This is a genomic window from Pareuzebyella sediminis, assembly GCF_008367235.1.
GTDB lineage: Bacteria > Bacteroidota > Bacteroidia > Flavobacteriales > Flavobacteriaceae > Pareuzebyella > Pareuzebyella sediminis.
Map to the genome: position 1 here is coordinate 57,672 of NZ_VTZS01000001.1, position 57,369 is coordinate 115,040.

General features: G+C 41.7%; 58 protein-coding genes and 1 tRNA gene (2 of these 59 running past the window's edge). 26 read left to right on the forward strand and 33 right to left on the reverse strand.

Annotated elements, in window-relative coordinates:
* The 6 genes from F2B13_RS00245 to F2B13_RS00270 all read right to left on the reverse strand — a co-directional run.
* A protein-coding gene (locus F2B13_RS00245) for an OstA-like protein (protein WP_232623048.1) crosses the window boundary here: on the reverse strand, positions 1-204 show its 5' end (the start). 1,485 nt of this gene lie to the left of the window's left edge; 204 of the gene's 1,689 nt are visible here — the first part of the coding sequence; its start codon is at positions 202-204; its stop codon lies off the left edge, out of view.
* Between the two features lie 224 nt (positions 205-428).
* Positions 429-1,700, reverse strand: coding sequence for an adenylosuccinate synthase (locus F2B13_RS00250; protein ID WP_149276903.1), 1,272 nt, complete (start codon positions 1,698-1,700; stop codon positions 429-431).
* Positions 1,701-1,713: 13 nt separating this feature from the next.
* Complete coding sequence (locus F2B13_RS00255) at positions 1,714-2,190, reverse strand: Fur family transcriptional regulator (RefSeq protein WP_149276904.1); 477 nt, start codon at positions 2,188-2,190, stop codon at positions 1,714-1,716.
* Positions 2,191-2,284: 94 nt separating this feature from the next.
* Positions 2,285-4,489 carry a RelA/SpoT family protein gene (locus F2B13_RS00260; RefSeq protein WP_149276905.1) on the reverse strand — a complete coding sequence of 735 codons (2,205 nt, stop codon included), beginning with the start codon at positions 4,487-4,489 and terminating at the stop codon, positions 2,285-2,287.
* 143 nt (positions 4,490-4,632) lie between these two features.
* Positions 4,633-5,859 carry a M48 family metallopeptidase gene (locus tag F2B13_RS00265; RefSeq protein WP_149302593.1) on the reverse strand — a complete coding sequence of 409 codons (1,227 nt, stop codon included), beginning with the start codon at positions 5,857-5,859 and terminating at the stop codon, positions 4,633-4,635.
* Positions 5,860-5,918: 59 nt separating this feature from the next.
* A complete protein-coding gene (locus F2B13_RS00270; RefSeq protein ID WP_149302596.1) occupies positions 5,919-6,737 on the reverse strand; it encodes a TrmH family RNA methyltransferase in 819 nt (272 codons plus the stop codon).
* 61 nt (positions 6,738-6,798) lie between these two features.
* Here F2B13_RS00270 and F2B13_RS00275 point away from each other — a divergent pair, with 61 nt between their 5' ends.
* The 10 genes from F2B13_RS00275 (at position 6,799) to F2B13_RS00320 (ending at position 13,455) form a co-directional block, all read left to right on the forward strand.
* The gene (locus F2B13_RS00275; RefSeq protein WP_149302599.1) at positions 6,799-7,599 is read left to right on the forward strand and encodes a DUF6503 family protein; all 801 of its coding nucleotides are present in this window, start codon (positions 6,799-6,801) and stop codon (positions 7,597-7,599) included.
* Between the two features lie 47 nt (positions 7,600-7,646).
* Positions 7,647-7,889 (forward strand): MoaD/ThiS family protein, encoded by a 243-nt coding sequence (locus F2B13_RS00280; protein ID WP_149276909.1) that lies wholly within the window; start codon positions 7,647-7,649, stop codon positions 7,887-7,889.
* Positions 7,889-8,311: a molybdenum cofactor biosynthesis protein MoaE gene (locus F2B13_RS00285; protein ID WP_149276910.1), complete on the forward strand. Its 423-nt coding sequence runs from the start codon at positions 7,889-7,891 to the stop codon at positions 8,309-8,311. The genes F2B13_RS00280 and F2B13_RS00285 overlap by 1 nt, the downstream gene beginning before the upstream one ends.
* Before the next feature lie 97 nt (positions 8,312-8,408).
* Complete coding sequence (moaA, locus tag F2B13_RS00290) at positions 8,409-9,392, forward strand: GTP 3',8-cyclase MoaA (protein ID WP_149302602.1); 984 nt, start codon at positions 8,409-8,411, stop codon at positions 9,390-9,392.
* A 150-nt stretch (positions 9,393-9,542) separates the two neighbouring features.
* Positions 9,543-10,019, forward strand: a complete 477-nt coding sequence (gene moaC, locus F2B13_RS00295; protein ID WP_149302605.1) for a cyclic pyranopterin monophosphate synthase MoaC — start codon at positions 9,543-9,545, stop codon at positions 10,017-10,019.
* Positions 10,003-10,596 carry an NTP transferase domain-containing protein gene (locus F2B13_RS00300; RefSeq protein ID WP_149276913.1) on the forward strand — a complete coding sequence of 198 codons (594 nt, stop codon included), beginning with the start codon at positions 10,003-10,005 and terminating at the stop codon, positions 10,594-10,596. The genes moaC and F2B13_RS00300 overlap by 17 nt, the downstream gene beginning before the upstream one ends.
* Positions 10,593-11,669 carry a HesA/MoeB/ThiF family protein gene (gene moeB / locus F2B13_RS00305; protein ID WP_149302608.1) on the forward strand — a complete coding sequence of 359 codons (1,077 nt, stop codon included), beginning with the start codon at positions 10,593-10,595 and terminating at the stop codon, positions 11,667-11,669. Before F2B13_RS00300 ends, moeB begins: the two co-directional genes overlap by 4 nt.
* Positions 11,653-12,429, forward strand: coding sequence for a sulfite exporter TauE/SafE family protein (locus tag F2B13_RS00310; protein WP_149302611.1), 777 nt, complete (start codon positions 11,653-11,655; stop codon positions 12,427-12,429). The genes moeB and F2B13_RS00310 overlap by 17 nt, the downstream gene beginning before the upstream one ends.
* 80 nt (positions 12,430-12,509) lie before the next feature.
* Positions 12,510-13,142, forward strand: a complete 633-nt coding sequence (locus tag F2B13_RS00315) for a WbqC family protein (RefSeq protein ID WP_149276916.1) — start codon at positions 12,510-12,512, stop codon at positions 13,140-13,142.
* Entirely contained in the window at positions 13,135-13,455 is a 321-nt protein-coding gene (locus tag F2B13_RS00320) for a DUF6122 family protein (RefSeq protein WP_149302614.1), read from the forward strand. The genes F2B13_RS00315 and F2B13_RS00320 overlap by 8 nt, the downstream gene beginning before the upstream one ends.
* Here F2B13_RS00320 and F2B13_RS00325 read toward each other — a convergent pair.
* The 7 genes from F2B13_RS00325 to F2B13_RS00355 form a co-directional block, all read right to left on the reverse strand.
* Entirely contained in the window at positions 13,435-14,454 is a 1,020-nt protein-coding gene (locus tag F2B13_RS00325; protein ID WP_149276918.1) for an endonuclease/exonuclease/phosphatase family protein, read from the reverse strand. The genes F2B13_RS00320 and F2B13_RS00325 overlap by 21 nt on opposite strands.
* A 3-nt stretch (positions 14,455-14,457) precedes the next feature.
* Positions 14,458-15,324, reverse strand: a complete 867-nt coding sequence (locus F2B13_RS00330) for a rhomboid family intramembrane serine protease (RefSeq protein ID WP_149276919.1) — start codon at positions 15,322-15,324, stop codon at positions 14,458-14,460.
* Between the two features lies 1 nt (position 15,325).
* On the reverse strand, positions 15,326-16,060 hold the full coding sequence (locus F2B13_RS00335) for a rhomboid family intramembrane serine protease (RefSeq protein WP_149302617.1): 735 nt from the start codon (positions 16,058-16,060) through the stop codon (positions 15,326-15,328).
* Complete coding sequence (gene mutL, locus F2B13_RS00340; protein WP_149302621.1) at positions 16,061-17,911, reverse strand: DNA mismatch repair endonuclease MutL; 1,851 nt, start codon at positions 17,909-17,911, stop codon at positions 16,061-16,063.
* On the reverse strand, positions 17,911-18,204 hold the full coding sequence (locus F2B13_RS00345) for a riboflavin synthase subunit beta (protein WP_317131640.1): 294 nt from the start codon (positions 18,202-18,204) through the stop codon (positions 17,911-17,913). Before F2B13_RS00345 ends, mutL begins: the two co-directional genes overlap by 1 nt.
* A gap of 243 nt (positions 18,205-18,447) precedes the next feature.
* On the reverse strand, positions 18,448-18,933 hold the full coding sequence (gene ribH / locus F2B13_RS00350; protein ID WP_149276923.1) for a 6,7-dimethyl-8-ribityllumazine synthase: 486 nt from the start codon (positions 18,931-18,933) through the stop codon (positions 18,448-18,450).
* Between the two features lies 1 nt (position 18,934).
* On the reverse strand, positions 18,935-19,702 hold the full coding sequence (locus F2B13_RS00355) for a tetratricopeptide repeat protein (RefSeq protein WP_149276924.1): 768 nt from the start codon (positions 19,700-19,702) through the stop codon (positions 18,935-18,937).
* 115 nt (positions 19,703-19,817) lie between these two features.
* Here F2B13_RS00355 and recF point away from each other — a divergent pair, with 115 nt between their 5' ends.
* The 3 genes from recF to F2B13_RS00370 all read left to right on the forward strand — a co-directional run bounded on the left by recF (position 19,818) and on the right by F2B13_RS00370 (position 21,740).
* The gene (gene recF, locus F2B13_RS00360; RefSeq protein WP_149276925.1) at positions 19,818-20,897 is read left to right on the forward strand and encodes a DNA replication/repair protein RecF; all 1,080 of its coding nucleotides are present in this window, start codon (positions 19,818-19,820) and stop codon (positions 20,895-20,897) included.
* A gap of 76 nt (positions 20,898-20,973) precedes the next feature.
* Positions 20,974-21,399, forward strand: a complete 426-nt coding sequence (locus F2B13_RS00365) for a hypothetical protein (RefSeq protein WP_149276926.1) — start codon at positions 20,974-20,976, stop codon at positions 21,397-21,399.
* 44 nt (positions 21,400-21,443) lie between these two features.
* Positions 21,444-21,740 carry a DUF721 domain-containing protein gene (locus F2B13_RS00370; RefSeq protein ID WP_149276927.1) on the forward strand — a complete coding sequence of 99 codons (297 nt, stop codon included), beginning with the start codon at positions 21,444-21,446 and terminating at the stop codon, positions 21,738-21,740.
* A 45-nt stretch (positions 21,741-21,785) separates the two neighbouring features.
* Here the strand turns inward: F2B13_RS00370 and F2B13_RS00375 are convergent, their stop codons facing one another.
* Both F2B13_RS00375 and F2B13_RS00380 read right to left on the reverse strand, forming a co-directional pair.
* Entirely contained in the window at positions 21,786-22,205 is a 420-nt protein-coding gene (locus F2B13_RS00375) for a nucleoside-diphosphate kinase (protein ID WP_149276928.1), read from the reverse strand.
* Positions 22,206-22,254: 49 nt separating this feature from the next.
* Positions 22,255-23,304 (reverse strand): alkaline phosphatase D family protein, encoded by a 1,050-nt coding sequence (locus F2B13_RS00380; protein ID WP_149302624.1) that lies wholly within the window; start codon positions 23,302-23,304, stop codon positions 22,255-22,257.
* A gap of 76 nt (positions 23,305-23,380) precedes the next feature.
* Here F2B13_RS00380 and F2B13_RS00385 point away from each other — a divergent pair, with 76 nt between their 5' ends.
* The 3 genes from F2B13_RS00385 to F2B13_RS00395 are packed head-to-tail and all read left to right on the forward strand — an operon-like array spanning position 23,381 to position 26,153.
* Positions 23,381-24,403 (forward strand): DHH family phosphoesterase, encoded by a 1,023-nt coding sequence (locus tag F2B13_RS00385; protein WP_149276930.1) that lies wholly within the window; start codon positions 23,381-23,383, stop codon positions 24,401-24,403.
* A 40-nt stretch (positions 24,404-24,443) separates the two neighbouring features.
* Complete coding sequence (gldI, locus tag F2B13_RS00390; protein WP_149302626.1) at positions 24,444-25,016, forward strand: gliding motility-associated peptidyl-prolyl isomerase GldI; 573 nt, start codon at positions 24,444-24,446, stop codon at positions 25,014-25,016.
* Between the two features lie 15 nt (positions 25,017-25,031).
* The gene (locus tag F2B13_RS00395; protein ID WP_149276932.1) at positions 25,032-26,153 is read left to right on the forward strand and encodes a peptidylprolyl isomerase; all 1,122 of its coding nucleotides are present in this window, start codon (positions 25,032-25,034) and stop codon (positions 26,151-26,153) included.
* Between the two features lie 180 nt (positions 26,154-26,333).
* Here the strand turns inward: F2B13_RS00395 and F2B13_RS00400 are convergent, their stop codons facing one another.
* Positions 26,334-26,801: a CBS domain-containing protein gene (locus F2B13_RS00400; protein ID WP_149276933.1), complete on the reverse strand. Its 468-nt coding sequence runs from the start codon at positions 26,799-26,801 to the stop codon at positions 26,334-26,336.
* A 194-nt stretch (positions 26,802-26,995) separates the two neighbouring features.
* Here F2B13_RS00400 and F2B13_RS00405 point away from each other — a divergent pair, with 194 nt between their 5' ends.
* Positions 26,996-27,352, forward strand: coding sequence for a DUF805 domain-containing protein (locus tag F2B13_RS00405; protein ID WP_149276934.1), 357 nt, complete (start codon positions 26,996-26,998; stop codon positions 27,350-27,352).
* A gap of 50 nt (positions 27,353-27,402) precedes the next feature.
* Here the strand turns inward: F2B13_RS00405 and F2B13_RS00410 are convergent, their stop codons facing one another.
* Positions 27,403-28,863, reverse strand: coding sequence for an aminoacyl-histidine dipeptidase (locus F2B13_RS00410; RefSeq protein ID WP_149302630.1), 1,461 nt, complete (start codon positions 28,861-28,863; stop codon positions 27,403-27,405).
* A 149-nt stretch (positions 28,864-29,012) separates the two neighbouring features.
* Between F2B13_RS00410 and F2B13_RS00415 the strand changes: the two genes are divergently transcribed.
* Positions 29,013-30,101, forward strand: a complete 1,089-nt coding sequence (locus F2B13_RS00415; RefSeq protein ID WP_149276936.1) for a DUF3810 domain-containing protein — start codon at positions 29,013-29,015, stop codon at positions 30,099-30,101.
* A 2-nt stretch (positions 30,102-30,103) separates the two neighbouring features.
* Here F2B13_RS00415 and F2B13_RS00420 read toward each other — a convergent pair whose 3' ends face one another.
* The 8 genes from F2B13_RS00420 to udk all read right to left on the reverse strand — a co-directional run bounded on the left by F2B13_RS00420 (position 30,104) and on the right by udk (position 37,553).
* Positions 30,104-31,294 carry a molybdopterin molybdotransferase MoeA gene (locus tag F2B13_RS00420; RefSeq protein ID WP_149302633.1) on the reverse strand — a complete coding sequence of 397 codons (1,191 nt, stop codon included), beginning with the start codon at positions 31,292-31,294 and terminating at the stop codon, positions 30,104-30,106.
* Between the two features lie 118 nt (positions 31,295-31,412).
* Positions 31,413-33,113 (reverse strand): signal peptidase I, encoded by a 1,701-nt coding sequence (gene lepB, locus F2B13_RS00425; RefSeq protein WP_149302636.1) that lies wholly within the window; start codon positions 33,111-33,113, stop codon positions 31,413-31,415.
* Between the two features lie 66 nt (positions 33,114-33,179).
* A complete protein-coding gene (gene dapB / locus F2B13_RS00430) occupies positions 33,180-33,884 on the reverse strand; it encodes a 4-hydroxy-tetrahydrodipicolinate reductase (protein WP_149302639.1) in 705 nt (234 codons plus the stop codon).
* A 163-nt stretch (positions 33,885-34,047) separates the two neighbouring features.
* Entirely contained in the window at positions 34,048-34,686 is a 639-nt protein-coding gene (locus tag F2B13_RS00435; protein ID WP_149302642.1) for a DUF5683 domain-containing protein, read from the reverse strand.
* On the reverse strand, positions 34,679-35,581 hold the full coding sequence (locus tag F2B13_RS00440; protein ID WP_149302644.1) for a ParB/RepB/Spo0J family partition protein: 903 nt from the start codon (positions 35,579-35,581) through the stop codon (positions 34,679-34,681). The genes F2B13_RS00435 and F2B13_RS00440 overlap by 8 nt, the downstream gene beginning before the upstream one ends.
* Positions 35,581-36,354, reverse strand: a complete 774-nt coding sequence (locus F2B13_RS00445; protein WP_149276942.1) for a ParA family protein — start codon at positions 36,352-36,354, stop codon at positions 35,581-35,583. Before F2B13_RS00445 ends, F2B13_RS00440 begins: the two co-directional genes overlap by 1 nt.
* A 255-nt stretch (positions 36,355-36,609) precedes the next feature.
* Positions 36,610-36,939 carry an FtsB family cell division protein gene (locus F2B13_RS00450; protein WP_149302646.1) on the reverse strand — a complete coding sequence of 110 codons (330 nt, stop codon included), beginning with the start codon at positions 36,937-36,939 and terminating at the stop codon, positions 36,610-36,612.
* 5 nt (positions 36,940-36,944) lie between these two features.
* Positions 36,945-37,553 carry a uridine kinase gene (udk, locus tag F2B13_RS00455; protein WP_149277149.1) on the reverse strand — a complete coding sequence of 203 codons (609 nt, stop codon included), beginning with the start codon at positions 37,551-37,553 and terminating at the stop codon, positions 36,945-36,947.
* Between the two features lie 107 nt (positions 37,554-37,660).
* Between udk and F2B13_RS00460 the strand changes: the two genes are divergently transcribed.
* On the forward strand, positions 37,661-38,878 hold the full coding sequence (locus F2B13_RS00460; protein ID WP_149276944.1) for a multidrug effflux MFS transporter: 1,218 nt from the start codon (positions 37,661-37,663) through the stop codon (positions 38,876-38,878).
* Positions 38,879-38,951: 73 nt separating this feature from the next.
* On the opposite strand, the gene acs is transcribed toward F2B13_RS00460, so the two are convergent.
* The 6 genes from acs to F2B13_RS00490 all read right to left on the reverse strand — a co-directional run bounded on the left by acs (position 38,952) and on the right by F2B13_RS00490 (position 47,030).
* Positions 38,952-40,859, reverse strand: coding sequence for an acetate--CoA ligase (gene acs, locus F2B13_RS00465; RefSeq protein ID WP_149302648.1), 1,908 nt, complete (start codon positions 40,857-40,859; stop codon positions 38,952-38,954).
* A 36-nt stretch (positions 40,860-40,895) separates the two neighbouring features.
* Complete coding sequence (locus F2B13_RS00470; RefSeq protein ID WP_149276946.1) at positions 40,896-42,590, reverse strand: sodium:solute symporter family protein; 1,695 nt, start codon at positions 42,588-42,590, stop codon at positions 40,896-40,898.
* A 27-nt stretch (positions 42,591-42,617) separates the two neighbouring features.
* Positions 42,618-42,878 (reverse strand): DUF4212 domain-containing protein, encoded by a 261-nt coding sequence (locus tag F2B13_RS00475; protein WP_149302651.1) that lies wholly within the window; start codon positions 42,876-42,878, stop codon positions 42,618-42,620.
* A gap of 63 nt (positions 42,879-42,941) precedes the next feature.
* A complete protein-coding gene (locus F2B13_RS00480) occupies positions 42,942-44,021 on the reverse strand; it encodes an anhydro-N-acetylmuramic acid kinase (protein WP_149302654.1) in 1,080 nt (359 codons plus the stop codon).
* Positions 44,022-44,043: 22 nt separating this feature from the next.
* Positions 44,044-45,864, reverse strand: coding sequence for an arylsulfatase (locus tag F2B13_RS00485; protein ID WP_149302657.1), 1,821 nt, complete (start codon positions 45,862-45,864; stop codon positions 44,044-44,046).
* Positions 45,865-45,905: 41 nt separating this feature from the next.
* Complete coding sequence (locus F2B13_RS00490) at positions 45,906-47,030, reverse strand: glycoside hydrolase family 130 protein (RefSeq protein ID WP_149302660.1); 1,125 nt, start codon at positions 47,028-47,030, stop codon at positions 45,906-45,908.
* A 193-nt stretch (positions 47,031-47,223) separates the two neighbouring features.
* Between F2B13_RS00490 and F2B13_RS00495 the strand changes: the two genes are divergently transcribed.
* The 4 genes from F2B13_RS00495 (at position 47,224) to F2B13_RS00510 (ending at position 51,803) form a co-directional block, all read left to right on the forward strand.
* Positions 47,224-49,080: a DUF5060 domain-containing protein gene (locus F2B13_RS00495; protein ID WP_149302663.1), complete on the forward strand. Its 1,857-nt coding sequence runs from the start codon at positions 47,224-47,226 to the stop codon at positions 49,078-49,080.
* An 89-nt stretch (positions 49,081-49,169) separates the two neighbouring features.
* Entirely contained in the window at positions 49,170-49,931 is a 762-nt protein-coding gene (locus F2B13_RS00500) for a M15 family metallopeptidase (RefSeq protein WP_232623050.1), read from the forward strand.
* 27 nt (positions 49,932-49,958) lie between these two features.
* Positions 49,959-50,873 (forward strand): alpha/beta hydrolase, encoded by a 915-nt coding sequence (locus tag F2B13_RS00505; protein ID WP_149276952.1) that lies wholly within the window; start codon positions 49,959-49,961, stop codon positions 50,871-50,873.
* Between the two features lie 30 nt (positions 50,874-50,903).
* Entirely contained in the window at positions 50,904-51,803 is a 900-nt protein-coding gene (locus F2B13_RS00510) for an alpha/beta hydrolase (RefSeq protein ID WP_149302666.1), read from the forward strand.
* Between the two features lie 11 nt (positions 51,804-51,814).
* On the opposite strand, the gene F2B13_RS00515 is transcribed toward F2B13_RS00510, so the two are convergent.
* A complete protein-coding gene (locus F2B13_RS00515; RefSeq protein ID WP_198440053.1) occupies positions 51,815-52,783 on the reverse strand; it encodes an aldo/keto reductase in 969 nt (322 codons plus the stop codon).
* A gap of 144 nt (positions 52,784-52,927) precedes the next feature.
* Here F2B13_RS00515 and F2B13_RS00520 point away from each other — a divergent pair.
* Positions 52,928-53,001 (forward strand) — tRNA-Pro (locus F2B13_RS00520).
* Positions 53,002-53,849: 848 nt separating this feature from the next.
* Positions 53,850-55,295: a right-handed parallel beta-helix repeat-containing protein gene (locus F2B13_RS00525; RefSeq protein ID WP_149302669.1), complete on the forward strand. Its 1,446-nt coding sequence runs from the start codon at positions 53,850-53,852 to the stop codon at positions 55,293-55,295.
* Between the two features lie 9 nt (positions 55,296-55,304).
* Here the strand turns inward: F2B13_RS00525 and F2B13_RS00530 are convergent, their stop codons facing one another.
* Positions 55,305-56,165, reverse strand: a complete 861-nt coding sequence (locus F2B13_RS00530; RefSeq protein ID WP_198440054.1) for a leucine-rich repeat domain-containing protein — start codon at positions 56,163-56,165, stop codon at positions 55,305-55,307.
* 584 nt (positions 56,166-56,749) lie between these two features.
* Between F2B13_RS00530 and F2B13_RS00535 the strand changes: the two genes are divergently transcribed.
* Positions 56,750-57,369 carry the 5' portion of a helix-turn-helix and ligand-binding sensor domain-containing protein gene (locus F2B13_RS00535; protein WP_149302672.1) on the forward strand. 2,200 nt of this gene lie beyond the right edge of the window, so 620 of the gene's 2,820 nt are visible here — the first part of the coding sequence; it begins with the start codon at positions 56,750-56,752; its stop codon lies off the right edge, out of view.

The window sequence follows — 57,369 nt, forward strand, 5'->3', positions numbered from 1 at the left end:
TAAAGCCCGTAAGCGGTTTTCTTTTTGATAGTAAATGGCTACATCGCACCAAAGATCTGCGCCTTGGTGCTCAAACTGAACCTGACGGCCATCTTCACTAAAAATAGAGGCTCCTGGGAATCGACTTTCATCTTTAGTGAAATTGGCGCCGTATACAATATTGATTTGTTTGCTGGCCAAAGTATCACCGGCTTGTGCTCCCACGTTTGTCTGAGACCACCCGGACGCATTGCATATAAGCAAAGAAATAAGAAAAAAGATGCTTCTCAAGCTTCTAAATTTTGACTAAAAATAGAATATTTTGAAAGAGTCCGATAAAGATTAGCATAGATTTAGGAAGTAGCCAAACCTTTAAGAATCGATATTCCAAACTATTTTTTTCAAAATAGGGCAGGATTTCAATCATCGGCATGATATTCATTTGGGTATTACCGATGAATCGTTTGCATACGATCTGGACCTACGGACACAATTTTTATAGGAACTTCAAGTTCCTTTTCAAGAAAGTCGATATAGGCCTGGAGGGAGTCGGGAAATTCTTCGGTACTGCCCATTTGGGTGAGGTCTTCTTCCCATCCATCCATTTCGGTGTAAACGGGTGTTACGTTTTCGGCTTCGATATTATAGGGCAAATGGGTTATTTTTTCGCCTTTATAGTTGTAAGCAGTACAAATCTTAAGTTTTTCAAAGCCGCTTAGTACGTCGGCTTTCATCATCATAAGTTCGGTAACCCCGTTGATTTGTACGGCATACTTTAGAGCTACAAGGTCTAGCCAGCCACAGCGTCTGGCTCTACCAGTGGTAGCACCGAATTCGTTCCCGACTCGGCCCATGGTCTCGCCATCCTCATCGAAAAGCTCCGTTGGAAAAGGTCCGCTTCCCACCCGGGTAGCATAGGCCTTAAAAATTCCTTTTACTTCACCAATTTGGTTGGGCGCAACCCCCAATCCAGTACAGGCCCCGGCAGCCGTTGTATTACTCGAGGTAACATACGGATAGGTGCCAAAATCGATATCCAATAGAGAGCCTTGCGCACCTTCGGCGAGTATTTTTTTGCCTTTCTTCTGTGCTTGGTACAAATATTCCTCACTATCGATAAAGGTAAGTTCTTTTAACGATGCGATAGATTTAAAAAAGTCCTTTTCAAGTTCTGCCAAATCATATTGCACATCGACGTTGTAATAATCGATCATCGCCTCGTGCTTGTTCGCCAGGGAACGGTATTTCTCTTTCCAGTCATCCAGTTCCAAATCTCCTATGCGCATGCCGTTCCGACCCGTTTTATCCATATAGGTAGGGCCAATTCCTTTTAAGGTTGAACCAATTTTCGCCTTTCCCTTGGAGGCTTCGGATGCAGCATCCAATAAGCGATGTGTGGGTAAAATGAGGTGAGCCTTTCTAGAGATTAAAAGTTTCGACTTGATGTCAATATTGAATCGTTGTAGGGCTTCCAGTTCTTTCTTGAAAATTACAGGGTCGATAACTACTCCATTACCTACAATATTGATTGCGTTTTTATGAAAAATACCTGAGGGAATAGTGTGGAGCACATGTTTGATACCATCGAATTCTAACGTATGTCCGGCATTTGGTCCGCCTTGGAAACGTGCAATAATATCATAATTCTTTGTCAGTACGTCGACAATTTTTCCTTTCCCTTCGTCTCCCCACTGTAATCCTAACAATAAATCTACTGCCATTTATAAAATTTGGTTAGCTGGTTGATTTTTCTTTTTTAATATGTTTATCCTCATTTTCGTTTCGAATACCGTAAAAATATAGCGAATGCGTATTGATCTTGATGTCGAACACCTCTTCGATGGTTTTTTTTATAGACTGTATCCGAGGATCGCAAAACTCTATGACTTCGCCCGTATCGGTAAGAATTACATGGTCATGCTGGCGATCAAAGTACGATTTTTCATATTGTGCCTGATTCTTCCCGAATTGATGCTTTCGAACCAACTTACATTCCAACAAAAGCTCAATGGTATTGTAGAGGGTGGCGCGACTGACCCTATAATTTTTATTTTTCATGTTGATGTAGAGCGATTCGATATCGAAATGCTCATCACTATCATAAATTTCTTGAAGGATGGCGTAGCGTTCAGGTGTTTTACGATGTCCTTTTTCTTCTAAGAAGGACGTAAAAACATTTTTTACTATTTCTTGATTTTTATTAGATGCCATAACAAGACGACTTGCATTAAAAACCCGGGCTTTTAGGATTTTTAAAAGCGATAGGTTCAATGTGCAAATGTACGGTTATATTTTAATTTGAATTCTAAACTCGGGTTACTTTATCGATTCCGTTGATTTGCTTTAAATTATCGATCAGTTTTTTTAGAATACCATTGTTTTTCACGACGACGGTAATCTTTCCGGTAAAAGTACCTCCATCGGTGCTGAAGTTCAGATTTCGCATATTGACATGCATATCATCGGAAATTACTTCGGTAATCTCACTGACCAACCCTAGATTGTCAATTCCTGTGAGCATAATATCGGAACGGAATTCCTCTTGGGAAGAATCGATCCATTTGGCACTCATAATACGGTAGGCGTAGTGGGCCTGCAACTGAATTGCGTTCGGGCAGTTCTTTTTGTGCACCTTAATGCCATCACTGACGGTTACGAACCCAAAGACCTCGTCTCCAGGTATAGGATTGCAGCATTTTGATAAGGTATAATCCAGTTTTTCTTCGTCCTTACCAAAAACGAGCATATCATATTTCGAAGTAATCTCATCTTTGTCAATATCCTCAGGTACAGGATTGCGCCGAATCCTGTTTTTTATAAAGCTGATAAAAGCATTGTTATACGATGATGCAAAATCTTTTATCATTTGATTGTCGATGGCCCCATTGCCGACCCTATAGAACAGGTCAAGACTTGTTTTCAACTTGAAGAAAACGACCATCTTGTTAATGGAGTCTTCGTTCAAGTTAATTTTTTGGGACTTCAATTTTCTTCGAAGGATTTCTTTGCCTTCTTGGGCCAATTGTTTTTTTTCTTCGCGTAAGGATGATTTAATTTTGGATCTTGCCCTAGCCGTAGTTGCATAATCCAACCAATTTTGATTGGGTTTGGCTTGATCTGAGGTCATGATCTCTACCTGGTCACCACTGTTCAGGGTGGTGTTAAGAGGAACTAATTTACCATTAACCTTGGCCCCTCGGGTTTGCATGCCCACCTCGGTATGTATGTTAAAGGCAAAGTCAAGAGGGGTCGCTCCTTTGGGTAGCGATTTTAATTCGCCCTTTGGCGTAAATACGAATATCTCCTTAGAATATAGGTTCAGTTTAAACTCTTCGACAAAGTCCACGGCATTGGCGGTGGAATTCTCCATGGCTTCTTGCAACCTATTCAGCCAAATCTCAATACCTTGCTCTTTCTGGTTGCCATGCTTGTATTTGAAATGGGCCGCATAACCTTTTTCGGCAATTTCATGCATACGCTCACTACGGATCTGCACCTCTACCCAACGTCCTTTCGGCCCCATTACAGTAATATGTAGCGCCTCGTAGCCTGTCGATTTAGGTGAAGAGATCCAATCTCTAAGACGTATGGGGTTCGGGGTGAAGTGATCGGTCACTATCGAATAAATTTTCCAAGCCAAGAACTTTTCGTTTTGCCGATCTGATTTATAGATGATTCGAATGGCAAATTTATCGTAGATCTGGTTGAAACCTACGTTTTGAACCTTCATCTTTCTTCGGATGGAATAAATAGATTTCATCCGACCCTTGATATAGTAGTTGAGTCCCTCTTCCTTTAGCGATTTGTCTATTACGCCGCTAAAAGAATCGATATATTCCTGCTGTTCCTCTTTAGATTCCTCCATCTTTCCCTTGATGTCTTGGTAGACTTCGGGCTCGGTGTATTTCAGGCTGAGATCTTCGAGTTCGGTCTTTATGTTATATAGCCCGATCCGGTGTGCCAAGGGGGCATAGATATAAAGGGTTTCCGATGCCATTTGAACTTGCTTGTGTTCCGGCATGGCGTCCATAGTAAGCATGTTATGGTAGCGATCGGCTATTTTGATGATAATGACCCGAACATCGTCGTGAAGCGTGAGTAGCATCTTACGGAAATTCTCAGCCTGCTGGGAGGTGGTCATGTCTTTTTTAAGATGCGCTATCTTGGTGAGTCCGTCCACAATTCTGGCGATGGTCTCTCCAAACATACGTTCGATATCGTCTAACGTATATTCGGTGTCTTCGACCACGTCGTGCAAGAGTGCCGATGCTATGGATACGGCATCAAGGCCGATTTCCGAAGCTACGATTTTGGCCACGGCAATAGGATGGAATACATAGGCCTCCCCAGACTTTCTTCTTTGGTTCTTGTGACCGTCTACGGCGACTTCGAAAGCTGACCGAATCAGCTTTTTATCGTCATCCGAGAGATGCTGATAGCTAATACGCAACAATTCCTTGTATTGTTTCGCAATTTCCTTGTTTTCCTGTTCTAGGGCAACCTGTGTCATATCAATCTAAAATACCACAATCTTTAATGGTATACAACAAAAATTGTGCCTTTCAAACCAGAGTAAACGGGCAGCTAGGTACGCTCAAAATCAAAAAAAGCTTTATCCGATTTTACGCCTTACCAAATCGAATCGACGACAATTTACTTTTTAAGATTCGAAATTCGTGCATACAGAGGGGGATGCGAATAGTGTACAAAAACATAGGCAGGGTGGGGGGTGAGGTTGCTCAAACTGTTTTTTGATAACTTTTTTAATGAGGTTATTAAGGGCAGTGCTGCATACGTAGCCTTGGCATAATCATCGGCCTGATACTCAAACTTTCTGGAAAGACGGTTTAGTATCAATCCGGTAATCTCCGAAATTGGGCTGTACAAGATTCCGAATCCGATTAGGGCCGCATGAAAACTTGCTTGTGAAACGCCAATGGCATAGGACACTTCGGGATTATTTACGAATAATGAAAGGATGTAGAGTGTGAGGCCCGTAAGCAACAGTGATGCTATTAGATTGAAAACGATATGCTTCCGCTTATAATGGCCAACCTCATGGGCCAAGACAGCAACAATTTCTTCTTCCTCCAAATCATTGATCAAAGTGTCGTATAAGGTCACCCGTTTTTCACGGCCAAAACCTGAAAAGTAAGCATTTGCCTTCGTTGAGCGTTTCGACCCGTCGATAACAAATATGTTCTGGAGCTCGAAACCGACATTTTTAGCATAGGCTTCTATTTTAGATTTGAGACTCCCCTCTTCCAATGGGGTTTGCTTATTAAATAAGGGCACCACCAATCTACTGTAGAACAGATTCATGAATATGGTGAAAATAGCGACCAATCCCCAAGCATACACCCAAAAATGGGGTCCTGTTAATTGATAGAACCCCATAATGGCGGCAAGCATTCCACCTCCGATCAAGGCCATCATAAGCCATCCTTTCAGCTTATCTAGAAAAAATATTTTTTTCGTCGTTTTATTAAATCCGAATTTTTCTTCGATCACGAAGGTCGCATAGTAGGAGAAGGGCAAGGTTACCATATCGTTACCGATGAGGATGATTCCAAAAAACAACAGCGCCATTGCTATTTGATGGTCGGTAACATTCCTGACCATCTGGTCTACCCATTCGAACCCTCCAAATATTAAAAAGCATAGGGTCAGTACAAGCGAAAAAGTGGAGGTCAATAGCCCAAAACGATAATTTGTTTTTTTGTAAGCCTGTGCTTTTTTGTAATCGTTGACATCGAATACATCTTTCAATTCATCGGGTACGGGGTCATTATAGTGTTGTGCGTTCAGGTAGTCAAGCACGGTTTCAACCGTGTATTGTAATACAAGAATGAAAATTATAGCGTAGAATAAGGGCGTCATGGTAAAAGTTGCTAGGTATTGTTTTTTTCTTCTCAGGACATAACGTCTGCTCGTAGCATCTATTTGAAGTTACGCTGCCTTTTTGCCTCAAAGATAAGAATAGCGGCCGATACTGAAACATTCATTGAGTCGATTTGGCCTTGCATTGGTATCTTAATATTTTGGTCGGAATTTTGTAACCAGTCCTCCGATAGTCCGACCGATTCGGTACCTACCACTATGGCGGACCCCTTCTCAAAATTAATTTCGGTATAATTCGTCGAAGAAGATAATGCGGCGCAATAGGTCTGAATATGATGGGTCTTTAGAAAGGCTATTACTTCGGCCGTACTGCCCACCCCAATACGGTTTGTAAAGAGGCATCCCACACTAGAACGGATGATGTTCGGGTTGTACATATCTGTTCTAGGATTGGCTATGATGACGGCATCTAAATTCGCAGCATCGGCCGTACGCAATAAAGCACCGATGTTGCCGGGCTTCTCGGGCGCTTCCGCTACAAGGATCAATGGTTTTTCCGAAGGCAGATTTAATTCGTTCAAGTCATGGGTCTTGCTTTCGGCAATGGCGATCAACCCTTCGGTCGTTTTCCGATAGGCCAATTTTTTATAAACCTCATTCGATACGGCAATGATTTCAGTTCGTGATGACTTTGCTTCTATTTCTAAAAGTTGAAGTACTTTTTGTTCTGAAATGATATCGGGTTCGAATAAAACGGTTTCGATTAGATATTCGCCTTTGATGGCGAGCTGTAGTTCTCGATAACCTTCAAAAACAAAGCGACCCAATTTCCTTCGTTCCCTTGATTTTTCACTTAAAAGTTGTATTTTCTTAATCAGTGCATTTTGAACACTGCTAATTTGTTTGACTTCATGCATGGAGTAAAAGTAATCAAAATGGATATGGTTCGACCTATTACAAAAAACCTAAAACTTCTAAATGAAATATCTCATTGTTGCTCTTAGTCTTTTTTGTCTTTCGGCTTGTAAAAAAGGCACCAAACCGAAAGCAGAAACTCCTGTTCCTGCAAAAGACGAAATGGCCGGTCAACATGCCGATTACCCCGAAGCCTTGAATAAAATATTCGACGCCCATGGTGGGCTTTACAAATGGAAAAAGAAAAGAACGCTTGCCTTCGATATCGCCAAGCCCGACGGGAACGAAACCCATACAATCGATTTGCATACCAGAAAAGATAGAATTGAATTGCCCAAGGTAACCATGGGGTTTGATGGCAATGCGATTTGGTTGTACGACGTTAACGACGTTTACAGGGGTAATGCGGCGGTATACCACAATTTGATGTTCTATTTCTATGCCATGCCCTTTGTTTTTGGAGATCCCGGTATAAAATACAGCGACACCGAAGATCTAGCATACGGGCAAGTGAGCTATCCAGGTATACATATCAGTTACGATGATGGGGTCGGCGCATCCCCTAAAGATGACTATTATCTACATTACGACCCCGAAACCTATAGAATGGAATGGCTCGGATATACCTTTACCTATGGTAGTGACAAAAAATCAGATGATGTTCGATGGATACGATATAGTGATTGGATTGATAAAGAAGGCGTTCTCCTTCCAAAATCTTTAACTTGGTATAGCTATGAAGACCACACGCCAAAGGAGCCCAAAAACCCTGTTGTTTTTGAAAATATTACCCTGACAGAGACGCCTAAGCCCAACTCTTTTTATAGGCCTTCGGAAAATGCCAAAGTCGTCTTAAAACCATAATAAATCTTATTTTTTTGATTAAATTGAACTTTTAATAAACAAACAAAATGGAGGTACTTCTTTTCGGAATCGCCAAAGACATTGTAGGTAGGTCATCGTGGTATCCCAATGAAGGGGATGAAACACCGGCCACGGTATCTGAACTCAAAGAACGCTTGAAAAAGAGTTTTCCCGAATTCGGTAAATTGACATCATTAGCAGTGGCAGTAAATAGTGAATACGCCGAAGATAGTGTAAGCCTAGGCCAAAATGACGAAATAGCGATAATACCCCCAGTGAGCGGTGGATAATGGATAAAAATATAATCATAGAAATAGTTGGCGACATCGATGTCGCAAAGGTGTATTCGGAGCTGTCGCATCCACGGAGTGGTGGAATTTGTGTTTTTTTTGGAGCGGTACGCGAATTTACCCAAAGTGAAGAGGTTATCGCCCTTGAATTTGAGACCTATAAGAACATGGCCCTCAAAGAGATGGATAAAATTGCCAAAGAGGCCGTTGAAAAATGGGACTTGAACAAAGTTGTAATACGGCATGCCGTGGGTAAAAAGAAAGTCGAAGAGCCAGTAGTCGTCGTGGGTGCTTCGTCGGCCCATCGTGATGGATGTTTTGAAGCCTGTCGTTTCCTGATCGATACCCTAAAGAAGCGGGTGCCCATCTGGAAAAAAGAGATTTTCAAGAATAAAAAGGTTTGGGTTTCCGCCCATCCCTAGAAAGAAAAATGAAGTCTTGGGATTCAATGTTTGGAAAATAGTAGGGCATGGACCTTACGGTGAGTGAATCTCAAATTTTGAAAGAACTGATTTTTATATGTTGATAGATAACCATAATAGAAAAATAAATTATGTACGGCTTGCTGTAACAGACCGTTGTAACCTGCGTTGTAATTATTGCATGCCCGCTGAAGGTATTAACTTTGCAAAGAGCGATAAGCTTTTTACCATTGATGAACTATCGCGATTGAGCGAAATTCTAGTTTCTCAGGGAGTGGACAAAATTCGAATTACCGGCGGCGAACCTTTTGTTAGAAAGGATTTGATCGTGCTCTTGCGAAGACTTAGTGAGATGGAAGCCCTAAAAGATATTTCGGTAACGACGAATGCAACATTGATCGGGCCTTATATCGATGAACTTAAGGTATTGGGCATCCATAATATTAATGTAAGTATGGATGCGATTCATCGAAAGACCTTCGAGAAAATTACTCGACGCAAACACTATGACACGGTATATAATAACATGATACGGCTTATCACCGAGGGATTTAATGTGCGTATCAATTGCATTGCCTTGGAAGGCCAAAATATCGAGGATATTTTACCGATGCTAGAGCTAACAAAGCATTATGATGTATCTGTCCGTTTCCTTGAAGAAATGCCGTTCAATGGGGGTAGTAAAACGTTTGATAAGATTACATGGGATTATAAACACATTCTAGAATATATCAGGGATGCACATCCTGAATATTACAAGCTAGAGTCTCCAAAAACATCAACTTCCATAAATTATAAGATTCCGGGTTACAAGGGTACCTTTGGGGTTATCCCATCGTTCAGTAGAACATTTTGCGGTTCGTGTAACCGACTTCGAATTTCCGCAACCGGCGACGTTATTACGTGCCTCTACGCCAAAGCAAGTACGAACCTAAGGGATATTATGAGAGCAGAGAATTCAGAGGGGCGCGTCAAAGCAGAAATTCTGAAGGCGATAGGTAGTAGGGCGAAGACGGGTTTTGAGGCTCAAAAAAAGTACGAAAACGTATTTGACAATTCGATGACCTCAATTGGAGGGTAATAGTCGACTGACGATAGCCGCAAGGGCTGCGTCAACTACTACTGGTCCACAGCGGTAGTACCCTTAGGGTTGATTATGACCTTTGAACGGAAGGCTTTTTTCTTACATGGAGACGAATATTTTATAAACTGTAAACAGCTTGAACGATACATGTCGAAGAATGAACTTTCACATATAGATGCCTCAGGAAACGTCAATATGGTCGACGTTTCTGAAAAAAAAAGTACTGCGCGGGAAGCCATTGCTTCGGGCCGAGTAGAATTTCCATCCGAGGTTTTTAACACTTTGGCCGATCAGGACTTTCTAGGAAAAAAGGGAAGTATCATTCAAACTGCCATAATCGCTGGTGTACAGGCCGTAAAAAGAACATCGGAATTGATTCCTTTGTGCCATCAAATTAACCTCTCAAAGGTACATATTGAAATCGAGCCGGCTAACAATGCACTGGAAATTCTTTGTAAAGTCAAGTGTACAGAACGAACCGGGGTGGAAATGGAAGCTTTGACCGGGGTTTCGATAAGTGCCCTCACTATTTATGATATGTGCAAAGCTCTAAGCCATGATATTCTCATAACGAATATTGAATTAAAACAAAAAACAGGAGGTAAAAATGATTATAGGTCCTAAAATATATGGATTGGTCCTCGCTGGAGGACAAAGTACCAGAATGGGAAAAGATAAAGGCTTAATACCCTATCATGGCTTACCACAACGTGAGTATTTGTATCATTTATTAAGCAGGGTATGCGACAAGACCTTCTTAAGTATTCGTCCAGATCAAAAAGACGAAATAGATGATATGGAGGTAATTATCGATAAAGACGAGTACAAGGGCCCTTACAATGGCCTTTTATCGGCACATAAGGAGTTCCCTGAAGTTGCTTGGTTGGTCGTGGCCTGTGACTTGCCGTTATTGGATTTGATTTCCTTGCAAGAATTGATAGCCGCACGAGACCCGAATCTCATGGCGACTTCTTTCGCCCACAAGGAAAATCCGCTTCCTGAACCCCTTTGTGCTCTTTGGGAACCTGACGCCTTTAAGGAATCGGTTGTGTATTTGAATCAAGCAAAAGGCACCTGTCCACGTAAATTTCTTATTGAAAGTAATGTGAAATTGGTGTTTCCCCGAGATCCGAAAGTTTTATTGAACGCAAATTCCGAGGAAGAATACAAAGAGGCTATAGTAAAACTTACCCTTGAATGACAAACGAAAGGTACGATAGGCAGACGATTCTAACCGATTTTGGCCCAGATGCACAACACAAATTAAAGGAAGCCAAAGTGTTGGTGATTGGCGCGGGCGGGCTCGGTGTTCCCGTGTTGACCTATCTCAATGCGATGGGGGTAGGTACGTTGGGAATGGTCGACAACGATAGGGTAGCCCTTTCAAATTTACATAGGCAAGTACTCTATAACGAGACGGACATCGGTAAACCTAAAGTTCAATTAGCGCTAAAAAAACTAACCGCCCAAAACTCCGAGACCCAGCTTATTGCGCACGAAGATTTTCTAAATACGGCGAACGCACTACGGTTAATTGCGGAGTACGACGTAATTGTTGATGCTTCAGATAATTTTCCAACCCGTTATCTAGTCAACGATGCGTGCGTAATTCTGGAAAAACCTTTTATCTATGGAGCCCTGCATGGGTTTGAAGGGCAAGTAAGTGTCTTCAATTATCAAGAGGGACCCACTTATCGCTGTCTTTTCCCTACCATGCCCAAAGACGATGAGGTTCCGAATTGCAACGAGAACGGTGTTTTGGGAGTTATTCCCGGAATCGTCGGGAACCTTCAGGCCCTCGAGACGGTGAAGGTTATCACCGGCGTGGGCAAGCCACTTTCGGGAGAATTGCTATTATTCAATGGGTTATCGAATGTATTTCAAAAAATTCGTTTTTCCAGGAAAGCCGAAAATGTAGAGAGAACTGTACTGCAGGACAGTTATGACTTTGAGTGTGAAACCAGCATTGAAACTATTGATGCCAAAGTTTTTCAGGAATTGTTGGATACAGGGCAATCTCTAGAGCTGATCGATGTTCGAACGGAAAAGGAATTTGCTCAACATCATTTGAAATGTGCCAAAAACATCCCACTCTCGGCCCTGCAAGAGAGGCAAACCGAAATTGTTTTGGATAAACGGGTCTATTTCATCTGTCAATCAGGTATACGAAGTAAAAAGGCCATCGAGCAATTACAACAATCGTTTTCGAACACCAGTTTAATCAATGTTTCGGGTGGAATGAACGTAATGGGAAATCATGCTGTTAAGCACTGAGAATCTCCTGTTGGTCTGCTTGGGTTTCTTTATAGTGGCTGCCCTCTATTCATCGGTAGGCTTCGGTGGAGGCTCGAGCTATTTGGCCTTATTGACCTTGTTCTTGGGCGGTTTCTTTGCTATCCGATCTATCGCCCTAATTTGCAACTTGGTCGTTGTTTCAGGTAGCACCTATCTCTATTTCAAGAACGGCCATGCCAAATTAAAGGATTTTCTTCCCTTTGTACTTACCAGCATCCCCTTGGCTTTTCTTGGGGCTTCATTTCGCCTTGAAGAACATGTCTTTTTTATTTTGTTAGGTTTTTCTTTGGTCACCTCGGCTATATTTTTGGCTTGGCAAACGTTTTATCAAAAGACGGACAAAGAAAGAATTAAGACCTACCCTACCTACTTGTCGTATCTGCTGGGCGGAGCCATTGGGCTGTTGTCAGGTGTGGTCGGTATCGGCGGGGGTATTTTTTTAGCTCCTATACTCAACCATCTCAAATGGGGCAAAGCCATACAAATTGCTGCACTGGCCAGTTTTTTTATTCTCGTAAATTCTATATCGGGGTTGGCAGGACTTGTCAAAGGCAATATGCTTGAACTACCATTGAGGGAGACCTTGGCCCTGGTGGTTTCCGTGTTAATTGGGGGGCAGTTGGGCATTCGACTCAGTTTAAAACGGTTTACCCCGAAAAGAATAAAGCGGGTGACCGCCTTGCTGGTTTTTATTGTTGGAGTACGTGTTCTAATAAAATATTTGCCTGAAATGTTCTGAAAGAGAGGCCACAAGTTTTCATCCGGATTCTTCGTCTTGTACCCTTCAAATTTATATCTTGCCCTTTAATTTTTTACATCTTGAAAATTCTGTTGCACCCGACTTATTTTCCTAGTATAGCCCATTTCATAGCGATTGTTCAAAATGAAGTGTGTTGGGAAGTCGAGGATAATTACCAAAAACAAACCTATCGAAACCGTTGTTACATCTGTACAGATCAAGGCAAACATATGCTGAGCATACCCATTAAACACGTAGGCGGCCTTCAAGGGAGACAAAAATATAAAGAGGTAGTACTGGATAATTCTTATAACTGGCAGCGACAACATTGGCGTACCTTGCAAACTGCGTATAGAACCTCGCCCTTTTTCGAATTTTACGAAGATGAAATCGCCCAGCTGTATGTAAATACTTTTGAAAGCCTTATTGAATTCAATCTGCAGAGTATTCAAACGATCTGTGATTGCCTCCAAATTGAATTTCCGACTGCACAAACTACCCAATATGAAAAAACTACGGATGACTCGAAAGATGCCCGGTTTTTGGTCAAGGCGAAAAATGAGCTTGCAATAGATCAAGAGCCTTACGTTCAGGTTTTTAATGATCGCCATGGTTTTGTACGGAATACAAGTACTTTAGACCTGCTTTTTAACGAGGGGACGAATGCCTTGAATTATTTACAACAACAAAATTCCGGTTTTCTCGATGTTTAGGTTGGTGCTGCACTATGGTATTCATTTTTTGGTACCGATAGCCATTGGGTTGATTTTTTTTAAGGAAAAATGGAAGTGGGCCATATTCATTCTTCTTGCGGGTATATGTATCGACCTCGATCATTTATTTGCGGACCCTATTTTTGCCCCGAACCGCTGTAGCATTGGTTATCATCCTTTGCATACGTATTGGGCCATAGCCGTTTATATAGCGCTGTTATTTTTTCGTAAAACTAGAATTTTCGGGTTAGCCCTTGTAATTCATATCGTAGCCGATGCGGTGGACTGCTATTTATTGCTTCAATCGAAGTGAGGCCATAACTGGGAAATGGTCCGAATACTTTACGTCAAAATTTTTATGCCCGGTAATTTCAAAAGCTGTATCCGCCATAATGTAGTCGATTCGAATAGGAATATGTAGCAGATCGTAGGTTCTTCCTAGACCAGATCCTTCTTCGATAAAGGTGTCCTGTAGGTCGCCTTTTAAAAGGTGATAGATATTTGAAAACTGAGTATTGTTCATATCGACACAAGCAATAGTCTTGAACGGATTCGATGCCCTGTGGGCTTCTATAATTTTAGCCTGTCGCAACTGTTTCTCAAAACGACTGGATAATCTACGAAACGTTTTTTCTACAGGTCGGGAACGAACATAGCCCGATCCAGGAGTTATGCCCAAAGACTGCATATGCATATTGTATACACGAATCGTGTCGTTTTGGTAAACGATATCGGCATAAGACCCATTGTTTACACTATTCGGAAAGTTGATGATTTCGCTTTTGATAATCGGATATTTTGATAGAATGGCCAAATGTACTTTTCCCGTGTAGATTTTTTTAAAAAAAAGATACGGGTAATTAAACAAATCCTTTTTCATGGTATGGCCCGCTTCTTGAAAACATATGATATCGGGCTGTTCGTCATTTATTAACTTTTTGATTTTATCGGCAAGCTCTGAATTGAACCTGCCTCGAACCTGAAACCCATGCACATTATAGCTCATCACTCTAAGATCTTCTTTTTGTAGCCCACCTTTTTCGAGGTTGAATTTTACAAAGTCTCCGAACATGAGATAGCCAAAAATGAGAACACTCAGAGAATACATCATTTGATATTTTAACTGAAGCGCCCAGTAGAGGAAAAAAGCAAGGTTGCCCACGACCAGAACAGGAACGCCCAAACTCAAGATGGAAAGAAAAGATAAACTTTCAGCAGTTATATAGGGTACTACACATGCGATCAATAATAAGGCGACCAGTATAAAATTAATAAAGAAAACAATTTTATTGAAAAACGATAGGCCCTTCATGTGCTAGTCTTCCTTACCTGCCTTGAACAAAAAGTCTTTTTCGGCCTTAGAAAGACTTTCATAACCTGACTTGCTAATTTTATCTAAAATGGCATCTATTTTCTTCTGGTGGCTTTGTTTATCTCGGGTGACGGAGGTTTTTGTAGCACCATTCTGTTTGCGATAAACGGTTTTCATGGGCGCTTTTTTTTCTTTCTTTTTGAACAAATTGGCCAACCCATCCATAAATTTTGAGAAACCCTCGCCAATATCGGTTCCCTTATACAATTGCCTGGCATAAACGTACCCGAGAAGGGCACCGCCCAAATGTGCAATTCTTCCTCCGACGTTTCCGCCCAAGGGTATTTGTATCAGATCCAACAAGACCACAAAAACCCCTACTTGCCAAAGTTTAACATTGAAAAAGAATACGCGAATCTCTTGGTTGGGAATATACGTGCAAACAAATATAAGAACGGCCATCACCCCCGCCGATGCGCCGATCAGGGAAGTATTGATGCCTACAAGAGCTGGAAATATGTTATAGCTTAATAAGAATAGAAGCCCGCCCAGTATAACGCCCAAAAAATACACGTTTAAAAAACGCTTTCCGTCGAAAAGATTCAATAAAATACGACCTGCCACGTAGAGTATATACATATTCCACAGAATATGTAAAATACCACCGTGAAGAAAGGAATACGTTATTAAGGACCAAGGCTGTAAGAGAAACTCGTAAAAATCTTTCGGCAAAGCAAACCAATCCTCAAAATTAGGACCGATGAGTGCTGTAATCAATCCCATGACAATGAATACGATTACATTGACGGCAATAAGCTTTTCAGAAACACTTAGCCTTGCATATTGATATCTCAATCCTCCGTTCGCCATATTAATTCCAACGCTTATTGTTAAACTGATTTTTTTTCCAATACCACATCATTATAAAGCCTGTGATGGCTCCGCCGACATGGGCAAAATGTGCTATTCCAGTAGCCGTACCCGTAAATCCGAAGAACAAATCTCCTGCAATTAGCAGGGGAACAAAGTATTTTGCCTTAATGGGTATAGGCAGAAATATGAGCATAAGTTCCGCTTCGGAGAAAGCGAAGGCAAAGGCTACCAAAACCCCATAGATAGCACCTGAGGCTCCTACGGCCGGGGTGTTAAACGCACTTAGAAAACTATCTACATTCGACTCCCCAATGATATCGTTCCAGCTCGGGCTATACTTTCCTTGTGAAATTATTTCCATAATTTGATTTTCCGCTACACCGCCATCGATAAGGGCCTGTAGGGCATCACTGAAGAAATAGTAATTGACCAGGGTATGCAGAAGTGCAGCGCCTAAACCCGCGGAAAAATAAAAAAACAAAAATTTATTTCTTCCCCACATCCGTTCTAACGGCGTACCAAACGCCCATAGGCCATACATATTGAACAATATATGCATGAAATTACCATGCATGAACATATGGCTCACGATCTGCCACCACTCAAAATTCGGATTTTCTGGATACCAAAGTGCAAACCAGACATACATTTGGTCACCGTAAATCTGCGTAGCAATAAACACCAGCACATTGATAATAAGCAGATGTTTTACGGCATTGGTTAAATTCCCCATTTAGATAAATTTTTTATCAATATCATTTTCAGTAATCGTAATATAAATCGGTTTGTTGAACGGGCTTATCTTAGTCTCTTTACAAGCGAACAAGTCGTTAACCAACGCTAGTTGTGATTGCTTATCCAGAACTTCGCCGGTTTTGACTGAAAGTGTCTTTGCCAGTGTTTTTGACAAGATATCGGTATGCGAAAAATTTTCTTCGCCGACCTGTTGTTGATAATCCGATATAAGTTGGTCAAGAATCATACCCACTTCACTTTCGGCCACTAAAAGAGGTACTCCCGTAATCGTTATGGATTCGCCTTCGACCTTTTCAAAAATAAAACCTATGGAAACCAGAATTTTTTCGATGTCCTTTAGGGCATTGATTTCCAATTTTGAAAAAGACAAGGTCAAAGGAAATAATAATTGCTGACTAACCGCTTCTTTAATAGTGCTATATTTTAAAAATTTTTCATACAATACCCTTTGGTGGGCACGACTTTGATCGATAATGATCATGCCCGATTTGATGGTCGTAATTATATATTTTCTTCTAAGTTGAAAGGTAGTTGTAGAAGATTCGGATAGTTCGTTTTCGTCTTCGAAAATCGAGCCAGTAATGGTATCCGATTCAAAACTAATGCTATGGGCCGTAGTTTCATCTCCTAGTTTCGACTCCATACCCACATAAAGGCTTTCCCAATTTTGATCGCTCCCCTTCCTATAGGAAAAAGACTTGACTGCCTTATTTCCTGTTTCAAGGAAAGGGTTGAATCCGGCATCGACAGTAACATGGGGTTCCACCGCAGATTTATCCTTAAAACCATAAGGGGTCAGCAAATTCGGATCTTGGTCAAAATCAAGGGCCGGTGCAACATTGAATTGCCCCAAACTGTGTTTCACCGTCGAACGCAACAACGCATAAAGGGTATGTTCATCGTCGAATTTAACCTCGGTTTTTGTAGGGTGAATATTGATATCGATGGAAGCCGGGTCAACTTCAAGATATAGAAAATACCCTGGATAGGTATCGGATTTTATAAGTCCTTCAAAGGCTGCTACCACCGCATGGTGAAGGTAGGGACTTTTTATATACCTATTGTTGACAAAGAAAAATTGTTCTCCTCGACTTCTTTTTGCAAATTCAGGCTTCTTAATAAAGCCTTTTATTTTTACGATAGGTGTCTCTTCTTCGACAGGAACCAATTTTTGGTTTGTACGGCTGCCAAAAATATGGACGATACGTTTTCGGTAATTATCCGAGGGCAAGTTGAACAATTCGCTTCCATTATGATAAAAATAGAATGCTACGCTAGGGTGGGCCAATGCCACCCTATGAAACTCATCGGTAATATGACGGAGTTCAACTTGATTGGATTTTAAAAAATTTCGTCGTGCAGGAATATTAAAAAATAGATTCTTTACCGACATGGAAGTTCCCTTTGGTGTAACACAAACCTCTTGGAACGCCACCTTGCTGCCTTCTATTTTTAGGTGCGTACCCACTTCGTCCGTTTCCCTTCTGGTCTGCATTTCAACATGTGCAATGGCTGCAATGGAAGCCAAGGCCTCACCTCGAAACCCTTTGGTATGCAGATTGAAAAGGTCTTCGGCCTTCTGTATCTTTGACGTGGCATGACGTTCAAAGGACAGTCTCGCATCGGTTGTGCTCATGCCTTCGCCATTATCGACTACCTGAATAAGGGCTTTGCCCCCATCTTTTACAATCAATTTTATTTGAGATGCACCGGCATCAAGTGCATTTTCAAGGAGTTCTTTAACCACGGAGGCCGGCCTTTGGACCACTTCGCCAGCTGCGATCTGATTGGCTACATGGTCTGGTAAAAGTTTAATGATATCGGCCATTATTGTGGGAAGAATATAGTCAGGTCAAAGTCGAGGATATACAATACGATAAAAACCAAAATGGCCAAAATGATCGTCATCCGTAATTTTAGGTTTCGATCACCCTTACGACGCATATCTGACATGGCATTACCGAATTTACCCTTTAAACCTCTGGGCGTATCGACGGTGCTCCGATATTGGTCGAATTTTGACTCGATCTTAAACGGACTGCCTTTACCCTTGTCATCGAAGTAACGAGGCGAATATTCAAACTTCTTGTTACGTTTTAACCTTGTGAATTTGCTTAACATACCCATGATTTTCAAAGTTACTTAAAAACAAAAAATATGCCGTAAGGCCTATGCCAAAATTTGTTAACAAGGAATTGGTGATTAAAAAGGAAAAAGCAAGGAATAATCGAATCTCAGGCTCCTTAAAAAGAATGGTAAAAGATAGGGAGCGTATTGGTACAATTCACCTATGTACGGATTTAGTCACCTTAGGACCGGATTCAAAATTTTAAGTCGAGGGGGAGAAGGGCTTCTCTACAGAAATTAAGCATTTCCAAGATCGGCCATTTTGATAGCCGCAATAGCGGCTTCCGCACCTTTATTTCCATGTTTTCCACCGCTTCGTTCCCGAGCCTGCTGCATGGTATTATCGGTTAAAACACAGAAAATCACCGGGGTGTCAAAATGTAGGTTCAGGTCTTTAATTCCTTGGGCCGTAGCACTGCAAACGAAATCAAAGTGTTTCGTTTCACCCTGTATTACACTTCCGATGGCTATTATAGCGTCAAACTTAGCGGAAGCAATCATTTTTTTACAACCGAAAGTCAATTCAAAACTTCCCGGAACGTTCCATCTGATAATATTTTCCTTTAAGGCACCGCAGTCGATTAGGGCATCCATGGCCCCATTGAACATGCCCTCGGTAATCTCGGAGTTCCACTCAGAAACCACGATCCCAAACCGAAAGTCCTTCGCATTTGGGATCGTGGCTTTGTCATAAGCCGACAAATTCTTGTTTTCCGTGGCCATGTTAGCTTGTAGTTTTGGCCATGCCGATAAAGGCATCAATATTACGGGCTTCGTCAGAGGACCCGTAATCGTCTTTTATACGCTGAAAATATTGTAACGCTTTATCTTTTTGGTTCAACTCAAGGGCGGTTACACCAGCCTTGTATAGAAATTTAGGTGCCGTGTATTCGTTGGTGCTATGGGCGAGGGCCTTTTCGTAATAATCCAGGGCTTCCTCTGGTTGACCAAGTTGCATAAAGGCATCACCAAGTCCTCCCTTGGCAAGTGCGCCAAGAATATCATCATCGGACGCGAATTTTTCAAGGTGGGAAATCGCCTCTTGATAATTCTGCATGTTCAGATACGCCATCCCTGCGGAATAATTGGCCAGATTTGCGGCTTTAGTTCCGCTGTATTCATCGATGATATCCAAAAATCCGTACTTTCCTTCGGCCCCGTTCAATGCCAAATTGTATAAGGAGTCTTTGGCCGTGGTGCTGTTCAGCGCTTGATCAAAATATTGCTGTGGATAATACATTTCATTCGCGGCACTGGCCTCTTTGGGATTGTCAACAAATTGAACGTAGGCCAAGTATCCTAATACCGCTACTGCGACCACCCCTATAAAACCTAGGATGTAATTTTGATTCGTTGCGACCCAGGCCTCCGTTTTCGAGGCACTCTCATCCAAGGTGCTAAATACCTCGGCTGTAGCGCTTTCCTGTTCAGCAAGTTCTTGCTCCTCCGCTTTGTTCTTGGGTTTGAATCCTCGCTTCTTATATGTAGCCATTTTATTTTTTTAAAGGTCGCGCAAAAATAAAGTTTTTATCGAAAACGGGAAGGGTATTTATTCGTTATTTTTGATGTTTTGGTAATCGAGCCCCCTAAAACATCTTTACAAGTTCATGTTTCTAAAAAAATTATCCCTCATCAATTATAAAAGTTTTGACTCGCGCGAGTTCGATTTCGATGACAAAATCAATTGTATAGTAGGTCAAAATGGAATAGGGAAGACCAATGTGCTTGATGCGGTGTATCACCTTTCTTTCGGAAAGAGCTATTTCAACCCGATTTCGGTTCAGAACATCAGGCATCATCAAGATTTTTTTGTAATCGATGGGGAGTTCGTCAAAAATGGCAAAGAAGAAAGAATAGTATGTAGCTTAAAACGAGGTGCAAAAAAAATCATCAAGCGAAATGGAAAGACGTACGACCGTCTTTCCGACCATATTGGTTTGTTACCCTTGGTCATTGTGTCACCCGCCGATAGAGATCTCATTATTGAGGGGAGCGATACTAGAAGAAAGTTTATTGACGGGGTAATATCACAGTCTGACAAAGGCTATCTGCAAGACCTTATCAAGTATAACAAGATATTGGGCCAACGCAATTCATTATTGAAGTATTTCGCCCTTAATCGAACGTTTGACAAAGAAACCCTTTCGGTCTACAATGAACAATTACATCATTATGGAACGGCAATTTTTAAGAAACGGTTGGCCTTTATGGAAGCTTTTATCCCTATTTTTAAAGAACAGTATGTCACTATTTCGGGGGGTAATGAAGAGGTTACACTTTCTTATGAAAGCAAACTTTTGCACTCCGAACTTTTGCCTCTTCTTGAACAAGAAATCGAAAAAGACAGGGCTTTACAATATACCTCGGTAGGGATTCATAAAGATGATCTGGGATTTGATATTTCCGATCATCCTATAAAAAAATTCGGCAGTCAAGGTCAGCAAAAATCATTTTTGATCGCCTTAAAATTTGCGCAATTCCATTTTATCAAGGCGCAATCGAAGACGACTCCCATATTGTTATTGGATGATATTTTCGATAAACTGGATGAAAATCGTGTAGCGCACATAGTAGCTTTGGTAGATAATGAAAATTTTGGTCAGATTTTTATTAGTGATACCCATGCGGAACGCACTGAGGAGGTCGTAAAACAGATTCATCAGTCGTATAAAATGTTTAGGATGTAGATGAACTTTTTTTAGTTCGACGATTCTAAAAATTTGGAATACTATATTCTCGGTAATGAAAATTCCTTTTTGGCATATGAAGATTCTTTTTTCTATAATGGTGGTAATTTTGGTAATGGGGTGTTCCGACCCGATTTCCAAAGAAGACTTAAAAAATTTAAATGGATATTGGGAAATTACATCAGTTACATTTCCGAATGGCGAAACCAAGGAATACAAGGTCAGTACTACCGTTGATTATTTTCGGTTGGAGGGATTAAAGGGATTTAGGAAAAAGGTACAACCTAAGCTTGATGGAACTTTTAATACGTCCAACGATGCCGAGTCCTTTACGATACTAAAAAAGAACGATTATTTTGAGTTCTTTTATAAGAACGAACTTAGTGCCTGGTCAGAAATACTTTTGGATATTTCTCCGAATCGATTTTCGGTCAAAAATGAAGAAGGAATCACCTATTCATATAGTCGATTTGAGCCTTTTTCCGTCAAAAGGCCTCAATAATATTAACTTAAACGTTTAGGAACGATTATTAAAATCGAAATACCATGGCGAAAAGAAAGAATGAAAATCTCAGTATTGGTGAAGCGCTTAAAGACTTTATTAAGGAAAATCATTTGCAAAAGGGCATAGATAAAATTGAGGTGCGAACAGCATGGAAGAAACTGATGGGAAATGGAGTAGATAATTATACCACTGCTATTGATTTGCGTGGGGATACGCTATTTGTTTCATTGTCTTCATCGGTACTTCGTCAAGAACTGAGCCTAGGAAAGTCAAAAATAGCCAATATGTTGAACGAAGAGCTTGGTAAAGAACTGGTAAAAAAGATAGTGTTGCGATAAAGGGCCGTAAAATCTTTCGACTCGCCGACCCTTCAGCTGAAAATTTTAATAGATTTCCCTTCCTGAAAAGTGAAAAGCACCTTCAATGGCGGCGTTTTCATCGCTATCTGAGCCGTGAACGGCGTTTTCGGCTATATCTTTTGCAAATAATTTGCGAATGGTACCTTGTGCAGCCTCGGCCGGATTGGTCGCTCCGATAAGGGCGCGAAAATCTTCCACCGCATTTTCTTTTTCTAAAATTGCGGATACGATGGGGCCCCTGCTCATAAATTCGACCAATTCATCGTAGAATGGCCGTTCTTTATGAATGGCATAGAATTCCCGAGCATCTCTTTTACTCAATTGGGTATATTTCATGGCAACGATTTTAAAGCCAGCGGAGGTAATTTTTTCCAAAATAGCTCCGATATGTCCATTTTCAACGGCATCGGGCTTAATCATCGTAAAAGTTCTGTTTGTTGTCATTTTTACAAATTTTGGGCAAAAATACGCTTTATTCGGCAATGACCAACTTTTAATAGACCTGTTGCAGTTTTCCAAGAATCTCACCTTGGTCTCCAATAATTTTCATGACCACCCTTTTGTGCTTTAAGTCAAACTGTAGCAAACCAAAATTTTCGGTAAATACTACCTCGCCCACCCTGTAGGGGTTTTGCTCGCCTTTAAACGCCTTGTAGGCATGGGTAAGGCCACTACTCGTAAAATCAATGAGGGGATAGGATAGCCCATTTACGTTAGTCCTTGAAAATTCAGCAATATGGCGGTCACCTGATAGTAAGATTACGCCGGCAGCCTTTGTATCGACGATTAGTTTTTCAAGTCGGTCTACCTCATGCGGAAAGTTTCCCCATGTTTCAAATCCGTGTTGGTTCGATAGTACTTGAATGCTGCTGACAATGATATTAAAGTCGGCTTTTGACATTTCAAGTTCTTTTTTAATCCATCGCCACTGTGCTTCGCCAAGTAGGGTGCCTTCACCATAAGGGTTAGGTTTCGTCCGCTTTTTTGTTTCGGTATCAGGGGTGAGCGGCGTTCTGAAGTAGCGGGTATCAAGTACTATTACCTTTATGATACCCTCTCTCAGTTTGTACTCATGGGTCGTGTAGATTCCATTTTGTTGTCTTCTCGAACTGTTTTGAGGTACTCCCATGAAATTTAAGAACTCTTGTTGGCTCGCTTTTTTCCCCTCAAATTCAGCTCCCCCATCGTTCACTCCATAGTCATGATCGTCCCAAGTGCCAATAATCGGTGTTTTTGAGCGTAGTTTACTATAACCTTCTATATGGTTTTGATCGTTGTACATTTGCCTGAGTTGGTTCACATTATCGGTATCGGCATAAATATTGTCACCACCCCATATCCATAGGTCAGGATGGTGATTTATAATATCATCCCATAAGCGATTGCCAATTTCTACTTTATTACATGAGCCGAAGGCTACCGTGAAATCTACCTTGAATGACGTTTCATTCTTGTAAGTTTTGGATACCCCAATGATAGGTTCTCCAGTTTTGCATTGAAAAAATAACGGAAGGCAGAAATAGATAAAGTATTTAAAGGGCATGATTTTTTTATTTGAATGATGCAAAATTAAACCTTTAGCATTTACCACTATAGTATTAAATCGTATCTTTGCCGCCATGAATTTGGAGCACATCAAGGCGGTACAGCGACTACTTTCCGAACCGCAAAAAATCGTTATCGTACCGCATAAAAACCCTGATGGAGATGCCATCGGATCTACATTGGCCCTTTGGCATTACCTAAGAAACAGGGGGCAGGAGGCAACAATAGTTTCCCCGAACGATTACCCAAAATTCCTGAAATGGATGGCGGGTAGCGATCAAATACTGAATTTTGAGCGCGAAAACAATCAGGCAAAAGCTAGGATTGAGAAGGCGACCGTCGTTTTCACCCTTGATTTAAACCACCTGGGCCGTGTAGGTCAGTTAGAGACACTTTTGACCGAACTTACGGTTCCATTTATAATGATAGATCATCATGAAGCCCCTGGTGAGTATGCCGAGATCATGTATTCGGACCCAGCGATGAGCTCGACCTGTGAAATGGTCTATAATTTTATGGAATTTTTAGGGGATTTGGACCAGATAACCCCGGATATAGCCAATTGTATTTACACAGGGATAATGACCGATACAGGATCGTTTAAATTTTCTTCGACCACAAGCAGAACACATCGCGTGGTCGCTGACTTGATCGATAAAGGAGCAACCACCACTAAAATACATCACCGTGTTTTTGACACGAACACTCCAGGTAGATTACATCTTTTGGGCTGCGCTCTGAAAAACATGGTTATTCTAAAGCAGTACCGTACGGCGTACATCACCTTAAGCCAAGATGATCTTGATGCCCACGATTTTCAAAAAGGGGATACTGAAGGTTTTGTAAATTATGGTCTGACCCTTGAAGGTATTATATTTGCCGTAATTTTTATTGAAAATCGAGACGAAGGCAGTATACGCATTTCATTTCGTTCGATCGGTGATTTTTCGGTCAACGAATTTGCCCGTAACCATTTCAACGGGGGAGGTCACAATAATGCGGCCGGCGGTAGAAGTGAGCTGCCATTGAAAGCAACGGCCCTGTATTTTGAAACTCTTTTACCGGAGTATCAAGACCAGTTGGTTACTGAATCTTGATAGTAAATTTGAAAATAGGAATTTAGAATTTTTAACCTTCATGCCCCAGACTAAAATCATAATACGACCTCTATTTTTCCTAATTATTTTTGGTATGTTTATAGGTTGCGGTGAGCCTGAACCACGCAGACCTGTCGAGGTAAAGTCGGGTACCTTTTTTAAAGAATCGGTCGAAAGAAGTAAACGACTATTAGCAGCGGAAGAAGAGCAGATCAAAGCGATAATGGCAAGCGATACCGCGCATGAATACGACCACAGTACCACTGGATCTTGGTTCTATTATGATGTCAAAAACGACCAGACCGATTATTACCCTCAACCGAACGATTTGGTGACACTGTCTTATAATATAGTCACCTTCGATAACGACACCCTCTATTCTAAGGAAGATATTGGAACAATTACCTATATGGTCGATAAAGAAGAACTTTTCCCTGGCCTTCGCAACAGCATAAAATTAATAAAGGAAGGAGAGACCGCTACCTTTCTTTTTCCGTCATCCTTGGCTTATGGGTATCATGGGGACAATAATAAAATTGGAGTTAACGTTCCTTTAAAATCTACACTGACGATTTTGAACATTGAAAAACAAAAGGATAGTCTTTTTAATTAAGAAAAAATGAGAAGAATGAGAAAGATATATTATGTATCGATACTGACAGTTTTACTTTTGAGTTGTAAAAGCCAATACGCCGAATTGGGCGACGGTCTTTTTGCGGATATTCATACGAGCGAAGGAGACATAATCGTAAGGTTGGAATATAAAAAAACACCAGTGACAGTGGCTAATTTTGTGTCCTTGGCGGAAGGTACTAATCCTTTTGTAAGTGATAGCCTCAAGGGGAAGAAATACTATAATGGCCTGATTTTTCATCGTGTGATGAAAGACTTCATGATTCAGGGAGGAGACCCTACGGGTACCGGAAGGGGTAACCCCGGCTATAAGTTTAAGGATGAATTCAATGATTCTTTAGTACATGATAAAAAAGGCATTTTGTCCATGGCCAACTCGGGCCCGACAACCAATGGCAGTCAATTCTTTATCACTCATAAGGCGACACCTTGGCTTAATGGTCGCCATACCGTATTCGGTGAAGTTGTCGAAGGCTTAGATGTGGTCGACTCCATCGCGAATGTCGAAACATCCCAACAACCAAACATTAAAGACAGACCATTGGTCGATGTCATCATGAACGAGGTAGAGATTGTGCGCAACGGAAGAGATGCCAAGAACTTCGATGCTGTTCAGGTCATGACCGATTATTTTAAAGAGGAAGAGGCCAAAGTAGCTGCTTTTGAAAAAATGAAAAACGATTTTGCCGCAGAGTTGACCGACCAAAAACAGAAAGCCGAAGAACTGCCTTCTGGTCTCAAAATGTTGGTGCTGAAGGAAGGGACTGGCGAGCAGCCTAAAATTGGGCAGAAAGTTCTTGTACGCTATGCAGGTTATTTGGAAGATGGTACGCTTTTCGCCAGTAATTATGAAGATTTAGCCAAGAAGTACAATATATACAAAGATCAAGCAAAGATGGGAGGCGGTTACGAACCTATGCCAACTGTATATAGTCCTGACGCTGGCCTTATTGCCGGTTTTAAAGAAGGCCTGTTGACTATGGAGGTAGGGGAGAAGACCCGAATATTTATTCCTGCCCATTTAGGATATGGCTCACAAGGAAGTGGACCGATACCTCCAAATTCAAATTTGGTGTTCGATCTGGAGATAGTGGGCGTGGCACCACAAGAAGAATAAGCATGGCGGCCGCTATATATTTAGAAAGGAACATTTGGTAAAAACAGTCACAGTGTTTGGCTATTGGCAGGGATATAGCTGAAGAACGTCCTTTTTTGGCATTTCTTAAAAATATTGCGGAACTTGATATGCTTGATTATTAAGGAGTACCCTAAAGGCCCATTGGGTCGTACTTTTTGCTTATTTCCACCAATTCTGGGATTTCATTCTAACGGTAGCTTTCAAGATATCTTTTTGCGATATTTGTCCTACAAGTTTCCCATGCTCTACTACAGGAAAGCGCCTCCGTTTCTCGTTAAGAAATTTATTGGCGGCATCGAAGATGTTCATATGGCCGTCGATGGTTTCCACGTTTTTGACCATGCGCTGCTCCACTTTTTTATCGGTTAGCGGCATATTGTGATATCGACTTTCGCTAATATGCTTTATACAATCACCCTCCGAGATAATACCTATTAATTCATTATTTTCATTGACTACGGGTCCTCCCGATATTTTGTACCGTATAAGGGTCTCTATAACCTCTTCGACCGACTGATCCGGCTTGAACGTTATTAATTTACGCGTCATATAATCCTTTACCGTCATTGGGGTCTTTTTGACAACCGCTTCTTTTTTTCTTTGTCCTTGGAAACTTTTAATAGCCATAACGTTCGATTTTGGAGTTACTTAAAGATACTGAATTTTAACACGTTATGCCATATTGAAGCCTTGTTAATTTCATAGGTTGTACCTACAAGTAGAGGGGTGAACTCAGTGATTTTAATTACCGTTCGTCTAATTTCTCGCACTAGGATCGAAAACGAACCGTTATATACCTGTCAACCCCAAATCTTGACTTGATGAAATGGTACTTAAAAGTATTACAGAAGTATGCCAACTTCGAAGGGCGGTCGAGGCGAAGGGAATATTGGATGTACTTTATCTTCAATGTTCTTATCTCGTACGGGCTACAAATATTGGCCGTTGCTACCGACACCCCGGTACTCATGTTTCTTTTTGTTGTATATGCTCTGGGGCTGCTAATTCCCAGCTTGGCGGTAGGGGTAAGGCGCATGCACGATGTAGGGAAAAGTGGATGGTATCTTTTGGTTCCGTTTTATAACCTTATTTTGGCCTGTACAGAAGGTGATCATCTCGATAATCAATATGGACGGAATCCCAAGGCCTTAGAAGAAACGGCCTTACAAAACGTATAGCAATGGTATGAAGTTGGGTCGATCGACCCATGTGAACCACCTTTATTTTTTTAGGCCTTCGGAATTTCTTTTAAGATTGCCAATAAGAACTTCCAGAATTTTTGAACCGAGGAAATACTTACGCGCTCATCGGGGGAGTGGGCTCCCATGATGGTGGGGCCAAAACTGATCATGTCGATCTCCGGATAATTTTGACCTAAAATTCCACATTCTAGGCCTGCGTGGCAGGCGACTACTTTAGGCTGCTCTCCAAAAAGCGCTTTGTATTTTTTCTTCGTAATTTCTAAAATGGCCGAATCCGGATTAGGGCTCCACCCAGGGTAGCTCCCACTAAACACTACTTGGCAACGCGCCAGTTCAAAGGTTGACTTCAAAGCGTTTGCCAAATCCATTTTGGCAGAATTCACCGAAGAACGGGTCAAACACCCTATTTCTATTAGGCCGTTTCCCACCGATACCCGGGCTAAATTGTTTGAGGTTTCGACCAATTCAGGTATGGCGGCACTCATGGCATAAACTCCGTTATGAGCTGCATATAGGCCTTTTAAGAGGCGTTCTTGGGCTCCGAGACCAAGTACCATATTGGGAGCCTTGGTGGTTTGAAGGGTAACCTGCAAATTAGGTTCTTGCACGCTCAACTCTTCTTTAATGGTCTCTGACCATTCCCTTAGGTCTGCTTCGAAAGCTTCGGTCTGCGATTTTAACACGACCAATTTGGCCGTACTTTCCCTCGGGATGGCATTGCGAAGGCTGCCACCTTCTATTTCGCAAATACGTACCATATGTGCATTTGAGGCATTGTAAAGAAGACGATTCATAATTTTGTTGGCATTTCCCAACCCTCGATGAATATCAATACCGCTATGTCCGCCCTGAAGGCCACTTACTTGAATTTCATAGGGCACGACCGATCGGGGCACCGGTTTACCGTTATAGCGACGGGTGGCGGTAATATCTATTCCTCCGGCACAACCAATATCGAGTTCGTCGTCTTCTTCCGTGTCAAGGTTCAATAAAATTTTTCCTTGAAGAATACCCGCTTTCAATCCCATGGCACCGGTCATACCGGTTTCCTCGTCTATGGTAAAAAGAGCTTCTAGCGGGGGGTGGGCAATGTCTGTGCTTTCCAAAAGCGCCATGATAGCGGCCACCCCAAGGCCGTTATCGGCACCAAGGGTCGTTCCTTTGGCCTTGACCCAATCATCGTTCACGATCATCGCTATACCTTCTGAATCAAAGTCGAAAACAGTATCGTTGTTTTTCTGGTGAACCATATCTAAATGAGACTGAAGGGTAACCATTTTTCGGTCTTTCATCCCGTTACTTCCCTCTTTTCGGATGATTACATTGCCTACTTCATCCTGAAAAGTATCTAGATTCAATGATTTGCCGAAATCCAACATAAATTCAATTACACGTGCTTCCTTTTTTGAGGGGCGTGGTACGGCATTAAGATCTACAAATTTGTTCCAGACGGCTTTTGGGGATAATTCCCTAATTTCTTTGTTCATGTGAATGATTTTTTCAAAAATACATACACCAGAGTTAGGATGCCCAAGAATTGGCTAATTTTACGGATTACCGCGATGGTATCAAACTCTTTTCGGGCCCTACCGAAAGATAAAAGGGAAAAAGAGGAACCGACGAAATATAGATCATTTTGAAAAACAACTTGAAAAACGCGATAGCACTCAGCCTCATCTTTCAGATTATTTTCGTCATCTGGCTGAGTAAAGAACCGGAAATTGTTGAAACTTATTATAGTAATGGGATTTACCCAGTTATAAGCCAGTTCTTTAGAATACTATTTGGATGGTTGCCCTTTTCTGTCGGAGAAATTGTTTATACCCTAATCTTTATCGTAGCAATACGATATATCATTTTGAATTGGAAGCGCATTAAGGCATTCCCTTGGTCTTTTGTACGAAATGTGTTCGTTGTTCTGGCCGTTTTTTATTTCACTTTTAATTTGCTATGGGGGCTCAATTACTATCGCCAACCCATCGCTGAAAGATTTGATATCAGGGATTCCATTACTTCTCAAGAGGTTGTCGATCTTGCCGAAGAACTCATTGAAAAGACAAATTCGATCCATTTTCAAATAACCCGTGATACTGCACAAATGGTGCAAGTGCCCTACGACCGAAACGAGATTTTTACAAAAACGATTGAGGGATATCGTGAAATAGAAAAGGAGCTGCCCTTTTTGAAGTATCGTCACCCTAGTTTGAAAAAATCAATGTTCAGTATTCTTGACAGTTATATGGGCATCGGAGGTTACCTGAATCCATTTACGAACGAGGCCCAGGTCAATGCGCTGACCCCGGTGTTTCGCTTTCCAGTGGTTAGCGGCCATGAAGTAGGTCACCAAGTAGGTTATTCCAAGGAAAACGAGACCAATTTTATCGGCTATCTGGTTACCTCTAAAAATAAGGATATCTATTTTCAATATGCGGCCTCCGCCTATGCCCTGAGCCATTGCCTGAGTGCTATAAGGAGAGGAGACGAAGAAAAATTCCAAGAGCTGTTTTCAAAAATCAATTTTGGGGTTCAAGAAAATTACCGTGAGCTTTATGAATTCAACATTCGATATGCCAATCCCTTTGAGCCTATTTTTAAATCGATTTTCGATACGTTTCTAAAGGCAAATCAACAGGTAGAGGGCGTTAGAAGCTACGGTAAGATTGTCGAACTGATGGTCGGATATCATGAAAAGCACCCTATTGGAAGCGAACTTTACGGCAACTGAAATCAAGAGATCGGTATAAACGGAAAGACTGAGCCCTTGGAAATTTCGGTAGTCCCCTGAGGAATACGAATAAAGCCGTCGGCTTTGGCCAAACCGACCAAATCTCCCGAACCATTGCCTTTGACCAAAAGACCGTGCAATCGACCCTCTTCCCAAGAGATCTTCACCTGAACGAAGAGAGTTAGGGAAGCATGCGGATTAACAGGCTCATCGAGTATCAAGCTTTGCTCTTTTCTGGAAACAGAATGACATTTGGCCAACCAAGGTAAAAAGTAAATGAGATAGTTGGCGAAGGTAGATACGGGATTTCCTGGAAAAGAGAAAACTATTTTACGTCGTTCTTCCTGCACTCCAAACCAGAAGGGCTTGCCGGGTCTTTGGGCTACCCGATGAAATATTTTTTTTATGCCTAAGGTATCAAGTGCCTCAGGAATAAAATCGAACTTTCCTTTTGAGACCCCTCCGCTGAGCATGAGTACATCATGCCCATCAAGCACATTTTTTAATTCTTGTACTATCAGTTCCCTACTATCTGCCATATGCAAAAAAGTAGGATAGATATTTAGTTGGATCAAGGCGGCGGCCAATGAAAAACTATTGGACTTTCGTATTTGGTGGGCCAATGGAATTTCGGCAATGTCGACCAGCTCGTTTCCCGTAGAAACCACACAGATTCTGGGCAACTTTTTAACCTTTACCGTTACCTTTCCTACCGAGGCCAAAACCCCGATCGTTGTTGGGGTTATACAGACGTCTTTTCCTAGCAATACATTGCCTTTCTTTTCGTCACTGCCCCTGGCATGAATATTTTGCCCTTTGAGTGGTTCATTTAAAAGGTGTACGCGATTCCCTTTAATTTTGGTCTGTTCGTACATGATTATTGTATCTGCCTCTTTTGGAAGAACTGCACCGGTCATGATTTCAAAACAGTTGGTTTCAGAAGAAAGTGTTTGCTGGGCCATTCCGGCACTTAAAACTCCTTCGATTTTAAACTCCCTAATACCCTTTTCAATAGCTGAGAAACGTATGGCAATACCGTCTTTCGTCGAGCGGTCAAATGGGGGGAAGTCCCGATCGGCCTTGATTTCTTCGGCAAGAATCCGACCTACACTCTCCAAAACAGGAACGGATTCCGTTCCAAAATCTATGGTATGTTCGAGTACTTGATTGTATGCGTCTTCAAATGAAATCATTAAAAATCAATATAACGATTTGTAGCCAAACATGACCATTGCATAACGGCTTATAGTTTATTTCGTGCTTTATGTTAATGCGATGCCAAGGGCAGGAATGATTTGAGCCGTGCCGGTATTACGGGTTGCTTTTTTTCTTTTTCCAAAACCAACTTCCCACAAAATAAGCGATGAGTGCAATTAGAAAGTACTTAAAGTACGACACGGGCTCTCCTTCCCCGTTGACCGTAGTGAATATTCTATCCCAGCGTGGTCGCCAGTTTAAAATGCCATCGTTAAAGTTATCGACGCTCAACCAGATGAAAATAGGCGTACCCACAATATGGTTTTCGGGTACATAGCCCCATGCCCGGCTGTCTTCTGAATGGTCACGGTTATCTCCCATCATCCAATAATAGTCTTGTTTGAAAGTATAGGTGTCTGCCACTTTATCGTTGATTTTAATCTGATTACCCGTTACCCCGATGGTGTTACCTTCATAGTCGCGTATGATTTTCTTGTAGAGGGGCAATGTTTTCAGATTAAGCGCGACGGTAGCGCCCTTTTCAGGGATGTAAATCGGCCCCATTTGATCATAGTTCCAAGGATAATCAGGACTTTGGGGGAAGATGTTCACCCCGGGAACGCCCTTTTTTTCAACATCACGTACGACAGAATCTATTGAGGCATCTTTACGCAATTGCTCGACCATTTCATCGGTAAGAGCTCCTATTCTAGCCCTTGGCGTCTCTTCGGTAAGGCCTAGTCTTTGACTTCGTATCACATTGATAGGAATACCTTTGGCTTTGGTATACAAAGCGATCTTGCCCCCATCTACCCGCTCCGTACCGATAAGGTACTTCTTGATAGCATCAAATTGGGCTTGATTGATCGGGTTTGAAATATACTTACGTTGAAAGTCCATTACCCCAATTTCTTGAAGCAGTCTTGATGAGACTCCTTTATTGGAATAAATCGTATAATCGTATTGAGGTTTCGCCCTGTCCGGAAGAACTAATTGTTTTCCGTTGATATGCACATAACCGTCAATTACGGCCAATGAATCTCCAGGAAGTCCTACGCAACGCTTTACGTAGTTTGATTTTTTGTCAATAGGCTTGTCGACCCCTTTTTCCCTTTTAAAAAACTGACGAACGGTATCTGCCGGCCAGCTGAAGACTACAATATCGTTACGATCAACTTTCGTAAAGCCGGGTAATCGAAAGTAAGGTAATTGGGGTTTCTTTAGATATGATTTAACCCCTAATACCGGAAGCGTATCATGGACCATTGGGGCTGCAATGGTAGTCATAGGGGTTCGCGCCCCGTAGTGAAATTTCGATACGAAGAGCAAGTCACCCACTCGAAGCGTACGTTCAAGGGAAGGAGTAGGAATTACATAAGGCTGAATAAAATAGGTGTGTACAAGGGTCGCGGCGATAACTGCAAAAGCAATGGAGCTGACCCATTCGCCCATTGCGGTAGCAGGATGCAAACTTCGATTTTCAACGTAATTGACATCTAAGGCATAATTCACGTAATATATGTAGAATCCTAAGGTGAGTATGACCAACCAGGTCTCCAAAAGACTGTTTCGACCGAAACTACGAATGGTTTCTATCCAAAGGATGGGGAACATCAACAGGTTGATAATAGGAATGAAAAGAAGCACAACCCACCATTTTGGACGATTGATAATCTGCATCAATACAATAGCGTTATATACAGGTACGGCTGCCTCCCATGGCTTTCGACCCGCTTTTACGTAGAGCTTCCAGGTACCCAAAAAATGTATGATCTGTACAATTAGAATAAATAAGAGCCACTGTGTTGCGTTCATTCTGAATCAATTAATCGTGTTGGTCTTCTACAAAGAAGTGCAATTCTAGTAAAAATATTGTTTTCGTTAACCAAGGTTTAACACATCTTTCATAGTAAAAACTCCTGTTTTACCTATAATCCATTCAGCGGCTATTACCGCACCGAGCGCAAATCCATGTCGATTGTGGGCTGTGTGCTTGATTTCTATGGTGTCGACCTCGCTACTATACTCGACCACGTGCGTACCGGGGGTTTTGCCGATTCTTCTCGAGGTTATAGGAATCTCGGTTTCCGACGAGGCATGGTCGAGTTTCCAACTGGAATAGGCACTATTGTCAATGATTCCCTCGGCCAGTGTTATAGCAGTGCCGCTGGGAGCATCGAGTTTTTGGGTGTGGTGAATTTCTTCCATGGATACTTGGTATTCACTTAGATTTTGCATCATCTGTGCAAGATATTTATTCAATTCGAAAAATACGTTCACCCCAAGACTAAAATTGGAAGCATAAATGAAGCCGCCCTTCTTGGCTTCGCACAAAGCAACGGCCTTATCATAGTTTTCTAGCCAACCTGTAGTTCCAGAAATTACCGGTACGCCATGTTCCAAACATTTTGATATGTTACCGAAGGCCGCATCAGGCATGCTGAAATCAATGGCCACATCCATTTTTGAAAAGTCGATTTCCTTGGTATCGATGTCAATTTTGGCCACTATGGTATGTCCTCTGTTCTGGGCTATTTTTTCGATCATTTGTCCCATTTTTCCGTATCCGAATAGTGCTATGTTCACGTTGTTTGATTAATTTAAGGGTTTATCCAATTGTTATCTGTGCATTTTGATCGTCGATTTCCGATAAACAGGCGGCAAGGGCATGATATATAGCCCGTTTTGCATCGATCTTACTTTACCTAATTTATTACGTTTATTTTGTTTCGTTAATAACCAACAAAATTTAAAATTTGATTACTAAAGCCATACCATAGTTCGGGTTATTCGTGATCGGGTCAAGATTCAGATAGGGCTGCATGTCGAAACTCAAATCATCATCTACATTAAATTGCTTGAGATGTGCATCGACATTGGCGTCTACAATGTTCAGTGCATATAAAGCTACAGATACCAAAAGCATCAGGTCACGATCACGTTGATAGCGCTCTTGTTCGTTTTGCAGATCAGTTTGATCCAGGTCAGGCCCTGAACCATCTCCATTAAGGTCATAGAATTCATCATCGGTAAATCCAGCCTGCCTTCTTTTAAAGGCCGCGCGAAACCTATCGTATCGGTTATCATTCCATCCGTAGGCATAAATTGCCGTTCCTATGGCCCCCCATACAAGGGGTGTTTTCCAATATCTTTTATTATAGATTTGTCCGAGCCCCGGAAATACAGCAGAATAAAAAGCAGCTTTACTAGGGGCTAAAGGGTTTATACGAACCTTTTTTGCCATCAAGGTGTCTATAACGACTACCCCCTCCTTATTCAAATCGGACTCGAGCGAATCGACTTCTTGGCTTTTTGGTGTATCTTGTTGCCCGCTAACGACCAGTGAAAAAAAAATAAGCAACAGAACGGTTAATAGCGATCTACTCACCTAGGATCAATTTTTTAATTCTTCTGAACTCTTCCTTGGAGTGAAATGGAATGGTAATTTTTCCACGTCCTTTTTCGGAGGCGGAAATGTCTACTTTGACGGAAAAATGTTCGGTGAACTTATCTACGTTCTTTTTGGCAAAATCCGGACTTTTTTTAGCAGCTGTTTTGTTTTGGGCACCGGTCGTATTCCCGTGATAGGCTTTGACCGCTTTTTCGGTTTCCCGTACGGAAAGATTCTGGCTTACAATTTTTTCATAAAGTGCAATCTGATCTTCCTTCTTGTCGATATTTACAAGTGCCCTGCCATGACCCATGCTCAAGAAGCCATCACGCATACCTGTTTGTATGATGGGATCCAATCGTAAAAGGCGAAGATAGTTGGTAATGGTCGAACGCTTTTTTCCAACCCGATCGCTTAACTTCTCTTGTGTGAGTTCTATTTCGTCGATGAGACGCTGATAAGAAAGGGCAATCTCAACGGGGTCTAAATCTTGTCGCTGAATGTTTTCAACAAGCGCCATTTCCAGAGACTCTTGATCATTGGCAATACGAATATAGGCCGGAATGGTCTCTAAACCTACCAATTTTGAGGCCCGGTACCTTCTTTCTCCAGAAACCAGCTGATATTTGTTAAAGTCGAGCTTACGAACGGTAATTGGCTGAATGACACCGAGTTCTTTGATAGAACTCGCAAGTTCGTGCAGGGCCTCGTCATTAAAATTAGATCTTGGCTGAAATGGGTTCACCTCAATAGCCTCAATATCTAATTCAACAATATTTCCTACTACTTTATCGGCATTTTTGTCGGATGCCGTTTGTATGTCATTATCAGGGTCTTTCAAGAGTGCGGAAAGTCCACGTCCCAAAGCCTGTTTTTTGGTTGCTCTCGCCATTAAGCTATTTCTTTATTTTTCTTAACGATCTCATTGGCCAAATTAAGGTAATTGGCCGCTCCTTTGCTGCTGGCGTCATATTTGATGATGCTTTCCCCATAACTAGGTGCTTCACTAAGCCTAACATTGCGTTGAATGATAGTGTCGAAAACCATGTCGGCAAAATGCTTACGTACTTCTTCGACCACTTGATTGGAGAGCCGTAACCTTGAATCGTACATGGTCAATAGCATACCTTCGATATCCAGATTAGGATTATGGATCTTTTGAATACTTTTAATGGTATTCAACAACTTTCCAAGGCCCTCAAGTGCAAAATATTCACATTGAATAGGTATGATAACCGCATCGGCAGCGGTCAACGCATTTAAGGTCAAAAGCCCGAGTGATGGTGCGCAATCGATCAGAATATAGTCGTAACTATCGCGCAGATGCGAAATGGCTTGTTTGAGCATTGATTCTCGCTTGTCTTTATCTACCAACTCTATTTCTATGGCAACTAGATCAATGTGCGCAGGAATAAGGTCTAAATTTGGCGAATCGGTAGCGATTATGGTTTCCTTAGCTGTTTTTGTGTGCTCCAACAGTTGGTAGGTACCTAATTCGATACTTTCGACATCCACGCCCAAGCCCGAGGTGGCATTGGCCTGTGGATCGGCATCAATCAACAGTACCTTCTTTTCCAAAACCCCAAGAGAGGCCGCTAAATTGACAGTGGTCGTAGTTTTACCAACACCTCCCTTTTGATTTGCGATAGCAATAATCTTGCCCATTATCCATCTGTGTTAGGGGGTAAAAATACGATTATTTACGATGTCATAGAAACCATTTTGTTAACACAAGGTGAATAACTGTTCAATTTCAACGTTAAAGTTCGTTAATCTAATACTTTAACGGGCAAGGATATGCAAAGAATCCTTGGCCCCATCGAGGAAAGTACGGATATAATGGTATTTGGCTTCTAGTGACTAGCCGGGTAAGATGGAGAAAAAGGGCTACCCTTAGGGCACTTGTACGTCGTTAACCGATTATTTCTTTTTGGTCTTTAAGCTATCCTCATATTCGATAAGATAGATTTCCTCGTTCTTTTTTTTGAGATAGTAGTTTTCCCTCGCAAACTTCTCCAGTTCTTCCGGGTCGGACAGTTTTTCCAGAATTTTTTTATCATTGGCAATTTCCTCTTGGAGAAATTCCTGTTGTTTTTCAAGCTTTTTGATTTCTTTCCTTAATTCCAAGTGAATGAGCAGTGAATTCGTATCGAAGAAGAGCATCCAAATCACGAAAACGGTCAACACCAATACATACATATTGGTAAGGACACCAAACCACTTTTTCCTTCTCAATTCTTTAAGGCCCATAATTCCTATGTTAACTTTTCGTTGATAATGGTACGTACAATGTCAACTGCAACAGTATTGTATTTATTGTTAGGAATAATAATATCTGCATATTCTTTGCTGGGTTCTATGAACTGCAGGTGCATGGGTTTTATGTGGGCCTGGTATTTTTCTAGGGTTTCGTCGAGGTTCCACCCCCTCTCATTGACATCTCTTTTAAGCCTTCTTATCAAGCGTTCATCGGAATCGGCATGAACAAAAATTTTAATGTCCATCATTTTGCGAAGAGGAGCGTTGGTCAAAATCAAAATACCCTCAACAATAAGCACTTTGGTGGGTTGCACGAGGACGGTTTTTTCGGTCCGATTACATTCCAAAAAAGAATAGACCGGCTGTTTGATCGCTTTTCCTCCCTTCAGGAGCCGTAAATGACTTTCAAGCAAGTCGAAATCAATGGATTGGGGATGGTCAAAATTAGTCTTTCGGCGTTCTTCCAAAGTTAGGTGTGAAAGGTCTTTATAATACGAATCTTGCGAAATCACCCCGACTTCGCCGTCAGGGAGCTCATTGATGATCTGATTGACGACTGTGGTTTTCCCACAACCTGTGCCTCCTGCAATCCCAATAATCAACATTTGCGTATAATTTTTGTCAAAAATACATATTTGGAAACCAAAATTCCGCATATCCGAAAAATGAAGTTTCGATAATATTCTTATTAACATATGCCTACTTTTGTAGGATGCAAAACGAGAACGCTAAGCCCAATTTTGAGTTCATAGCCCTTATGGCCTCCCTAATGTCTATTGTAGCATTGGCCCTAGATGCTCTTCTGCCTGCTATTTCACATATCGGGGAGTCGATAAACAGTTTAGATCCCACAGAGAATCAGCTGCTTATCACCATGATTTTTATGGGGCTGGGGGTCGGTCAATTGTTCTTTGGCCCCCTTTCCGATAGTTATGGACGCAAGCCTATTGTCTATTTCGGTTTTCTTTTGTTTACGGTAGCCAGTATGATCTGCATCTTTGCCCCGTCTTTGGAGGTAATGATTATTGGTAGGATTTTGCAGGGTATCGGTCTTTCGGCCCCAAGAACGATCTCCATATCTATTATTCGCGATACTTATCGAGGGGATTACATGGCGAAAATTATGTCTTTCGTGACCGCATTTTTTATTCTGGTACCCGTAGTGGCTCCGGCCTTCGGCAAGTGGGTCATGGATGCTTTTGGTTGGGAAGCCATATTTTATGTGCAACTCTTCTTCGCTTTGGTGGTCAGTATCTGGTTTTGGAAGCGTCAACCTGAAACCTTGAAACCCCATTATAAAGTTCCCTTTTCGCTAAAAGTCTTTGTGGAAGGTACAAAGGAGTTTTTCAAGCATAGGGAAACCGTCGCTTTTACGTTCGTATCAGGTTTCATTACGGGAGCCTTTTTGGTCTATTTGAGCTCATCGCAGCACGTTTTTGAAGACCAGTACGACTTGGTGGACTCTTTTCCTTATATTTTCGCCGCTCTGGCTGTTTCTATTGGGCTTTCCACCTTCCTCAACGGAACCTTGGTCCTTCGTTTCGGCATGCGCCGATTGGCCCTTATGGCCCTGACCGCCTTTTGTGTCATAGCCTTGATTTATGTGGTGGTATTTTGGAATCGCCCTAATCCCGGCGTGATTGTCTTGGTCTCCTTTTTATTCGTTCAATTTTTTTGCCTTGGTTTTCTATGGGGAAATTTCCGATCCATTGCCATGGAACCCATAGGACATGTTGCCGGTATTGGGGCGGCACTCAACGGTTTTATTTCTACGGTGCTTGCGGTGCCTATTGCGAATTATATCGGTGAATTTGTTCAGGACTCGGTGTGGCCCATGTTTTTTGGCCTCGCGATTTGCGGACTACTTTCATTAGGTATCATGTTATCAGTGCGAAAACCAGGGGCGATAGCAAGTCGCACCTTTCGATGACGGTCTTTTAAACCACTAAAACGGGCCTATTTCTTGTGAAAATAGACCCTGTTTTTCTGTGATTTTTAAATGTTTACAACGCGTTCTCGATAATTTCCTCGACCACCTCCGGATTTAAAAGGGTACTTGTATCCCCTAAATTTGAAGTGTCTTTGGAGGCTATCTTACGCAAGATCCTTCGCATGATTTTACCACTGCGAGTTTTTGGAAGTCCGGATACGAACTGTATTTTATCCAATTTGGCGATGGGTCCGATATGTTCGGTAATCTGTTGGTTTATTTCCTTACGGAGGTTGTCCTTATCCCTTGATTCACCGACTTCCTTAAGAATCACATAACCATATAGCGCATTTCCTTTAACATCATGAGGGAAACCTACAATGGCACTTTCCGCAACGGCAGGATGTTCGTTGATCGAATCTTCAATAGGGGCGGTGCCGAGATTATGCCCGGAAACGATGATCACATCGTCTACACGACCTGTAATTCTGTAATATCCGACGGCATCCCTTAGGGCTCCGTCTCCGGTGAAGTACATATTTTCATAGGCAGAGAAATAGGTGTCGCGATATCGGTCATGATTGCCCCAGATCGTTCTTGCGATCGAAGGCCACGGAAATTTGATGCAGAGTCTGCCCGATACTTGGTTACCCTTTATTTCTTTACCTTCCTCGTCCATTAGGGCTGGTTGAACACCGATAAAAGGTAATGTGGCATAGGTAGGCGTAGTGGGGGTTACATAAGGGATCGGCGTAATCATTATCCCCCCCGTCTCGGTTTGCCACCAGGTATCGATAATCGGACTTTGGCTTTTACCGACATTGTTATTGTACCAGTGCCAGGCCTCTTCATTTATCGGTTCCCCGACCGATCCCAATACGTTCAGACTAGAAAGGTCATATTTTTCCACAAACTCCAGTTTTTCCTTGGCCAAGGCACGTATAGCCGTTGGAGCCGTATAGAATTGGTTTACCTTATGTTTTTCAACGACTTGCCAAAACCTTCCATAATCAGGGTAGGAGGGAACCCCTTCAAACATTACCGTGGTAGCCCCATTGGCCAATGGTCCGTAAACGATATATGAATGGCCGGTAATCCACCCGATATCCGCGGTACACCAGTAGATGTCGTGTTCACGATACTGAAAGGCATTTTTAAAAGTATAGGCGGTATAGACCATATAGCCCCCAGTGGTATGCACCATGCCCTTGGGTTTTCCGGTGGATCCCGAAGTATATAAAATGAACAAGGGGTCTTCTGCATCCATAATTTCGGCCACACAATCCGCATAGGCTTCGTCTAACAAAGGCTGAAGCCATTTGTCACGGCCTTCTTTCATATTGATTACACTATCGATACGTTTGGCTACCAATACGGTATTCACGCCGGGACAATCTTCAAGAGCCTTATCGACTATACTTTTAAGGTCGATTGTTTTGCCTCCACGATAAGAGCCGTCAGAAGTGAGTACTAGCTTACAGTCGGAATCGTTAATACGTGCCGAAAGGGCGTTCGAAGAAAACCCTGCAAAAACCACGGAATGTATTGCTCCAATGCGGGCGCAGGCTAAAAGAGAAATGGCCAATTCGGGTATCATTGGTAGGTAAATACAAACACGATCCCCTTTTTTGATACCATTTTCCTTGAGTACGTTTGCCATTCGGCAGACCCTTTCGTGCAATTGGCGATAGGTAATATGTTCGGATTCTTCGCTCGGGTCGTTGGGCTCAAAAAGAATGGCCGTTTTCTCACCTCGAGTGGGTAAGTGCCGGTCAATACAATTTTCGGTAATGTTCAGCTGTGCCCCTTCGAACCATTTGATTTCGGGCTTCGTAAAATCCCAGCTCAGTACATTGTCCCATTTCTTTCGCCATACAAAATGTTCTTCGGCAATTTCTTCCCAAAAATCTTCGGGGTTCCGTACCGACTTGCGGTATACCTGAAAATATTCTTCTAAATGTTTAATGTGATAATTACTCATGCGTCGTGTTGATTTACTATAAAAATAACGAAAATTTTAATGTCCACTTGCCTCTCCGGCCCCGCTGGGTATGCGTATATCTTCCACAATTTCCTGCACATGTTCAGGGGGGTCAGGGGTAAATTTCATAATGGTGATCGCTACGATAAAGTTAAGTATCATGGCCACGGTACCGAAGCCCTCGGGAGATATACCGAACCACCAGTCGTCAGCCGTGCCACCACCGAACATATCAAATTTGAATTTGAGCATGTAAAAAAGCATGGCGACGATTCCGACCACCATACCTGCGATGGCACCTTCTTTATTCATTTTCTTATAAAAAATGCCCAATACTATGGCGGGAAAGAAGGAAGCAGCTGCCAGTCCGAAGGCCAAGGCTACGACGGCAGCCACAAAGCCTGGAGGGTTGATGCCAAAGTAGCCTGCAATAACGACTGCAACGGTCGCAGAAATTCGGGCGGCCCAAAGTTCCCCTTTATCTGAAATATTTGGCCGAAATACCTTTTTGATCAAATCGTGCGACACCGAAGACGAAATGACCAGCAACAAGCCCGCGGCGGTTGAAAGTGCAGCAGCGAGACCTCCGGCGGCTACCAAAGCAATGACCCAAGCCGGTAGTTTTGCGATTTCCGGATTCGCCAGTACCATGATGTCGTTATCGATGGTGAGCTCATTTTTTGAGGTATCGGCTACATACTGAATGAGGCCATCGTTATTTTTATCCTTATAAGTCAGAAGACCGGTAGTTTCCCAATTTTTAAACCAAACCGGCATCTCAGCGTACGGCTCATTACTAACCGTAGTAAGCAGGTTCGTTTTCGCAAAGACCGATACGGCGGGCGCAGTAGTATATAGAATGGCGATAAGCAATAAGGCCAAACCGGCAGATTTACGTGCGTCCTTTACCCGCTTTACCGTGAAAAACCGTACAATAACATGGGGAAGACCAGCGGTACCTACCATAAGGGCCAAAGTAATGGCAAAAACATCGGTTATTGATTTTTTTCCTTCCGTATACTCCGCAAAACCGAGTTCGGTCGAAAGACCGTCCAATTTATCCAAAAGATACGTGCCCGAACCATCGTTCAGGGTTGAACCCATTCCCAATTGGGGGATAGGGTTTCCGGTCATTTGTATTGAAATAAAAATGGCGGGCACCATAAAGGCGAAAATAAGCACACAGTACTGCGCCACTTGGGTATAGGTAATGCCTTTCATTCCTCCCAAAACGGCATAGAAGAGTACAATGATCATTCCAATGATTACACCCGTATTGATATCAACTTCCAAAAAGCGGGAAAATACGACTCCCACCCCTCGCATCTGGCCTGCAACGTAGGTGAACGATACTATAAGTGCACATATCACCGCTACAATACGGGCTGTTTTCGAGTAGTACCGATCTCCGATAAAATCCGGTACTGTGAACTTTCCGAATTTGCGTAGGTAGGGGGCCAACAAAAGGGCTAAAAGAACATATCCCCCGGTCCACCCCATGAGATATACAGAGCCATCATAGCCAGCAAATGCTATAATCCCCGCCATGGAAATAAAAGAGGCTGCAGACATCCAATCAGCCGCTGTGGCCATACCATTGGCCAAGGGAGAAACCCCCCCTCCGGCAACATAAAAATCTTTGGTGGAACCTGCCCGTGACCAAATTGCGATGCCTATGTATAGGGCGAAAGTGATACCTACAAGGAGGTAGGTCCATGTTTGAACATCCATTATTCGATAGTTTTGTGGTTGGAAGTATTATTCGTTGAAGCCATACTTTTTGTCCAGCTTGTTCATCAGTTTTATATAGACAAATATGAGTATGACAAATACATAGATAGCTCCTTGTTGGGCAAACCAAAACCCGAGTTTGAACCCACTTAACTGAATGGTATCAAGGGCATCCTTAAAAAGGATACCTGCACCGTAGGAAACGGCGAACCAAATAAAAAGGAGAATAAATAGATAACGTACATTTTCTTTCCAGTAGGCGGAAGCGTGTTTCTGTTTTTCGGACATTGGATTTTACTAAAAAAATGATGTTGAAGATAATGATTTGTAATCAATCTGAAGACAAAATGCCTAATTTGGTAAAAATACCACTCCGCTGGATGAATCATTTTTCGCTCCGGTCACCGCACATAGAACGTTTATTTTCTCCTCTAATCGAAGGGCGCCCATGAGCGCAAATACCAGAGCTTCCTTAAACTCAATAAGTTGCTTAGAGGGCACAACGACCTCTGTAGTTGGACCGAGGGCATTCGATAAGGTGCTTATCAAAAAATCGTTTAGGGCACCGCCGCCGGTTACCAATACTTTATTTTTTGATCGGGACGAATTTTCTTCGATTTGAAACGCGATTTGCTGAACGATATGGTGGACACCTGTACATAAAAGGTTTTCCATACTGTCGGCAGTCTTGTCCACTATGGGTACTACTTTTTTAACAAACCATTCATATCCTATAGATTTTGGATGGGGCAGGCTATAGAATTCAAGGGAGTTAAGTTGATCAAGCATCGATACATTAACCTGACCGCTTTGTGCTAGTTTTCCCCCCTCGTCATAATCCAGATTATTTTTTCGGGTGATATGGTTCAGGACCATATTTGCCAAACCGATATCGAAAGCGAGGCGTTGGCCGTTCTTCACAAAGGAAATATTACTAATACCACCTAAATTCAGGCAAAAATCATAAGCATTAAAAAATAGCTGATCACCGATGGGTACTAAAGGTGCTCCTTGCCCTCCAAGGGCGACGTCGTTCGTGCGAAAATCACATACCACTTTACAACCGCTGGCATTTGCTAGGTGTTGGCCCGACCCTATCTGAAAAGTGAGTCCCTTTTCTGGTTGGTGGTGGGTCGTGTGCCCATGGCTGGCAATACAATCAATGGCCAGTTCGTTCTCACCAATAAAAATTCCAGCCTGCTCGCCGAGCCATGTTCCATATTCATTATGAAAGCACAAAAGTTCGTCGGCCGAAAGATAAATCGAATCTTTCAGTTTGGTTTGCATTTCAAGCGTGTACGGCACACTTCTGGACTTTTTGATCTGAAAAGACCATGTGGTTCCATCATCAATAATATGGCAATGGGCAAGGTCTAGACCATCAAGGGAGGTGCCCGACATTAGTCCTAATATACTATAGTTTTTTGGCATTATGGTAAAGGTCAGTTTTGAATCAATCTATCTTTTTAAATAATAAAAGTCGTACGTCCGCTACTTTTTCACCTTTGATTTTAAGTGCATTGAGGGTGAGGAGCCCCTTACCTTTTTTAAGAACCATTTGACCCAATTTCATGGGCTTGAAATCTTTGACATACGATTCTATTCTAGGCACCCTATCCTTTTCCATTCCTTTTAAAGGTGGGTCATGGGCCTCGGTTATTTTTTTGGCGATCTTGCTTTTTCCAAAGCTAAGCTGTACGATCGACCCAAGCTGGTCTTCGGGACACGTGTAGTATAGCTCGACCTCAAAATGACCATCTTCGAGAACCTCGACATTCCACGTAATCGAATCTTTGGTACTTTGCCAATTGGTGAAAAAGGTATCGTTGGGATGTTGGTTGCTTCGATTTATGGCACCATGGGCAACACCATCACGTGCAGGAATTTGGGTGTAAATAAAATTGGGATGACCCAAGGTAAACGGCCGATGGTCTCTTTCGGCCGTAAGGGGCCTGACTTCCCTTAGCCAACCAGCCCGTGCATTTTTCAAGGAATCGGTCAATTCAGGCCACCGTGCGGCCAAATCGTTCTTTTGGGCGCGGTCTTGTGGTATATTATACAGATGGTCTTCGTGATCTAACCTGAAGTTCTGTGTTCTGACGCTTGTCTTACCTCCCCAATGATTGAAGATCAACCGGTCTGACCAATTTGGGTTTTCTTCGAACAAAAGCGGAGACAAATCTTTTCCGTCAAGGTTTCTTGCTGCGGGAGCTATTCCGGCTAGGCTTACTAAAGTGGGTAAAATATCAATAGCACTGGCAATCTCATCAATTTTCTTTCCCTCTGGCAATGAATCGGCCCATTGGATATATAGAGGACTTCGTACCCCTCCTTCGTCGGTCCAACCTTTTCTACCTCGCATGCCCCCATTCCATCGAAAACTATTGGGGCCGTTATCGGAAAGATAGATTACGATGGTATTGTCCTCCAAGTACAATTTGCGCAGTTTCGCAAGGATACGACCCACATTAGTATCGATATTTTCGACCATGGCCAATGCGGCCTTGGTAAATTCGATATTTTCTTCGTCAATTTGGTCCGAATGAAGGGAAAGGTCTTTAGTCGCAAATCGCTTCCAATAAGCATCTGGTACCTGCATGGGGCTATGTGGAATGTTATAAGGCAAGTAGAGCAAGAAAGGATTGTTCTTGTTCTCTTCTATAAATGCTAAGCCTTTGTTGGTCAAATCATCTGCTAAATATCCCTCTCCTTTTACAATTTTGCCATTATGCTCTAACATAGGGCTGAAATAATTTCCCCAATGTCCGGAAGCAAATCCGTAATAATCGTCGAAACCTTTGGCATTTGGGTGGTAAGGCGGTTGCATGCCATTGTGCCATTTTCCATAGGCCGCCGTTCGATATCCTGCATTTTTAAAGAGTTCAGCAAAGGTTACCTCATCCGTATTTAATCGCTCCCCACCCGATGAAGTCGAATACACACCGGTTCGTGGAAAATGTCTCCCGGTCAAAAGCTCGGCGCGGGTAGGGGAACAGACCGGCTGCACGTAAAAATTAGTGAAGGATACGCCATATTTTGCCAAAGCGTCGATATTCGGGGTTTCAATATTAGAGTTCCCCGAACTACTCAAATCACCCCATCCCTGATCATCGGCCATGAAGATAACAATGTTCGGCCTTTTATCATCTCGCCCATCGATCTGCTCAGGTTGCTTTTCAGAAGCTTCCTTACAAGATGAAAAACCAAGGGCGATAAAGACAAAGAAAAGCCACACTTTTTTTTCTAGTCGTACGTTAATTGTCGCTCTCCCCATGATCTTGAAATTTACCAATTTTCCTTTTGCACTACAAAAATTTACTCCTTAATAGCGAGTCCGACCATAGAGTCCGCTGTGCCATAATAAAGAAACCATTTGTTTTTGAAATAGACCAAACCTTCTATGAAAGTTGTTCCTGCTTTATACTGGCCGCTTACCTCGTGGGGTAGGCTTGGGCAAATAAAAGGTTCTTTCAGGCGATCTAAAAGTTTTGTCGGATCATTTTTGTCAAAAATTACCTGTCCTCCACAATAGGTACCCTCAGGGAATTTTAATGTAGCTCCTTGCCCGGTTAGATTTTTGCCATTGTATAAAAGAAGAATACCATGCTCGGTATAAAGAGCCGGCGGACCGGGCTCGGTCAAGTGACTGTCGAACTCATTTAGGGTCGGCTTAAAGACCTGAAGTAGCTCTCCGTTCGGGGCCAAGAGCGGCTCCCAATCGAGCAGATCGTCTGATTGGGCTAGGTTGACCAATAATTCTCCCCAGTACATCAAATATTTCCCATTAATTTTCTTCGCAATCAGTCGCCCATTTTTTAGCTCGGTAACAATGGCACCTGATTTGCTCCATTCGTTTAAAAATTTACCGCTATGGGCCTTTTCGAATACGGGGCCGTGTTTGGTCCAGTCTTTCAGGTTTTTGGATGAAGCCGAAGACAGGCGTGCCACCTCTTTGTTCCAACTCGTGTAGAGCATGATATAATTACCGTCAGGGGTTTCTACTACTCTTGGGTCTTCAATACCTCCAGGATAATCCCACTTGTTGTACTCGTCATTATCAGGATATAGAACCGGCGTTGGATATTTGGTGAAGGTAATACCGTCTGTGCTATAGGCCAAGCCTATTCTTGAAGTCCGTCCTCCTAAAATAGCTTTGGGGTTATCCTCTGCACGAAAGAAGAGAAATACGGTATCATTACGAACGACCGCTCCGGGGTTAAAGACATCGGCTTTCTGCCATTGAACCTCATTGTTAGTGATCGGATTGGTAAAAACATAACTTGAATCGGCAGTTAGTATCGGATTGGTATCGGTTTTTTTAAAACCCAATAACCATTTTTCCGTCGGTGGATTTGTTTTTACAGATTCTTTTTTAGAATCGGCTTTACACCCGATCAACAGCAATGACGCAACACATACGATAGGGAACCTGCATTTCATAACATCATAGGGCTTTAATTGGAATTTTTAAATCCCTGCCTATTTTACACCACATCTGCTAAAATTACCAATAAAACCATCAACTTGTTATTTCTTAGGGATATCAAATATCCTTTTCTCTGAAAGTTAGCGGATAACGGTAGAAAAAAAAATATACCTATCTTGACCAACAATTCAATCAGAACTATAATCAATGTACTTGCAAGTGGTCAAAAAGTGCTTTGCGTTGTTCTTTTCTCTCATTATTTTTCTTTTTTCCTGTGAAAAAACAACAAAGAAGGAAAAATATATTTTGGAAGGTACCCTCAAAAAATGGGAGCCTATCACCCTTACTTTCGATGGCCCTCGTGTTTCTGAAACCGACTCTATAAATCCTTTTTTGGACTATGCCTTATGGGTCAGCTTTTTCAACGGTAACGATACTATAAGTGTGCACGGGTACTTTACGGCAGATGGAGACGCTGCCAATACGCAAGCAAGATCAGGATCTAAATGGCGGGTTAAATTTACTCCAGATAAAGTCGGAATTTGGCAGTTTGATGCCTATTTTTTGCAAGGAAAGGAAATAGCCGTTAAGAAGATCTCCATCCCTAAAAAGAATTCTGGTGTTTGGAAAATTAAAGGAGGTTTTGCTATTAAGGACCAAGCCTCCACAGCGATTGGTTTCTATAAGACAGGAATGTTAACTTATAGGGGGAAACACTATCTGCAAGAGGCGGAAACGAAGAACTATTTTTTGAAGAACGGTGTAGGTAGTCCTGAGAACTTTTTGGCCTATCATGAATTCGATGGCACGTTCGATAATGGAGGAACTCCCACACCTACCTTAACGAATGGTCTTCATGAATACGCTCCCCATATTGGTGATTGGCGGGAGAACGACCCGACTTGGGGCGATGAAAAAGGAAAGGGAATATTCGGTGCACTAAACTATATGGCTGAAAAGGACATTAATAGCCTATCTTTTCTGACCATGAACGTAGCCGGCGACGGTAATGATGTTTGGCCTTGGATTGCCCCGAAAGAGCAAACAAGATATGATGTGAGCAAGTTGGACCAATGGGAAAAGGTATTTGACCACATGGATAGATTGGGTATTGCCATGAACGTTTTTATACAAGAAACGGAAAGCGATACGCTGTTGAACAAAGGGGAACTGGGGCTAGAGCGTAAATTGTATTACAAAGAATTGGTGGCCCGTTTTGGGCATCATTTAGGGGTAGTCTGGAATCTCGGTGAAGAAACCAACCGTACGGCATCACAGCTTAAAAGTTATGCGTCGTACCTACGTGCTATCGACCCCTATGACCACCCCATTGCAGTGCATAATCATATACGCGTATCAGGAAAGCGTATCGAAGGTCGTCCTCTAGACGCTGTAGCTGCTACCTTTACACCACTTCTGGGTTATCCGGATTTTGAGATTGCTTCGCTTCAAATGTTAGATACCACCGAAGTACACCGAGAGGTTCAAAAATGGGTCGATCGGTCTAAAAAAAGGAACAAATCTTGGGCCGTTTATCTTGACCAAATCGGTCAATGGGATATCGGTGTTACAACAGATACCGCAGCTAATAATAATCATGCTATGGTCATGCGCACGAGTCTTTGGGGCAGTTTAATGTCTAGTGGGGCAGGAACCTCATGGTATTTTGGAGGTCTAGATGAAGCGAATAGTAACCTGGCAGCCGAAGATTTCAGATTACGTGACCAATGGTGGGGCATTAGCGCCAACGCGCCCCAGTTTTTTCTTAAACATTTGCCTTTTTGGGAAATGCAGAATCATGACGACCTTTTGAGCAATCCAAAAGCATTTTGTTTCGCAAAGAAAGATCAAATCTACTTGGTATATTTACCGAAAAATGAGACCACGGATTTGACCATCGGCGATGGCGCCTTTACAATAGCGTTCTATGACCCCAAGGAAGGAGGGAAACTTTACGACAAACCGAACGAGGGTTGGAAAATCACCAAGCCGAACAGTGTAGAACTTTCGGCCTATAATTCGAGAAATGATAGGGATTGGGTTATTGTAATCGCCGCAAAATAGATATTTTTCCAGATAATTGGTTTTCGGTGGTGAAGAGACCTCAATATATGAAGTGCGAAATTAGTATGAAAGTTCAATACATTGATGTAATGAAAATTTTAAACGGTAATTACCAGAGATACGGCTTTACATTTATGGTATGTATCTTAGCTTGGGTCTCGGTGTTCTTTTTTTCCTGTAAGGATCGGTCCAACGAAAAAAAAGCTGAAACACCAATAACTTCAAAGGAAGTTCAGGTAGTCGATACGATTATGGGAGGGCAGGTGGTTCCTGAAAAATCGTTCCGAAGTTTCGAAGGGCTTAATGATACCACCTTTGTTAGACTGGCGGATTTCAGTGATGGTTTCGCCTTTGATTTGAGGTACGCGAGTGAAAATAATTTTTTAAAGGAAAAAGTGTACGACTGTGCAGAATGCTATACCCGGGTAAAAACGGCCAAGGCCTTATTGGCCGCCAACGAGGAGTTTCGAATGAAAGGGGTACGTATCAAATTTTTTGATTGTTATCGACCTAATTCGGTACAATATAAGATGTGGGAGATAGTGCCGAATCCCCAGTATGTGGCCAATCCTAAAAAAGGTTCTATTCACAACAAGGGTGGTGCGGTAGATATCACGTTGGAAACCTTGGAAGGAAAGGAACTCAATATGGGTACCGATTTCGACTTTTTTGGTAAAAGAGCCTATCACGATAATTACGACCTTCCCAATGAGGTTCTTGAAAATCGAAAATTATTGAAAGAGACCATGGAAAAGTATGGGTTCTGGTCGATCAGAACAGAATGGTGGCACTATAACCTCTCGGCAGCTACAAACGACAAGGTGGCCGATTTTAAATGGAATTGTAATTGATTTTTAACCTTATATACTAAATCAGGAATGACTAAATTGGCACTCATATTGACATTTGTAACGAGTTTGAACATGTTTTCCCAAGATACTATTATGCCCCTTTGGCCGGAGGGTAAGATACCGAACCATATTATATCCAATGAAAGTGAAGTTCATGAGCGTAACGGTATATTGCGAGTAAGCAACGTACAGGAGCCCACTATCGAAGTATATTTACCGGCCAAATCAAACGCTACTGGAGAAGCCATGCTTATTTTCCCGGGGGGAGGATATGGCATCTTGGCCTATGATTGGGAGGGCACTGATATTGCAAAATTTTTGAACGGTAAGGGCATTGCAGGAATCGTGGTCAAATATCGCCTTCCTTCAGAGGTTTCACAAACTGAAAAGCACAATGTGCCCTTGATGGATGCCCAAAGAGCTATTCGAATGGTACGCGGCAAGGCTCCGGAATTCAATATACGTCCTGATAAAATAGGAATTATCGGATTTTCGGCAGGCGGCCATCTGGCCTCTACTTTAGGTACGCATTTCGCGGATAAGGTCTACGAGCCTGTTGATGAAATTGATGGGTTGACCGCCCGTCCCGATTTCATGGCCTTGGGTTATCCGGTGATTTCCTTTGGAAAATTTACTCATAATGGTTCTAAAACAAACTTAATAGGAAAAAACCCGGACGATCAGATGGTCGCCCATTTTTCAAACGAAAAACAAGTCAACCAAAACACCCCACCCACTTTTTTGGTTCATGCTACCGACGATGAAGTCGTACCGGTAGAAAACAGCCTCCTTTTTTATACAGCACTGAAGGAAAAGGGGGTATCGGCCACTATGCATGTGTATCCCAAAGGAGGCCATGGTTTTTCCTTGGCCAGGGCCGACCATCATTTAAGGGGTTGGACGGAGCGCTTGTTCGAATGGATCGAAAGTTTACATCAATAGACAATGATAAAACATAAAATATCAATGCAGATGAGGTACTCAATTTTAGTAGTTTTTTTAATAGCGGTAATGGGCAGGGCATTCTCCCAAGATACCATAATTCCGTTGTGGCCCGAGAACAAAATACCCAATCGAATTAGTTCGGAAGAAAAGGAAGAATACAGACAAGGCGAAGATCTTTTACGAATTGCCAAGGTACAAGAGCCGACCATAGAAGTATACCTACCTGCCGAAAGTAACGCCAATGGTCAAGCCGTATTGATATTTCCAGGAGGAGGTTACCACATTTTAGCCTATGACTGGGAGGGTACCGATATCGCAAAATTTCTAAATGGAAAGGGCATTGCAGGCATTGTGGTAAAATATAGACTGCCCTCGTCTGTGTCCCAAACCGACCAGCATTTGGTTCCGCTCATTGATGCACAACGTGCGTTGCGTATGGTACGGAGTAAGGCTTCCGAGTTCAATATCGACCCTGATCGTATCGGGGCGATAGGATTTTCAGCGGGAGGGCATTTGGTTGCCACCTTGGGTACCCATTACGGGAAGAAAGTCTATGATCCCCTCGATGAGATGGACGCCCTAAGTGCGCGCCCCGATTTTATGGCCTTGGCGTATCCTTACATATCGCAACGGTCGGAAAAGTATACACCACCGAAAGATGGGGTTCCCTTGATATATACTTATTTTAAACTGGAGGAATCCGTAACGCCCGAAACGCCCCCCACATTTTTACTCCATGCTACCAACGATCCTGGGGTACCTGTTGAAAATAGCTTGGTGATGTACCAGGCCTTGAAAAATAAGGGTGTGTCGGCCACCATGCATATTTATCCCACCGGTGGGCACGGCTTTTCCTTGGCCCGAGACAATGTACACCTTAGAGGCTGGCTCGAGCGTTGGTTCGAATGGATGGAAACGTTGGAATAGTGCGGGAGCCCTCAAATATTGGAGAGATATTGAACCATTTTATTCCGCTCTTTAGTGTCGGGTAGTTTACCGAAACCTGCCCCCATATTGTCAATGACATGACGGGGTTTAGAGGTGCCAGGGATAACACAGTTTACCGCGTCGTTTCCCAAAATATATTTTAAGAAAAATTGGGCCCATGAATTGATTGCAAGTTCTTTGCACCAAGGAGGCAATGCTTTCCCTTTGGTGATTCTAAAAAGCGTCCCTCCTTCAAAGGGTCGGTTGATAATTACCGCGGTTCCGTTGTCGCTGGCGGTTTGCAAAAGAAAATCTTCAGCGTGTCTTTCCCGAATAGAAAAATTAAACTGTGCAAAATCTGGTTTTTCATCACGGATAAGCTGCGCCAGTACTTCGTGGGAGGCGTTGGTGTAGTGGGTAATGCCCCAATATTTGATTTCCCCTTTTTCCTTCATGTTTTTCAAGGTCGAAAGATGGGTCTTCCAGTCTACAAGATTGTGGATCTGCATCAGGTCAATGGTTTTTCTGTTCATTTTTTGCATCGACCTTTTCATCTGGTCTATGCCCTGCTGCCTTCCGGAAGTCCATACTTTAGTGGCGTAAAAAAAAGAATCTTGAAAGTCAAGTGCAGAAGTAAGGTCGCCTACGACAGCTTCGGAACTGCCGTACATAGGGGAGCTGTCAATAACCTTACCGCCCATGGCGTTCATTTGCGAAAGTACTTGGGTAAGTTGTTTTCTGCTTTCAGAATCATTGCCCACATCAAAGGATTGCCAAGTTCCTAGACCTACTACGGGCAAAGGATTTCCTGATGAAGGGATAGGCCTTTTCAGCATGGCACTTTTTTGGTTTATGGATACCATGGAAAATGGAGGTAAGGCAATTGAGCTCATGGCCAATTTGGCCAAGGTCTTGGTCGCCCGTCTTCTTGAATAGGTCATAGGGGTTTCGATAATAGGTTTTGAATTCGTAGTCAACAAGTTACATGTTTTTTAGCTTTTTAGTTCGAAGGGTTTGTTTAAATAGAATTTAATTTTTCAATGGTTTTGTGGTAAAGTTTACTATTTTTGCAGTCCGATTTTCAAATCTTTATGTATGGCAATACATTAAGGTTGGTGAAGTAGCGGGATGTAGCGCAGCCCGGTAGCGCACACGCCTGGGGGGCGTGGGGTCGCAGGTTCAAATCCTGTCATCCCGACTTTAATATTTAAACCCTGATAATCAATTGATTATCAGGGTTTTGTTTTTTATTTTTTCTTTGAAAAAACACTTTTTCTTCTAAAAATTACCCTAAAAAGTCAACAATTCGGATAGCAAAATACTTTCAATTTTTTAAACCTCGCTAAACAGTATTGTATGTTATAGGTTGATCGGACATCAAGGATTTGAACACTAAAAAACGAACGCCTTCAGTCAAAGCATGAATTAAGTTCCTTTCGGATTTCGCCGAAATTCATATATCCTAAAAGATGCTACAAAAGGACTTTTAACGAAAATACTAAAAGAGACCACAATGGACACGTTAGGTAATGAAATCCTAATGGACTATCAAACGGTTTCGTAAAACGGTCGTTTATGCAGCAGGATGGTAATATCTTCGAAGCGACATCCGACTAATAACAAGATACATAAACAGATTTGTACGAATCCGATATATGGGGGGAGGACTATAGAGATTATAGACCGCCCAGCTTGTAGGGGAGATTTCCCTTTAGAACAGATAAAAGAATGATTATAGCTATAATTCTTAGTTTCGACCGGAACCTTATTTTGGGAGATTTTCAGTCAAATTTTCATTAGGTTTCTTAATAGTTAGTGGAATAAGAAAGTAATTCATAACTTGACCGATCTTCCGTTTTTTTGGGAAGAAATGGTATTTGGTTAAAGCGCTCTTATAATACCCATAGGGTCTGGCCCTAACCTCCTAACCTTCTGTATCTATTATCTTAATACGTTGTTGTTTAAATTTCAAAAACAAGCTTTCATTGGTTGTATTCATTTAACTTAACACCTAATAAACGCTTCTTCAAAACCTATTAGCCTTCAATGAAGAGAATTACCTCTATAATAATATCGCTCTTGTGCTTCAGCTGCTTTTGCCAATCGAAAGAATTGGTTCTTATAAGTGGTACGACGACGACATTAAGAAAAGCTATTTCGCAATTGGATGGTGTGGGTACCATTAACATTGATGGGAGAATAATAATTGATTCAAATGTCACCATTCCATCTGGGATAAAATTAAAAATCACTGAGAAAGGTATTTTTAATATCGAAAATGCCGTCCAATTCAAAATTGAAGGAGTAATATTAGCGGGGTATCACCGCATTTTTACCGACCAGGTAGTGTTTTCCGAAGGAAGTATTCCCGAAATTCATTCAGAATGGTTCGGCAATAATGAGATGGCCGTAAATTATGCATTATTATCGGCGAAAAAAATTCCGGTGAGAATAGCAGAAGATATTATTGTAACAAATACTATTTACATTGAAAGTTACCAAACCTTGTTAATTAACAACGGCACGAAAATTTTACCTTCCAGGTCAATGGTAGGCTCCTCGGTTATAACAAATAAGAATGAAACCGATACCGATATTACCATCATTGGTGGAACAATAGATGGAAGTCAGGCGGATGCTGTGGCTTATGAAGGTGTACTATTCAATAACGTAGATAATTCATTGATTAAAAATTTAAGTTGTTTAAATGTGCATATTACAGCTAGCACCGACACGGGCAACATTCGTCTTAATAATTGTAATTATGTTTTAATAGAAAACTGCAATATTACAGAAACATGGAAAATGGGAATTTTCATCCTGAATGGTACATGTAACACTATTTTCGGTGGAAGATTTTATGGTACTCACGACTCGGCAATCGGCGTTGTCAACAGTTTCGGAACGACAATAGCTGAATTATATGTGGATAATTGCGGTACGAGTGATGGCTCCAATATGTCATTAAACTCGGAAGCTCTTCTGGTTATAAATAATGTATCGATTAATGCCAAAGGTAAAAATAATGGTAACGGAATGACCTTAGGACACGATGGTAGCCCTGCCAGCAATTCTGTTTGTATAAATAATATAATCAAGAACAATAGGGCCAAGGGTATATTTATTCAAGGCAAAAACACCAAAAATGTCTTGGTTTTTAACAACATGATCATCGGTAACGGAAAGTATTCAGAAGGCACCAATTCAGGAGGTATCGCCGTTTATTCCTATACTGAAGGGCATTTGTTAAGCGATAATATAATAGTCGGTAATAAATTAGGAGTCAGCTTGCATAGAACTTCAAAAAATGTATCGATTATTAATAATCATATTGCTTCCAGTACACTTTTTGGTATCCGCAACGATGGTGAAAATATCCAGATTATAGATAACTACTTATCTAACGATAAAAATATCTACAATGGGATGAATCATAAAAATCTTTCATTTCGGAATAATGTAACCACAGTAAAGACTATAGACCGAGAATAGTATAATATCTCAACGCCTCGCCTGTAGGGAATTACATTCTTCAGCATATCCTGTCGACATATCTTTGATCCAAAAGTTGTAAGGAAGATTGCCTGAATGAGCAGCATTTTCATCATCTATCTGAATGCATTGCAGCTCAGCGTTACCCGAGGCATTAAACTCCATCAGAATAGTATTTTGGCCATTCTTTACATCCAAAAGAGCAAGTTGATTATCATTACAATATAGTTCTTTCAAAGCAATATTTTGACTTATGTCTAAACCAATAAGCTGATTTTCAAAACAAAATAGTTCAATTAAATCCGTATTTTTACTCACATCCAAACTCGTAAGCAAATTTTTAGAACAGTAGAGTTGCGTTAACAAAGTATTTGAACTTACATCTATACTTGTCAGTTCATTATTGGTACATGAGAGGGTAGCTAAGGCCATATTTTGACTTACGTCCAAGCTAGTGAGTTGGTTATCAAAACAAACAAGGGATGTCAAAGCGGTATTTTGACTTACATTTATACTGGTAACTTGGTTGTTGGAAAAGTCTAATTCTTTTAGATTTTTGTTTTTACTCACATCTAAGCTCGTGATTAGATTGTCATAACAATCCAATTTCTTCAAACCACTAAAATTTTCGATTCCGGATAAGTCAGAAATGTTTCTGTTTTCCAAGGGCAAATAGATAATCATGGCAATATCGGATGTAACTATCTTCCCATTTACTATTCCATCAGAATCCACACCAATTTCAATTAATGCCTTTTCAAAACTTGGGCTTGCAATTGTCGTAGACTCCATATCTTCAAATTCAGAGTCTTCGGATGAACAAGACCCAAATAGTAGTAGTAGAGAAGAAATCAAGAGTTTTTTGTGCATGGCTTTTTAAATATCATGAATTGAAGACTGTAAATTCCCGAATAAAAATATGGAAGACTAAACTTAGATAATCTTGGGCCTAATGCATTTTCACATTTGGTCGAAGAAAGTCTATTTTTTTAATACGTACACACAAGAACAAAGGTAATTCATTGTCTTATCGAACTTGAAAAAATGGAAAAAGATTTAATTAAAGGAATTGCCTAACTCTATCCAATTAATAATGTAAAGATATCGTCGCTACCCTAAATGACAGTTTCCTCTTCAACAATACCACTACATTACCACAACACTATTATTTTATGAAAATTATAGAAATAGCCACCAGGGTTTAAAGAACGGGACTAATCTTGGCTATCGGTATTGTTTAAGTTTCGGCAGCCTATAAGTACATCTTTTTTAGATCTTTGAATCGACAATAGATTTGATGTATAGTTTTTATATCAGGGATCATTATAGTTATGGGCCTTAGTTTTTAAGTTATCTTTAAAAGATAACATAGTATAATTTAAGTTTCCCTCGCGAGGGATAACTTAAGTTGACTTACTGATTTGATCAGTTGGAATTATTTAATTCTCAAGAAAATGACAACTTCAAGGCTGCCAAAATCTTTCACTCTGCTATTTTCAATAGTTACAACTTTAATTAGTTATTACTGTTTCGGTCAAGACCTACCATCTATAAAAAATTTTCATCCAACAGACTATAATGCTGAAAATCAGAACTGGGCAGTTTCGCAGTCCCCCGAAAAATTAATTTACGTAGCCAATAGTAAAGGACTTCTGGAGTTTAATGGTGCTTATTGGAAAACCTATCTCTCCCCAAACGAATCGATAATGAGATCGGTAAAAGTAGTCGATGAACGTATCTACACAGGTTGTTATATGGAATTCGGTTTCTGGGAGAAAAACCAATCAGGAAACCTAACCTATACTTCTATATCACAAGAAATTGATGTCGACATAATTGAAGATGAAGAATTTTGGGGTATAATCAATATTGACAATTTGATTATTTTTCAATCGTTAAAACGAATATATATCTTCAATGTAGAAGATAAATCTATAAGTACTATTGATTCAGAAAGTAGAATAACAAAAATATTTAATGTCGATGAAGAAGTTTATTTTCAAAAATTCGGAGAAGGAATATTCACCATAAATGAAGGGGAGGAAGTGTTATTCCTTGATGATGATGTGTTCAA

What these genes read in the sequence shown, in the direction of transcription:
- F2B13_RS00400 (WP_149276933.1), bottom strand. Translation starts at nt 26,801, where the DNA reads ATGGCTATTAAAAGTTTCCAAGGACAAAGAAAAAAAGAAGCGGTTGTC.
- F2B13_RS00510 (WP_149302666.1), top strand. Translation starts at nt 50,904, where the DNA reads ATGAGGTACTCAATTTTAGTAGTTTTTTTAATAGCGGTAATGGGCAGG.
- F2B13_RS00495 (WP_149302663.1), top strand. Translation starts at nt 47,224, where the DNA reads ATGTACTTGCAAGTGGTCAAAAAGTGCTTTGCGTTGTTCTTTTCTCTC.
- F2B13_RS00460 (WP_149276944.1), top strand. Translation starts at nt 37,661, where the DNA reads ATGCAAAACGAGAACGCTAAGCCCAATTTTGAGTTCATAGCCCTTATG.
- F2B13_RS00490 (WP_149302660.1), bottom strand. Translation starts at nt 47,030, where the DNA reads ATGAAATGCAGGTTCCCTATCGTATGTGTTGCGTCATTGCTGTTGATC.
- F2B13_RS00355 (WP_149276924.1), bottom strand. Translation starts at nt 19,702, where the DNA reads ATGGCTACATATAAGAAGCGAGGATTCAAACCCAAGAACAAAGCGGAG.
- F2B13_RS00500 (WP_232623050.1), top strand. Translation starts at nt 49,170, where the DNA reads ATGAAAATTTTAAACGGTAATTACCAGAGATACGGCTTTACATTTATG.
- moaC (WP_149302605.1), top strand. Translation starts at nt 9,543, where the DNA reads ATGTCGAAGAATGAACTTTCACATATAGATGCCTCAGGAAACGTCAAT.
- F2B13_RS00405 (WP_149276934.1), top strand. Translation starts at nt 26,996, where the DNA reads ATGAAATGGTACTTAAAAGTATTACAGAAGTATGCCAACTTCGAAGGG.
- F2B13_RS00320 (WP_149302614.1), top strand. Translation starts at nt 13,135, where the DNA reads ATGTTTAGGTTGGTGCTGCACTATGGTATTCATTTTTTGGTACCGATA.
- F2B13_RS00525 (WP_149302669.1), top strand. Translation starts at nt 53,850, where the DNA reads ATGAAGAGAATTACCTCTATAATAATATCGCTCTTGTGCTTCAGCTGC.
- F2B13_RS00410 (WP_149302630.1), bottom strand. Translation starts at nt 28,863, where the DNA reads ATGAACAAAGAAATTAGGGAATTATCCCCAAAAGCCGTCTGGAACAAA.
- acs (WP_149302648.1), bottom strand. Translation starts at nt 40,859, where the DNA reads ATGAGTAATTATCACATTAAACATTTAGAAGAATATTTTCAGGTATAC.
- udk (WP_149277149.1), bottom strand. Translation starts at nt 37,553, where the DNA reads ATGTTGATTATTGGGATTGCAGGAGGCACAGGTTGTGGGAAAACCACA.
- F2B13_RS00280 (WP_149276909.1), top strand. Translation starts at nt 7,647, where the DNA reads ATGGAGGTACTTCTTTTCGGAATCGCCAAAGACATTGTAGGTAGGTCA.
- gldI (WP_149302626.1), top strand. Translation starts at nt 24,444, where the DNA reads ATGCCCCAGACTAAAATCATAATACGACCTCTATTTTTCCTAATTATT.
- F2B13_RS00300 (WP_149276913.1), top strand. Translation starts at nt 10,003, where the DNA reads ATGATTATAGGTCCTAAAATATATGGATTGGTCCTCGCTGGAGGACAA.
- recF (WP_149276925.1), top strand. Translation starts at nt 19,818, where the DNA reads ATGTTTCTAAAAAAATTATCCCTCATCAATTATAAAAGTTTTGACTCG.
- F2B13_RS00265 (WP_149302593.1), bottom strand. Translation starts at nt 5,859, where the DNA reads ATGACGCCCTTATTCTACGCTATAATTTTCATTCTTGTATTACAATAC.
- F2B13_RS00395 (WP_149276932.1), top strand. Translation starts at nt 25,032, where the DNA reads ATGAGAAAGATATATTATGTATCGATACTGACAGTTTTACTTTTGAGT.
- F2B13_RS00275 (WP_149302599.1), top strand. Translation starts at nt 6,799, where the DNA reads ATGAAATATCTCATTGTTGCTCTTAGTCTTTTTTGTCTTTCGGCTTGT.
- ribH (WP_149276923.1), bottom strand. Translation starts at nt 18,933, where the DNA reads ATGGCCACGGAAAACAAGAATTTGTCGGCTTATGACAAAGCCACGATC.
- F2B13_RS00530 (WP_198440054.1), bottom strand. Translation starts at nt 56,165, where the DNA reads ATGCACAAAAAACTCTTGATTTCTTCTCTACTACTACTATTTGGGTCT.
- F2B13_RS00450 (WP_149302646.1), bottom strand. Translation starts at nt 36,939, where the DNA reads ATGGGCCTTAAAGAATTGAGAAGGAAAAAGTGGTTTGGTGTCCTTACC.
- F2B13_RS00485 (WP_149302657.1), bottom strand. Translation starts at nt 45,864, where the DNA reads ATGGGGAGAGCGACAATTAACGTACGACTAGAAAAAAAAGTGTGGCTT.
- F2B13_RS00335 (WP_149302617.1), bottom strand. Translation starts at nt 16,060, where the DNA reads ATGGGGAATTTAACCAATGCCGTAAAACATCTGCTTATTATCAATGTG.
- F2B13_RS00445 (WP_149276942.1), bottom strand. Translation starts at nt 36,354, where the DNA reads ATGGGCAAGATTATTGCTATCGCAAATCAAAAGGGAGGTGTTGGTAAA.
- F2B13_RS00270 (WP_149302596.1), bottom strand. Translation starts at nt 6,737, where the DNA reads ATGCATGAAGTCAAACAAATTAGCAGTGTTCAAAATGCACTGATTAAG.
- F2B13_RS00255 (WP_149276904.1), bottom strand. Translation starts at nt 2,190, where the DNA reads ATGGCATCTAATAAAAATCAAGAAATAGTAAAAAATGTTTTTACGTCC.
- moeB (WP_149302608.1), top strand. Translation starts at nt 10,593, where the DNA reads ATGACAAACGAAAGGTACGATAGGCAGACGATTCTAACCGATTTTGGC.
- F2B13_RS00480 (WP_149302654.1), bottom strand. Translation starts at nt 44,021, where the DNA reads ATGCCAAAAAACTATAGTATATTAGGACTAATGTCGGGCACCTCCCTT.
- F2B13_RS00285 (WP_149276910.1), top strand. Translation starts at nt 7,889, where the DNA reads ATGGATAAAAATATAATCATAGAAATAGTTGGCGACATCGATGTCGCA.
- F2B13_RS00365 (WP_149276926.1), top strand. Translation starts at nt 20,974, where the DNA reads ATGAAGATTCTTTTTTCTATAATGGTGGTAATTTTGGTAATGGGGTGT.
- mutL (WP_149302621.1), bottom strand. Translation starts at nt 17,911, where the DNA reads ATGGCCGATATCATTAAACTTTTACCAGACCATGTAGCCAATCAGATC.
- F2B13_RS00470 (WP_149276946.1), bottom strand. Translation starts at nt 42,590, where the DNA reads ATGGATGTTCAAACATGGACCTACCTCCTTGTAGGTATCACTTTCGCC.
- F2B13_RS00505 (WP_149276952.1), top strand. Translation starts at nt 49,959, where the DNA reads ATGACTAAATTGGCACTCATATTGACATTTGTAACGAGTTTGAACATG.
- F2B13_RS00325 (WP_149276918.1), bottom strand. Translation starts at nt 14,454, where the DNA reads ATGAAGGGCCTATCGTTTTTCAATAAAATTGTTTTCTTTATTAATTTT.
- F2B13_RS00475 (WP_149302651.1), bottom strand. Translation starts at nt 42,878, where the DNA reads ATGTCCGAAAAACAGAAACACGCTTCCGCCTACTGGAAAGAAAATGTA.
- F2B13_RS00370 (WP_149276927.1), top strand. Translation starts at nt 21,444, where the DNA reads ATGGCGAAAAGAAAGAATGAAAATCTCAGTATTGGTGAAGCGCTTAAA.
- F2B13_RS00380 (WP_149302624.1), bottom strand. Translation starts at nt 23,304, where the DNA reads ATGCCCTTTAAATACTTTATCTATTTCTGCCTTCCGTTATTTTTTCAA.
- F2B13_RS00250 (WP_149276903.1), bottom strand. Translation starts at nt 1,700, where the DNA reads ATGGCAGTAGATTTATTGTTAGGATTACAGTGGGGAGACGAAGGGAAA.
- F2B13_RS00330 (WP_149276919.1), bottom strand. Translation starts at nt 15,324, where the DNA reads ATGGCGAACGGAGGATTGAGATATCAATATGCAAGGCTAAGTGTTTCT.
- lepB (WP_149302636.1), bottom strand. Translation starts at nt 33,113, where the DNA reads ATGAACGCAACACAGTGGCTCTTATTTATTCTAATTGTACAGATCATA.
- moaA (WP_149302602.1), top strand. Translation starts at nt 8,409, where the DNA reads ATGTTGATAGATAACCATAATAGAAAAATAAATTATGTACGGCTTGCT.
- F2B13_RS00345 (WP_317131640.1), bottom strand. Translation starts at nt 18,204, where the DNA reads ATGTTAAGCAAATTCACAAGGTTAAAACGTAACAAGAAGTTTGAATAT.
- F2B13_RS00420 (WP_149302633.1), bottom strand. Translation starts at nt 31,294, where the DNA reads ATGATTTCATTTGAAGACGCATACAATCAAGTACTCGAACATACCATA.
- F2B13_RS00440 (WP_149302644.1), bottom strand. Translation starts at nt 35,581, where the DNA reads ATGGCGAGAGCAACCAAAAAACAGGCTTTGGGACGTGGACTTTCCGCA.
- F2B13_RS00310 (WP_149302611.1), top strand. Translation starts at nt 11,653, where the DNA reads ATGCTGTTAAGCACTGAGAATCTCCTGTTGGTCTGCTTGGGTTTCTTT.
- F2B13_RS00375 (WP_149276928.1), bottom strand. Translation starts at nt 22,205, where the DNA reads ATGACAACAAACAGAACTTTTACGATGATTAAGCCCGATGCCGTTGAA.
- F2B13_RS00385 (WP_149276930.1), top strand. Translation starts at nt 23,381, where the DNA reads ATGAATTTGGAGCACATCAAGGCGGTACAGCGACTACTTTCCGAACCG.
- F2B13_RS00260 (WP_149276905.1), bottom strand. Translation starts at nt 4,489, where the DNA reads ATGACACAGGTTGCCCTAGAACAGGAAAACAAGGAAATTGCGAAACAA.